49 protein-coding genes (2 of these 49 cut by a window edge) are annotated in these 56523 nt (G+C 66.2%); 17 read left to right on the top strand and 32 right to left on the bottom strand.

Annotated features, from left to right (window positions below; all coding sequences use genetic code 11):
* Window positions 1-827: the 5' portion of a HEAT repeat domain-containing protein gene (locus BSF38_RS11390; RefSeq protein WP_076345682.1), read on the bottom strand. 373 nt of this gene lie to the left of the window's left edge; the window shows 827 of its 1200 coding nt (coding positions 1-827); it begins with the start codon at window positions 825-827; its stop codon lies off the left edge, out of view.
* Window positions 828-1380: 553 nt separating this feature from the next.
* Between BSF38_RS11390 and BSF38_RS11385 the strand changes: the two genes are divergently transcribed.
* Window positions 1381-2256 carry a hypothetical protein gene (locus BSF38_RS11385; RefSeq protein WP_076350768.1) on the top strand — a complete coding sequence of 292 codons (876 nt, stop codon included), beginning with the start codon at window positions 1381-1383 and terminating at the stop codon, window positions 2254-2256.
* Window positions 2257-2326: 70 nt separating this feature from the next.
* Here BSF38_RS11385 and BSF38_RS11380 read toward each other — a convergent pair whose 3' ends face one another.
* From BSF38_RS11380 to BSF38_RS11365, 4 genes are all read right to left on the bottom strand, one after another.
* Window positions 2327-2542: a hypothetical protein gene (locus tag BSF38_RS11380; protein WP_076345680.1), complete on the bottom strand. Its 216-nt coding sequence runs from the start codon at window positions 2540-2542 to the stop codon at window positions 2327-2329.
* A gap of 236 nt (window positions 2543-2778) precedes the next feature.
* Window positions 2779-5946: an efflux RND transporter permease subunit gene (locus tag BSF38_RS11375; protein WP_076345678.1), complete on the bottom strand. Its 3168-nt coding sequence runs from the start codon at window positions 5944-5946 to the stop codon at window positions 2779-2781.
* A 199-nt stretch (window positions 5947-6145) separates the two neighbouring features.
* Window positions 6146-7531, bottom strand: a complete 1386-nt coding sequence (locus tag BSF38_RS11370; protein ID WP_076345676.1) for an efflux RND transporter periplasmic adaptor subunit — start codon at window positions 7529-7531, stop codon at window positions 6146-6148.
* The gene (locus BSF38_RS11365; RefSeq protein WP_076345674.1) at window positions 7528-8157 is read right to left on the bottom strand and encodes a TetR/AcrR family transcriptional regulator; all 630 of its coding nucleotides are present in this window, start codon (window positions 8155-8157) and stop codon (window positions 7528-7530) included. Before BSF38_RS11365 ends, BSF38_RS11370 begins: the two co-directional genes overlap by 4 nt.
* Window positions 8158-8434: 277 nt before the next feature.
* On the opposite strand from BSF38_RS11365, the gene BSF38_RS11360 reads away from it, so the two are divergent.
* Window positions 8435-8884 (top strand): protein tyrosine phosphatase family protein, encoded by a 450-nt coding sequence (locus tag BSF38_RS11360; protein WP_076345672.1) that lies wholly within the window; start codon window positions 8435-8437, stop codon window positions 8882-8884.
* Here the strand turns inward: BSF38_RS11360 and BSF38_RS11355 are convergent.
* A complete protein-coding gene (locus tag BSF38_RS11355) occupies window positions 8863-10302 on the bottom strand; it encodes an oxidoreductase (protein ID WP_076345670.1) in 1440 nt (479 codons plus the stop codon). The two genes, BSF38_RS11360 and BSF38_RS11355, sit on opposite strands and share 22 nt — an antisense overlap.
* Window positions 10303-10596: 294 nt before the next feature.
* Between BSF38_RS11355 and BSF38_RS11350 the strand changes: the two genes are divergently transcribed.
* Entirely contained in the window at window positions 10597-13371 is a 2775-nt protein-coding gene (locus tag BSF38_RS11350) for a tetratricopeptide repeat protein (protein ID WP_076345668.1), read from the top strand.
* Between the two features lie 68 nt (window positions 13372-13439).
* Window positions 13440-14525 (top strand): tetratricopeptide repeat protein, encoded by a 1086-nt coding sequence (locus BSF38_RS11345; RefSeq protein ID WP_145952077.1) that lies wholly within the window; start codon window positions 13440-13442, stop codon window positions 14523-14525.
* 17 nt (window positions 14526-14542) lie between these two features.
* On the opposite strand, the gene BSF38_RS11340 is transcribed toward BSF38_RS11345, so the two are convergent.
* Entirely contained in the window at window positions 14543-14803 is a 261-nt protein-coding gene (locus tag BSF38_RS11340; protein ID WP_076345666.1) for a hypothetical protein, read from the bottom strand.
* A gap of 80 nt (window positions 14804-14883) precedes the next feature.
* On the bottom strand, window positions 14884-16242 hold the full coding sequence (locus tag BSF38_RS11335; protein WP_076345664.1) for a Gfo/Idh/MocA family protein: 1359 nt from the start codon (window positions 16240-16242) through the stop codon (window positions 14884-14886).
* A gap of 274 nt (window positions 16243-16516) precedes the next feature.
* On the opposite strand from BSF38_RS11335, the gene BSF38_RS32445 reads away from it, so the two are divergent.
* The 4 genes from BSF38_RS32445 (at window position 16517) to BSF38_RS11315 (ending at window position 20806) form a co-directional block, all read left to right on the top strand.
* Window positions 16517-17689 carry an efflux RND transporter periplasmic adaptor subunit gene (locus BSF38_RS32445; RefSeq protein ID WP_076345662.1) on the top strand — a complete coding sequence of 391 codons (1173 nt, stop codon included), beginning with the start codon at window positions 16517-16519 and terminating at the stop codon, window positions 17687-17689.
* Window positions 17690-17852: 163 nt separating this feature from the next.
* Window positions 17853-18254, top strand: a complete 402-nt coding sequence (locus BSF38_RS11325; protein ID WP_076345660.1) for a GntR family transcriptional regulator — start codon at window positions 17853-17855, stop codon at window positions 18252-18254.
* A complete protein-coding gene (locus tag BSF38_RS11320) occupies window positions 18251-19168 on the top strand; it encodes an ABC transporter ATP-binding protein (protein ID WP_076345658.1) in 918 nt (305 codons plus the stop codon). Before BSF38_RS11325 ends, BSF38_RS11320 begins: the two co-directional genes overlap by 4 nt.
* Window positions 19169-19171: 3 nt before the next feature.
* Entirely contained in the window at window positions 19172-20806 is a 1635-nt protein-coding gene (locus BSF38_RS11315) for a hypothetical protein (protein WP_145952076.1), read from the top strand.
* Between the two features lies 1 nt (window position 20807).
* Here the strand turns inward: BSF38_RS11315 and BSF38_RS11310 are convergent, their stop codons facing one another.
* The 11 genes from BSF38_RS11310 to pdxH all read right to left on the bottom strand — a co-directional run bounded on the left by BSF38_RS11310 (window position 20808) and on the right by pdxH (window position 31479).
* Entirely contained in the window at window positions 20808-22406 is a 1599-nt protein-coding gene (locus BSF38_RS11310) for a GTPase family protein (RefSeq protein WP_076345654.1), read from the bottom strand.
* A gap of 126 nt (window positions 22407-22532) precedes the next feature.
* On the bottom strand, window positions 22533-23447 hold the full coding sequence (locus tag BSF38_RS11305; RefSeq protein WP_076345652.1) for a hypothetical protein: 915 nt from the start codon (window positions 23445-23447) through the stop codon (window positions 22533-22535).
* Between the two features lie 120 nt (window positions 23448-23567).
* On the bottom strand, window positions 23568-25583 hold the full coding sequence (pheT, locus tag BSF38_RS11300) for a phenylalanine--tRNA ligase subunit beta (protein ID WP_076345650.1): 2016 nt from the start codon (window positions 25581-25583) through the stop codon (window positions 23568-23570).
* Window positions 25573-27141, bottom strand: a complete 1569-nt coding sequence (locus BSF38_RS11295; RefSeq protein ID WP_076345648.1) for an APC family permease — start codon at window positions 27139-27141, stop codon at window positions 25573-25575. The genes pheT and BSF38_RS11295 overlap by 11 nt, the downstream gene beginning before the upstream one ends.
* A gap of 12 nt (window positions 27142-27153) precedes the next feature.
* Window positions 27154-27390, bottom strand: coding sequence for a hypothetical protein (locus tag BSF38_RS11290; RefSeq protein WP_076345646.1), 237 nt, complete (start codon window positions 27388-27390; stop codon window positions 27154-27156).
* A gap of 66 nt (window positions 27391-27456) precedes the next feature.
* Window positions 27457-28464, bottom strand: coding sequence for a phenylalanine--tRNA ligase subunit alpha (pheS, locus tag BSF38_RS11285; protein ID WP_076345644.1), 1008 nt, complete (start codon window positions 28462-28464; stop codon window positions 27457-27459).
* A gap of 64 nt (window positions 28465-28528) precedes the next feature.
* Window positions 28529-28927, bottom strand: a complete 399-nt coding sequence (gene rplT / locus BSF38_RS11280; RefSeq protein ID WP_076345642.1) for a 50S ribosomal protein L20 — start codon at window positions 28925-28927, stop codon at window positions 28529-28531.
* A gap of 87 nt (window positions 28928-29014) precedes the next feature.
* Window positions 29015-29323, bottom strand: coding sequence for a 50S ribosomal protein L35 (gene rpmI / locus BSF38_RS11275; RefSeq protein WP_076345640.1), 309 nt, complete (start codon window positions 29321-29323; stop codon window positions 29015-29017).
* A gap of 290 nt (window positions 29324-29613) precedes the next feature.
* Entirely contained in the window at window positions 29614-30105 is a 492-nt protein-coding gene (gene infC, locus BSF38_RS11270; RefSeq protein WP_237170849.1) for a translation initiation factor IF-3, read from the bottom strand.
* 271 nt (window positions 30106-30376) lie between these two features.
* The gene (locus tag BSF38_RS11265) at window positions 30377-30784 is read right to left on the bottom strand and encodes an STAS domain-containing protein (protein ID WP_076345636.1); all 408 of its coding nucleotides are present in this window, start codon (window positions 30782-30784) and stop codon (window positions 30377-30379) included.
* 56 nt (window positions 30785-30840) lie between these two features.
* Window positions 30841-31479 (bottom strand): pyridoxamine 5'-phosphate oxidase, encoded by a 639-nt coding sequence (pdxH, locus tag BSF38_RS11260; protein ID WP_076345634.1) that lies wholly within the window; start codon window positions 31477-31479, stop codon window positions 30841-30843.
* Window positions 31480-31581: 102 nt separating this feature from the next.
* Between pdxH and BSF38_RS11255 the strand changes: the two genes are divergently transcribed.
* Window positions 31582-32193 (top strand): PEP-CTERM sorting domain-containing protein, encoded by a 612-nt coding sequence (locus BSF38_RS11255; RefSeq protein ID WP_168189362.1) that lies wholly within the window; start codon window positions 31582-31584, stop codon window positions 32191-32193.
* A 132-nt stretch (window positions 32194-32325) separates the two neighbouring features.
* On the opposite strand, the gene BSF38_RS11250 is transcribed toward BSF38_RS11255, so the two are convergent.
* On the bottom strand, window positions 32326-33678 hold the full coding sequence (locus BSF38_RS11250) for an AGE family epimerase/isomerase (RefSeq protein ID WP_083712873.1): 1353 nt from the start codon (window positions 33676-33678) through the stop codon (window positions 32326-32328).
* A 302-nt stretch (window positions 33679-33980) separates the two neighbouring features.
* Here BSF38_RS11250 and BSF38_RS11245 point away from each other — a divergent pair, with 302 nt between their 5' ends.
* Both BSF38_RS11245 and BSF38_RS11240 read left to right on the top strand, forming a co-directional pair.
* Window positions 33981-36365 (top strand): sigma-70 family RNA polymerase sigma factor, encoded by a 2385-nt coding sequence (locus tag BSF38_RS11245; RefSeq protein ID WP_083712872.1) that lies wholly within the window; start codon window positions 33981-33983, stop codon window positions 36363-36365.
* Window positions 36366-36526: 161 nt separating this feature from the next.
* On the top strand, window positions 36527-36802 hold the full coding sequence (locus tag BSF38_RS11240; RefSeq protein ID WP_145952075.1) for a hypothetical protein: 276 nt from the start codon (window positions 36527-36529) through the stop codon (window positions 36800-36802).
* A gap of 194 nt (window positions 36803-36996) precedes the next feature.
* Here the strand turns inward: BSF38_RS11240 and BSF38_RS11235 are convergent, their stop codons facing one another.
* The gene (locus tag BSF38_RS11235) at window positions 36997-37641 is read right to left on the bottom strand and encodes a J domain-containing protein (RefSeq protein ID WP_076345624.1); all 645 of its coding nucleotides are present in this window, start codon (window positions 37639-37641) and stop codon (window positions 36997-36999) included.
* Window positions 37642-37669: 28 nt separating this feature from the next.
* A complete protein-coding gene (locus BSF38_RS11230; protein WP_076345622.1) occupies window positions 37670-39295 on the bottom strand; it encodes a fumarate hydratase in 1626 nt (541 codons plus the stop codon).
* Between the two features lie 322 nt (window positions 39296-39617).
* Here BSF38_RS11230 and BSF38_RS11225 point away from each other — a divergent pair, with 322 nt between their 5' ends.
* The 3 genes from BSF38_RS11225 to BSF38_RS11215 all read left to right on the top strand — a co-directional run bounded on the left by BSF38_RS11225 (window position 39618) and on the right by BSF38_RS11215 (window position 43522).
* Entirely contained in the window at window positions 39618-40907 is a 1290-nt protein-coding gene (locus BSF38_RS11225; protein ID WP_076345620.1) for a TFIIB-type zinc ribbon-containing protein, read from the top strand.
* Complete coding sequence (locus tag BSF38_RS11220) at window positions 40907-42493, top strand: hypothetical protein (RefSeq protein WP_076345618.1); 1587 nt, start codon at window positions 40907-40909, stop codon at window positions 42491-42493. Before BSF38_RS11225 ends, BSF38_RS11220 begins: the two co-directional genes overlap by 1 nt.
* A 543-nt stretch (window positions 42494-43036) precedes the next feature.
* Window positions 43037-43522, top strand: a complete 486-nt coding sequence (locus BSF38_RS11215; protein WP_076345616.1) for a TraR/DksA family transcriptional regulator — start codon at window positions 43037-43039, stop codon at window positions 43520-43522.
* 291 nt (window positions 43523-43813) lie between these two features.
* Here the strand turns inward: BSF38_RS11215 and BSF38_RS11210 are convergent, their stop codons facing one another.
* From BSF38_RS11210 to BSF38_RS11195, 4 genes are all read right to left on the bottom strand, one after another.
* Window positions 43814-44224 (bottom strand): RNA recognition motif domain-containing protein, encoded by a 411-nt coding sequence (locus tag BSF38_RS11210; RefSeq protein ID WP_076345614.1) that lies wholly within the window; start codon window positions 44222-44224, stop codon window positions 43814-43816.
* Window positions 44225-44457: 233 nt separating this feature from the next.
* Entirely contained in the window at window positions 44458-45096 is a 639-nt protein-coding gene (gene mobA / locus BSF38_RS11205; protein ID WP_237170848.1) for a molybdenum cofactor guanylyltransferase, read from the bottom strand.
* Between the two features lie 19 nt (window positions 45097-45115).
* A complete protein-coding gene (locus tag BSF38_RS11200; RefSeq protein ID WP_076345612.1) occupies window positions 45116-45631 on the bottom strand; it encodes a TIGR03067 domain-containing protein in 516 nt (171 codons plus the stop codon).
* Window positions 45632-45769: 138 nt separating this feature from the next.
* Window positions 45770-47104, bottom strand: a complete 1335-nt coding sequence (locus tag BSF38_RS11195; protein WP_076350762.1) for a sulfatase-like hydrolase/transferase — start codon at window positions 47102-47104, stop codon at window positions 45770-45772.
* Between the two features lie 412 nt (window positions 47105-47516).
* Between BSF38_RS11195 and BSF38_RS11190 the strand changes: the two genes are divergently transcribed.
* Together BSF38_RS11190 and trpD are read left to right on the top strand one after the other, a co-directional pair.
* Window positions 47517-49091: a trypsin-like peptidase domain-containing protein gene (locus BSF38_RS11190; protein WP_237170847.1), complete on the top strand. Its 1575-nt coding sequence runs from the start codon at window positions 47517-47519 to the stop codon at window positions 49089-49091.
* A complete protein-coding gene (gene trpD / locus BSF38_RS11185; protein ID WP_076345610.1) occupies window positions 49088-50125 on the top strand; it encodes an anthranilate phosphoribosyltransferase in 1038 nt (345 codons plus the stop codon). The genes BSF38_RS11190 and trpD overlap by 4 nt, the downstream gene beginning before the upstream one ends.
* On the opposite strand, the gene BSF38_RS11180 is transcribed toward trpD, so the two are convergent.
* From BSF38_RS11180 to BSF38_RS11165, 4 genes are all read right to left on the bottom strand, one after another.
* Window positions 50107-50610, bottom strand: coding sequence for a GNAT family N-acetyltransferase (locus tag BSF38_RS11180; protein ID WP_076345608.1), 504 nt, complete (start codon window positions 50608-50610; stop codon window positions 50107-50109). The genes trpD and BSF38_RS11180 overlap by 19 nt on opposite strands.
* Window positions 50607-51524: a rhomboid family intramembrane serine protease gene (locus BSF38_RS11175; protein WP_076350760.1), complete on the bottom strand. Its 918-nt coding sequence runs from the start codon at window positions 51522-51524 to the stop codon at window positions 50607-50609. Before BSF38_RS11175 ends, BSF38_RS11180 begins: the two co-directional genes overlap by 4 nt.
* Window positions 51525-51716: 192 nt before the next feature.
* The gene (locus tag BSF38_RS11170; protein ID WP_076345606.1) at window positions 51717-52097 is read right to left on the bottom strand and encodes an STAS domain-containing protein; all 381 of its coding nucleotides are present in this window, start codon (window positions 52095-52097) and stop codon (window positions 51717-51719) included.
* A 211-nt stretch (window positions 52098-52308) separates the two neighbouring features.
* The gene (locus BSF38_RS11165; RefSeq protein WP_076345604.1) at window positions 52309-52533 is read right to left on the bottom strand and encodes a hypothetical protein; all 225 of its coding nucleotides are present in this window, start codon (window positions 52531-52533) and stop codon (window positions 52309-52311) included.
* Window positions 52534-52942: 409 nt separating this feature from the next.
* On the opposite strand from BSF38_RS11165, the gene BSF38_RS11160 reads away from it, so the two are divergent.
* On the top strand, window positions 52943-53791 hold the full coding sequence (locus BSF38_RS11160; protein ID WP_237170846.1) for a gluzincin family metallopeptidase: 849 nt from the start codon (window positions 52943-52945) through the stop codon (window positions 53789-53791).
* 989 nt (window positions 53792-54780) lie between these two features.
* Here the strand turns inward: BSF38_RS11160 and BSF38_RS11150 are convergent.
* Both BSF38_RS11150 and BSF38_RS11145 read right to left on the bottom strand, forming a co-directional pair.
* Entirely contained in the window at window positions 54781-55392 is a 612-nt protein-coding gene (locus BSF38_RS11150; RefSeq protein WP_076345600.1) for a hypothetical protein, read from the bottom strand.
* Between the two features lie 109 nt (window positions 55393-55501).
* On the bottom strand, window positions 55502-56523 hold the 3' portion of the coding sequence (locus BSF38_RS11145; protein WP_076345598.1) for an SUMF1/EgtB/PvdO family nonheme iron enzyme. Its footprint extends 1009 nt past the window's final position; only the last 1022 of its 2031 coding nucleotides appear in the window; its start codon lies beyond the right edge, outside the window — the gene reads right to left on this strand; it ends in the stop codon at window positions 55502-55504.

The following is a 56523-nucleotide window of genomic DNA, read 5'->3' as shown; positions in this document are numbered from 1 at the left end:
TTGGCGGCCTCGCGGATGGCTTCGTCCGTGTCATGAAGCCGCTTGAGCAGCATGTCCTCGTTCAGGACGCCGGGCCGGCCGGCGAACGAGAGCAGGACCTGACGGCGAACATCGGTGGCCGTATCGTCGAGGTAGGCGACGGCCGGCGCGGCCGCGGCGTCGACCGGGAGATAGCCGAGGGTGTTGATCGCAGCGATCCGAGTGCGGCCGTCGTCGCTGGCCAGGCATCGAAGCACGGGGCGATGCAGCCCTTCCTTCCAGTCGGCCAGGTTCTGCTCCTCGGCCGGCGTGAGCGACCGTCCGGGCATCCAGACCCAGAACCGGCGGATCTCGTTGAGCGCCGTGAATCGCACGAATCCCTCGGCGTCGGACAGGCTCGCCGTGTAGATGTCGTGCAGCGGCTTGAGCGCCTCGATCCATTGCGGGGGGGCCGGCTCGGCGCTGAATTTCTCAAGGACCGAGGCGGCGATGATCGCCGATGTGGCCCGCCCCGCGGGGTTGAAGCTCAGGAACCCCGCGCGAAGCGAGTTCAAGGTTTCCAGCCACTGTCCGCCCTCGGCTTCGCTCAGCGCGTTGCGAGGAGCGTTGTTCGCGTCGGCGACCCGCTGCTGCAAGATCCCCAGCGCCTTGAGATCACCGCCGCGGAGCCCCTGGTTGAGAGCCTCCCGCGAGCTGCCGTCGTCGGCCACGGCCGATACCGTCGCCGTCCCCCGCGCCGCCTCGTGCGGTCGCCGCCGCGCGGAGGAGACGAAGAACAGTCCCGCTCCGGCCGCGGTGAATGCCAAGACGCCCGTAACCCAAAGCCCCGCCCGACGTCGCTCTGGCATGCTTGCCTCCCTGCGTAGACCGGAACCAACTCCTTGATTCCCGCGTGCTCGATTGGAACGTCCCGATCCCGGCTCTGCGGCCGCGACGGGAAATCGCTCGACGGCTTCCGTTAGGACGTGCGAACTGGACAGCCGGCGCGATTCGAGGGACGTTTCGCCCGCCTTCCACGGCGGACTGCACGTTTCCGTCATCGGGCTGGATCATATTGAGAATCGCTTGTAGAGCAAGATCACTTCCGTTTTCTCTTCAGTTTTCCGGCTCGCCTGCCGACGAAGACCAGAACCTCGAAACGGACTGTGTCTGCGGCAGCCGAGCCAATTACGGAAACGCGTGCGTGGTCGCTTCAATCACCGCACTTCCTCTGCATGGGTTGCCCAGGCCTCCTATTTTATCTCTCGGTGCGGAGATTGCCTGGTTTACTCAGGAGAGGGTAAGGAAAGAGGGGGCGATCGGCCGATCCTAGAGTCTGTGGATAGGAGGAGCGCGGCCTCGGGAGAGGAGTCCCGGGAGTACCGCGGTGCCATGCGCGGCTGCGCGGCGACGGAGCGATTCATGAGCGGACCTGGAAACAGCCGATCACGCTCGGTAGGGGGAGGCTTCGGCCTTGGCCTCTTGCTGATGCTCGCGGTCTCGATCACGCCGCCGTCGACTTCGACGTCGTCGGCCCGGGCGGCGGGGCTGGGGTGGTCGCGGGTCGATCCCGCGCAGGTGGTCCCGCTCGATCAGATTCCGGCCGAGTTTCGGGAATCGGTCAGCGAGGTGATCCGCGACCACACGTTTCACCGGCAGGGCGACGCCGAGTCGTTCCCGTGCAACGCCGGGCTTTACATGTCGCTGGTGAACGAACCATCGATCACCCTGGCGCTTTGGAAAGACCTTGCGGAGTCGCCCGTGCAGGTCAAGCGGATCGGGCCCAACCGCTATCAGGGCGAGGACGGCTCGGGCTCGACGGCGACCTGGGACTTCGTACTTCGCACGCCGAAGGTCCACGTGCTGTTGGCTTACCTGAGCTACGTCAGCCCGCGCGGCAACGCAAAGATCGACGCCCGGATCGTTCTGGTGCTGCACACGGGCTATTATCGCGAAGTCAACCGCGAGCCGTACGTCCAGCACGACGTCGAGGCGTTCGTGAAGGTCGACTCGAAGGGCTGGAAGACGCTGGCTCGCACGGTCCGCCCGGTGATCGAACGCGTGCTCGAAGACCAGGTGCGTGAGGCAGGGCAGTTCGTGTCGTTGATGAGCCGGTTGGTGGTCATGTACCCCACGTGGGCCACGGACGTCGCGATGAAGCAGAACGAGGCCGATGAACCAGCTCGCGAGCGGTTCCGAGAGATCGTCGCCCAGAATCGAAAGCCGAACGCCTCGGACGGCCGCCCGGTGGTCATGACCAACCCCAACGAAGCCACCGCCGATACGAGACGACGCTGAAGTGTAAGAGAGACCCCGGAGCGGGCCACGGCCGATCGATCCAGGACGGCCCGCTCCGGCGCGGTCTTGCTCAGGCGTTAAGTTCCTCGTAGATCGCCTTGCGACCCGGGGCGTCCGGGTCCATCCCACAGCGGATCATCGCGATCCGCTCCCTGTGGACGATGATCATCTTCACGATGGCGCTCAGGGTTCCACACGCGATCGCCGCCAGGGCGATCCAGGCGAACCATGGGATGTGCTGGATAAGAGTCGTCATCATGTTGTACTCGACGACCATTGGCGTCATGATCGGACATCCTTCGTGATCGAGGAAGCGGTGCGTTTAGTCGACCACTTCTTTTTCGCTTCCGCCTGGTTTTTCTTGGACGGATTGCGGCGAAATCATGGAATTCGAGCAGGCGGCGATTCCGGTCGCCGCTGGGCGGCCACGCGCCGGCAAGAGCCCAATACGGCGAAAGCCCGGGCCGAGGGCGTGAACCTCGGTCCGGGCTCTGTGTTGGGATCGGCGAGGCTCGGCTCGGATCAGGCCGCTTGCACGCCGTCGGCCGTCGGCTTGATCGCGTGTGCCGCGGTCTGCGACGGCGGGGTCGGCTCGACGGAGAACCGAAGGCCCATGCGACGCGTCAGGTTCACGAACTGGTCGAGCAGGACGTAGAACACCGGCGTGACCAGCAGCGCGAGAATCAATGAGAGCATCTGGCCGCCGATGATGACCTTGGCCATGCTGGCCCTGGCTCCCGCGCCGGGGCCCTGGCCCAAGGCGATCGGCACCATGGCCGCGACGAGCATGACGGTGGTCATCAGGATCGGCCGCAGCCGCGTCTGGTTGGCCTCGATGGTCGCGTCGTAGCGCGACCTGCCCTTGGCTCGAAGCTGATTCGCGGCGTCGACTTGGAGGATGCCGTTCTTCTTGACGATCCCCACCAGCATGAACAGGCCGAACATCGCGTACAGGTCCATCGGCGTATTGAACAGGACGAGCGAGAGCATGCCGAAGGGGATCGTGACGGGCAACGCCATCAGGATGGCGATCGGCTGCATCCAGCTCTCGAACTGCGCCGCCAGGATCAGGTACATGAACGTGAACGAGAGGGCGAACGCGATCAAGAAGTAGTAGCCCGTCTCGCCGAGCGTCTTGGCCTGGCCGGTGAAGATGTACGTGTACTGGGGGGGGAGGTTCATCCCCTTCAGGATCGCCTCGGCGCGGCTCACGGCCTCGCCGAGGGCGATGCCTTCGGGGTTGCCGAGGACCGTCACAATCCTCTCCCGCCCGAGCCGCTCGATCTCGGTCGGCCCGCGCTCGTCGACCAGCTTGGCGAGGCTCGCGAGCTTGACGAGGCCGGCGGTCGGCGACGGCAGCGTAAGCTGGTAAAGCTCCTGGATGGCCGCTCGCTCCTCGGCCTCGGCCCGAAGCCAGACGTCGTACTGCTGCTCGCCGTCGCGGAACTTGGTGATCGGCAGGCCGCCGACCAGGACTCGCAACGTATCGGCGACGGTCCCGACCGGTACTCCCAGGTCGCTGGCGGCCTCGCGGTCGACGAGCACCTGAACCTCGGGCTTTCGAAGGGAGAGCGTCGTGTCGAGGTCGACGAGGTTCCCTTCCTTCTTGAGTTCGCCGATGAACTGCTCGGCGTAGCCCGCGAGCTTCTCCAGGTCGGGGCCCGCGAGATTGACCTGGAACGTCTGGGCGCGCCGGCCTCCCTGGAACGCCGAGACGTCGTTGACGCTCACGCGGAGATCGGGGTAGTCGACGAGGAAGTCGCGGGCCTCCTGCTGAACCGCGAACTGGGTGTATTCGCGCTCTTCAAGCTCGGTCATGCGCACGTAGATCGTGGCGCGGGTGACGTCCCCCTCGCCCTTGATCGACCGGCCCCCTTCCGTCTGCCCGATCGTCGTGAAGACGTGTTCGGTCCCCTTGAGCTTCCAGACGCGGTTCTCCAATTCGCTCAAGAGCTTCGTGCTGCGCTCGAGGCTGTAGCCCTCGGGGGTGGTCACGGTGATCTCGTACTCGCTCTGGTCGTCGCGCGGGATCAGCGACAACCCCATCCTCTTGCCGATCGGCACCGTGCTGCCGATGACCAGGATCGTCAGGATCACCACCAGGAACTTGAACCGGAGCGCTCCGCGGAGCAGGCCGACATAGCCGCCGTCGACGATCCGGTAGAAGAAGCCGGACTTCGATTTGACTTGGTGGTTGTGGCCCGGCTCGGCGGCTTCGAGCTTGAGGAACCGGCTGCAAAGCATCGGCGTGAGCGTGAACGACACGAACAGGCTCATGGCGACGGCGAAGGCCACCGTCAGGCCGAAGCTGGAGAAGAACCGGCCGACGATCCCCCCCATGAAGGCGATCGGCAGGAAGATGACGATCAGCGAGAGGCTCGTCGCCAGGACCGCCAGGGCGATCTCGCGCGTCCCCTTGCGCGACGCCTCCATGGCGTCCATCCCGTCTTCCTCCATGTGGCGGAAGATATTCTCGTGAACCACCACCGCGTCGTCGATCACGATGCCGATGGCCAGGATCAGCCCGAGCATCGTGATGTTGTTGAGCGTGAAGCCCATGTATCGCATGAACATGAAGGTCGGGATGATCGACGTCGGGATGGCGACGGTGGCGATTAGCGTGGTCCGCCAGTCTCGGATGAACAGGAGGATGGTGGCCGAGACCAAGACGGCGGCCAGCAGCAGGTGGAACTTCACCTCCTCGATCGACTTTTTGATGAACCGCGACTGGTCGCGGATGATCTCGATCGAGATGTCGGGCGGGAGCGCGGCCTTGAGTTTTTCGAGCCGGTTCTTGACGTCCTCGACCACCTTTACGGTGTTGACGCCCGACTGCTTCTGGACGACGAGGCTGACTGCGCCGTCGCCGTCGAGTCGGGCGAGCGTGCGGGGTTCCTCATTCGAGTCGACGGCCTTGCCGACGTCGCGGACCCGGACTGGGTAGCCGTTGCGGTTGGCGATGATCAAGTTGTTGAACTCGCTCGCCGTGGTGAGCCGCCCGAGCGTGCGCAGGACCAACTCGCGAGGCCCCTGATCGACGCGACCGCCGGGGACTTCGAGGTTTTGACGGACCAAGGCCTGGCGGACGTCGTCGACCGACAGGTTGAAGCCCGCGAGCCGGTCAGTGTCGACGACGACGTTCATGGCGCGGATCCGGCCGCCGACCAGGTTGATGGCGCCGACGCCGGAGACCGTTTCGAGCCGCTCCTTGATCTGCCGGCGGGCGATCTCGGTGACTTCGCGGAAGTCGCGACGGCCGGAGATCGCGATCGTCATCACCGGCATCGACCCGGTGTCGAACTTGTCGATGATCGGCGGCTGGGTGCCGTCGGGGAGGTCGGAGAGGATCGTATTGACCTTGTCGCGCACCTCTTGCGTCCCCACGTCGCCGTTCTTCGAGAGCAGGAACTGCGCCGTGACGATCGAGACCCCCTCCTGGGTGATCGACCGCAGCTCGTCGATGCCCGAGACGGTGTTGATGATGTCTTCGATCGGCTTGGTGACGGTGGTCTCCATCTCCTCGACGCTCGCGCCGGGGAGGACGGTCGTGATCGTGCAGACCGGAAAGTCGACGTTCGGGAACAGGTCGACCCCCAACTCGTTGTACGACACGATCCCCAGAACCAGGGGAATGGCCACGAGGACCCAGGTGAACACGGGGCGGTTGATGCAGATGTCGGAGAGCGTCATGGGAGATCCGGTGGATGAGTCGGCGGCGGCCGATCGACGGCGGAGACGCCTGTCTGGGCCGACACGCGGGTCAAGGGTTCTCGTACTCTCGGAACGGTTGATTTCGAGCGAGATTCGGAGCGGCGTCTTGGGCGAAGACTTCTTCCCTTCGCCCCTTGCGGGAGAAGGCGTGTTCGCATCGTTTTTTTTGGAACTCGGGCTATCGCGCGGGCGGCGCTTTCGCCTCGGCCGCGGCGTGTTGCGTCTCGTCGGCTTTGTGTTTCGGTCCGGCGTCGGGCGCGGGAGCGCGAACGACGATGGAGGTGCCGTTGGCCAGCAGCGACTGGCCGGTCGTCACGACCGTCGCCGTCTCCGGCAGCGAGGCGCTGGAGACCTCGACCCAGCCCGATCCTTCCTTGCCGAGCACAAGGTCGTCGATCGCGCGGACCTTGTCGTTCTCGACGAGGAACAGCTTGGTGACGCCCGCGAACTGGATGATCGATTCGATGGGGACGACGGCCGCCCGGGCCGTGGCGTCGGTGATGATCGTGGCCTTGGCGAACCCGCCGGGGCGCAGCAGACCCTCGGAGTTGGGGATCTGAGTCTCCACCTGAAAGGTCCGGCTGGTCGGATCGACCGAGGGATTGATTCGCGCCACCTTGCCTTCGAAGACCTTCCCCGGATGCGAGGCGACCGAGACCCGCACGGGCTGGCCCGCGCGGAGCGACGTCGTGTACCGTTCGGGAACGTTGGTCCAGAGCCGTAGCGGGTTCTCGATGACCAGGTCGTAGACGGCGTCGCCTTCCTTGAGGATCTGGCCCTCGGAGACCGACCGCTGCGTGACGGCGTAGACGGTGGCATCGGGACGGCCGGGGATCGGCGGGGCGACCTGGGGATGCGGCGAACGGATCGTCAGGTCGGCCATGGTCTGCTGGGCCTGATCTCGGGCGATGCGGTTGGCGATCGCCATGGCGATCACGTTGCGGGCCGTCGCCTTGGCGTTATCGTAGGCGGCCATCGCCGCCTGGTAGTCGTTCTCCTGGTCGCCAAGCTCCTGGGCCGTACCCGCCCCCTTCTTGCTCAAGGCACGCTGGCGGGCGAGGTTCTGGAGCGACTTCTCCATGGCAGCCTGCACCTGCCTGACGGCGGGCGCCTGACCGATGGCCTCTTCGGCCTGCTTGCCCCGGATCAGGGCCTCGGTGACGCCGTACCGCTTGATGAACTCGTCGGCCTCCTCGGCGGAGATCCCGAGCTTGACCAACTCGGCCAGATACCTCGACTGGGCGACGTCGAAGGCGAGCTTGGCGTCGATCGGATCGAGTTGCACCAGCGGCTCGTCGGGACGGACCCGGTCGCCCATGTCATGGTAGACCTTGAGGACCTTTCCGCTCCGCTTCGCGCCGATGGTCACCTGCTCCCAGCCCCGGAGCGAGCCGACGGCCTCGATCGTCCGTTCCACCGTCCGCCGTTCGAGCGGCGCGACCGTGACGGGAACCGGCTTGGCGTCGAGGTCGGCCTTGGACGAAACCTTGGCCCCTTCGTGGGAACATCCGGCCTGGCCCACGGCCGCGCCCAGGGCGAGAATCACCGCGTATCGATGTTTCATGAGGGATCATCCCGGCCGTCGCGTTCGCGACGAACGTCAAATCCTCGGAGTAGGTCCGCGACGAGCACGCGCGCACGGTCCTCACCGAGAGGTTTATCGCCGTACAAGAAATCAACCGTCGAGATCACGATCATCCCGCGGCACATCGTCATGCACGCCTCGACCCGGTCGCCGGGGATGACCCCGGCTTCCGCACAACGACGCACCGCCGCCTCCGTCCACCGCTTGAGGTCGACTTTGCAGCACTCCGTGTCGGTGGCCATACCCGACGCTTTGGGACCGAACAGCAAGGCGTACAAGAACCGCATGCGATCGGGATCGTCGCGGCAGAACGCGAAGTGTGCTTCGAGGACTTGTTCCAGACAGCGCACCGGGTCGACCTCGGTCTCCACGGCCAGCTTGAGCCGCTCGACCAGGCCTTCCAGGGGCATCGAGATCAACGCCTTCGCCAACCCTTCCTTACTCTGGAAGTAGTAATAAAGCGTCGGCTTCGCCACCCCCGCCGCCTCGACGATCTCACGCACCGACGTCGCGTCGTACCCCCGGTCGGCGAACAATCGCGCCGCCACCCGGGCGATGTGCCGCGCCACTTCACTAGCCCCCGGATTCACCGGCGACGACGCCATTGAGACACCTTCCGAGATCGAGAGGGTAGCCGAACAAGTGGGTTTACCGAACGGTAGGTAGTTCGTCTACCGAGCGGTAGGTATTATTGAGGGGCCCCGAAAAACCGTCAAGGTCGATCTGGAGGAGAGGGGCGGATGGTTGGGGGTGTGTGGTTTGCGAGGGTGATTCCTCTCGATGCGTCGTCCGGGAGCGTACAATCGACGGCGAATCGGGTCCAGCCCGGCTGCGGCTGGCGTGTTGAGGATTTCCACGGCATCGAGATCGAGAGGGCATGTTATGAACGTGAAGCGCGCGATTACCGACCGGATCACCATCGCCGATCAGCCCGAGGCCAGCGACCTGGCCGACCTCAAGAAGGAGGGGTACGTCGGCGTCGTGAACTTGCGGAACGACGGCGAGCCCGAGCAGCCGTTGAGCGTCGACGAGGAAGGGACGAAGGTACGGGCGCTCGACATGGCGTACCTGCACTTCGGAGTCGGCTCGGCGCCGCTTGCCGATCCCGGCGTCGTCGAGGTTTGTGACTTCATCGACCGACTTACCGACGAGGGGAAGGTGCTCGTCCACTGCCGTAAAGGGGGGCGGGCCGCCGCGCTCGTCTTGCTCCAGCAGGCGCGGGCCGGCGGCTGGAAGGCCGACGAGGCCCTCGCCAAGGGCGAAGCCGAGGGGCTGCGCCTCGATGGGGGCCTCAAGACCAAGGTCGAGGATTACTTGCGGTCGAAATCCTGATCCGACGGCCTCTTGGCCTCATCCCAGATCGGGCCGTAAACAGCCTTGTCGAACGGGGGGCAGCCGGTGGCGAACTGGCCCAGCTCATTGTGCTTCGAGCGCATCAGGGCGGTGCAGTAGCTGAAGGTCCGGCAGAGACGCTTGGGGTCGAGCGGCTCGCCGCTTGCGATCCGGACGCCGAAATCGGGCTGGGAGAGCGAGCCCCGGCCGACTCCCATGAATGTCGCGCGGCCGGCGGCCACGTTCGCCGCGCCGGCTTCGAACGCGAACACCTGGAGCCAGCTATAACCCGACCCCACGACGGCCAGGTCCGGGAAGGCCGACTGAATCTGGGCCGTCAGCCGGAAATGGCGGTCGACGCCGATCAACGGGTGCTCGGGCGTCTCGTAGCCGTCGGGGGGCGGATACTCGAACGGCCGGAGCAGGTGCGGGCTCGCGTATGGGTTGCCGAGCGTGACGTTCACCAACCCGACGCCGAGCTTTCGCAGTAAGCCGATCAGGGCGATGGGCTCGTCGAGATCGGGCTCGCGCGGATCGTTGGCCCGCGTCCCCCAGGTCGACTGGACCGGCGACGCGAACGGACAGGGTTCCCCCGCGCCGTCCGGTCCGACCTGGTAGGGCGCGCCGTCGAAGACGTTCATCCGGGTCGCGACGATCTTGCCCGGGTGCGCCTCGCGAATCCGGCCGGCGACTTCCCGAACGAAGCGGGTGCGGTTCTCGAATGAACCGCCGAACCGCCCAGGGCGCGTCCGGGCGGACAGCAGCTCGTTGAGCAGGTAGCGGTGGCACTGCTTCAGATCGACGAAATCGAAACCGATCCGGTACGCCAGGTCGGCGGCGGCGACGAACGTATCCTGAAGCCGCAGCAGCTCGTCGTCGGAGATCAGCGGAAAATCCGGTCCGGCTTTCGTCCCGGTCGCCTTGTCGACGACGGTCCGGGGATCGAGCAGGGGATCGTGCTGCGCCAGGATCGGCCGGGCGAAGCTGTAGCGGCCCGAATGCGTGAGTTGCAAGCCGACGATCAGGTCGTCGTCGTCGCCGCATTCCCCGCGGTGGGTTTCGCGGCAGGTCTGAACGATTGCTCCGAGGCTCGCGGCGTTGGCGTCGTTGATCAGGAGCTGGCGTGGGTTGGCCCGGCCCTCGGGGACCACAGCGCAGGCTTCTCCCCAGATCAGCTTCGCCCCGCCGCCGCCGAACCGCTCGAAGCGGCGGATCGTCAAGGGGCCGGGCTTGCCGTCGGGCTCGGCGTCGCAACCTTCCATCGGCTGGACGGCGAGCCGGTTTCCGACCTTCCGGCCGTCGACGTCGAACGGTTCGAGCAGCGGCGACAGGTCGGGCAGGAGTTCAACCGCTAGGCCCAGCCGGCTCGCGTCGTCGGCGAGCTGCACGCTCTTCTTGTATTTGAAATAGCGGGACACGTGCGGAATCCTCGCGGAGGTCGTCCTAAGATGGGATAAGGAGGAAAGGTCGCGGCGGCTCGACCCATCGTGGCACGGGGGGCGTGGGTTGGCAAGCTCGCCTCGAATCGGCAACGCTGGAACCGCCGGCCGTCGTCGAGGGCGCCCCCGCCTTGACTCGGGAAAAACCAAAGTCCTAGAGTGGATAAGGTAAGCCCATCTTGTGGATCGTGAACCGGGTCGCGTCGCGCGACGTTGCAGTCCCGCACGCGACGTCGTCGCATCTCAGCCTCGAAGGCTTCGCAGGAGTTCTCCATGCCGCGCCCTGGTCTCAAGCAGGTTGGACGGATCATCGTGGCGGTAGGCGTCGTCGTTCTGGCGGGCGCCGGGGTCGGACGGGCCGGCGAGGACCCCCGGATCGCCGAGAAGTTCCTCCAGGCGCTGCGCGACCGCGGCCTGTTCGACGTGGCACTCGATTACATCGACCAGCTTCGCGGCGATCCGGAGATCCCGGCCGAGATGAAATCGGTGCTCGATTATCACGAGGGCAAGACGCTGATCGACGAGGCCGCCAAGAGCGGCGACCTCGTGCGCCGTCGCGAGCTGCTCGACCAGGCCAGCCGCCATCTGGAACAGTTCGTCAAGGAGCATCCCGACAACCCTCTGTCGCGCGAGGCGCTCGTCGAGATCGCCCGGCGGATCTTCGAGCGGGGCCACCTCGCCATGCTGGTGGGCGAGGAATCGCAGGACCCGGCCCAGAAGACGGCCAAGATCGAGGAGGCCCGCGTCTCGTTCCAGCAGGCTCACGAGGCGTACAACAAGGCCGCCGAACAGCTCGCGGCCGAGAACAAGACGATCCCCGGCTTCCTACCCAAGGACGACCCTCGGCTGGCGCATCGCGACAAGGTTTTCGCGTCGATGCTCGACGCCATGCTCCGGCGCGCCGTGACCGACTACGAACTGGCCCAGACGTACCCCGCCGCCTCCAAGGAGCGGATCGACAAACTCAACGAAGCGCTCAAGCAGTTCGAGACGCTCTACAACGACTTCCGGACGCAATTCGCCGGCCTGACGGCCCAGATGTGGCAGGCGAAGTGCTATGAGGAACAGGGGAAGCTCGGCGAGGCGATCGGAATCTACCAGGCGTTGCTGCGACAGCCCGACCCACGGCTCCGCACCCTGAAACGCAACGTCCACTATTTCTACATCGTCGCGCTGGCCAAGCGAAAGCAGTTCGCCCTGGCAGCCGACGAGGCCGTCGCCTGGCTTCAGACCTACAGCCAGCGCGACGAGCTGCGGTCGCGCGAGGGCCTGGGCGTCTTGTTCGAGCTGGCCAAGAACATCGACGCCCAACTCACCCCGGAGACGCCGGTCAACGAGCGCCAGCAGGCGTCGAAGAAGATCGTCGACGCCCTCGTCCAGGTGGTCCGGTACGCGTCGCCTTTCAAGAAGGAATCGCTGGAGATACTCAAGAGATACAAACCGAACGCCGCCGTGCAGGCCCAGGAACTGAGCCGGCTGACGTTCGACGACGCCGTCGCGCAGGGCGAAGAAGCGATCGCCTCGCTCGACTTCGGTCGGGCGATCTCGTACTTCAAGGCCGCCGTCAAGAAGGGCGACCTGGTGCGCGGCATCGACAAGGTCAACCTGGCTCGCTACAACCTGGCCTTCGCGTATTACATGAACAAGCAGTATTACGAGGCCGACGTGCTGGCCGAGCACCTGGCCAGGCGGTATCCCCAGGGAGGGCTATCGCCCAAGGCGTCGGCGATCGGCATGCAGTCGCTGATCGACGCCTACAACGAGAACAAAGAGCGCGATCGGGTGGCGGACCTGGAACGGTTCATCGACCTGGCCAAGTACGCGGCGAAGACCTGGGCGGACCGCGAGGAAGGCGACGACGCCCGGCTGAACCTCGGCCAGGTCTACCTCGGGCGAGGCCAGTACGACGAGGCGATCGCCGAGTACGCCGCGGTCCGCGAGCGGTCGCCGAAGCGCAACGAAGCGCAGAGCCGGCTCGGCGCCGCCCACTGGGCCAAGAGCCGGGCCCTCGACCGTCAGGGCGACGCCGGGAAGGCCGCGGCCGCGTCCGAAGCGGCGATCGCGATCGACGTCCTTCAGAAGACGCTCGAAGCGAGAAAGTCGGGGGGAGCCGCCGTGGGCGACGTGGGCTTCCTGAGCAACGCGGCCGATCTCGGCGTGGCCTTGACCGAGACCGACAAGCCCGAAGCGGCCCTCGCGCTGCTCGCCCCGATCGTCCAGCAGCAGGCGACGAAGTCGGGCGTCGGTTACGCCCGGCTGATGGAAGCGTACCTGCTCGCCCAGATCAACGCCGGCCAGGTCGAGCCGGCGATCGTCTCAATGAAGGCGATCGAGCAGGCCGGAGCCGGCACGAACCGGGCGCAGCTCTACTACAAGCTCGGCAGGCTGCTGGAACGCGAGCTGGATCGGCTCCGAGAAAAGAAAGACTTGAAGGCGCTGGCCGCGACGCAAAATTCGTTCCGGACGTTCTTGAAGGCGTTGACCGAGAACAAGACGGGGCAGACGTACGAATCGCTACAGTGGGCCGCCGAAAGTCTCCTGTCGCTCGACGCCGGCGCCGAGGCCGAGGTCGTCCTCAAGCGGGTCCTCGACGAGGCGATCAAGAACCCGGAGTTCACCAAGCAGGAAGGTTCGTCGGAGAAGTTGCTCCGGACGAGGCTCAGGCTGGCCACGGCCCTGCGGCTTCAGCAGAAGTTCGACGAGTCGGAAACGACGCTTGAAGGAGTTCTTTCCGACCATGTCTACAAGCGGTATATCGAGCCGCAAGTGGAGCAAGGGATGCTCCTCGACGCCCAGGCTGAGGCTGGAAAGGCGAACTGGAACGCCGCCGCCGCCCACTGGCAAGGTCTCGCCCAGAAGCTCGCTCGGCTGAAACCTCGCCCCGCGTCGTACTTCGACGCCTGGTATCACGCCGCGCACGCGCTTTCGAAGGAGAAGCAGACCGCCAAGGCGCGACAGACGCTCATCGGCGTGATGCGGCTGAACCCGGGGCTGGGCGGTCCTGAGATGAAAGTAAAGTATGAACAGTTCCTGGAAACGCTGAAGTGATCGGGCGGTCGCTCGGCCCGTCGGACTCTGGCTTTTTTCGTTCCTCCGTGTCGCAAGGGTCTCCCCGCATGACGCCTCTTCGACGTTCGCGAATCGCCTTACGGCTCGCCCGCCGGGCCCTCCTGTGCTGTGCGGCCCTGGCCGCCGCGTCGGCCGCCCGGGCCGACGTCGTCACCCTGATCGCCGGCACGACCTTCAAGCAGGGGCAGGGAGGGGCCGTGCGCGGGACCGTGCAGTCGGAGTCGCCGGCCGAGGTCGTGGTCATGGTCGGCGCCACCACGATCAACGTCCCCACCGACCAGATCGCCCGGATCGAGTACAGCGGCCAGCCCGCCTCGCTCCAGCTCGGCGAAACCCGTGAGTCCAGCGGCCAGTACGACGACGCCGTCGTTCAGTTCAAGAAGGCCGCGACCGAGGCCGCCGGCAAGCCGTTCATCATCGAGACCGCGCTCGTCAACGAGGCCGAGGCCCTGGCTGAGATCGCCCTGGTCGAGCCCGACCGCATGAAGGAAGCCAAGGATCGTTTCGCCGCCTTCATCCAGGCGCATCCCACCAGCCGCCACATCGCCGCGGCCCGCGAGGGCCTGGCCCGGCTCCAGTTGCACACCGAGGACTACAAGGGGGCCGAGGCCACCGTCGCCGAGCTGGCCAAGCTACCCAAGTCGTCGGAGCGCGCGACGGTCCTCAAGGCGCGGCTGCTCGCCCGGCGCGGTGATCACGCGGGCGCGATCGCCGAACTCGACAAACTGATCGCCACCTTGCCCGACAAATCCCAGCGGCAGCGCGAGGCGCGGCTCGCCAAGGCCCAGAGCCTGGTCGGCGACAAGAAGTTCAAGGACGCCGAGGCGCTCGTCCGCCAGGTGATCGCCGCCGCTCCCGCCGAGGACGTCGCCGCGGAGTCGGCGGCCTACAACACCCTGGGCGACTGCCTCCGCGCCGCGAACCGCCCTCGCGACGCCGTCCTGGCCTATCTGCACACCGACCTGCTGTACGCCAAGGACAAGCAAGAACACCCCCGGGCGCTCTTCCAGCTCGAACGCCTGTTCCGCCAACTGGGGAATACGCCTCGCGCTGAGGAGTACGCCCAGCGGCTCAAGCAGGAGTATCCCCGAAGTTCGTGGCTGAGCGTCCCCGCCGAGCCGAGCGGCACGTGAGCCGAGCCGCGCGGGCGTCAGGAGGCGTCGCGGTCCAGGTCCGCGGCGTCCTTGCGCTGGGTTCGGCCTTTCCTCGCGAAGATCAAGGCGGTTCCGGTCGCCCAGAGCGCGAAGCCGACGATCACGGTCCCCCAGATCTGATTCGTGGTGATCCCGAATCGCGACCCGACGTCCACGGCGTCGTTCCGCCCCGAGAGCATCAGGATCGTCACGCCGAGCAGCTCGATAGCGAGCCCGAGGATGCGCAGGATCGGCCCGACGGCTTGGGCTTGGGACATGAATCGGTCTCGACGAAAAAGGGAGAGAGGCGAGCGAGAGCCGCGGCCCTCGCTCGCCGGAAGATCGTTGCCGCGCGTCGTCAGACGGCGGGCAGCTCGTACCCCTTGCGCGCTTCCCGCGCGAGGTGCTTGTTGGCCTCGGAGTCGTTCTTGAACGTCTCGGTCGCGGCGTCCCAGAACAACTTGCGACCGACCTTGTAGGCGATGTTGCCCATGTGGCAGGTGTTGGTCGAATAGTGCGCCGTCTGGACGTCGGTCGTCGGCTTGGCGCGCGAGGCGAGGCAGTCGAGGAAGTTGCGGACGTGCGCGTCTTGGCCGTCGACCCCCTTGGCCGTCGAGGCTTCAAGGTCGATCTTCCGGAGCGGCCGGTCGCCGTGGACGAGCTTGATGCCGTAAGGGAGCACCGTCTTGTCGGGGATCACTTCGTAACCCGAACGGTCGAGCATCAGGCTGCCGTCGGTGCCGCAGAACAAGATGCCGTAGTCGTGGCCGTTGAACTTCAGGCCGTTCCCCTTGCGCATTGAGTACGTGAGCGTCGTGCCGGGGAACTCGTAGACGACCTGAAGCGTGTCGGGCGTGTCGCGGTCGTCGTCCGACGTGACCACGCCGCCGGTCGCGTATACGCTCTCCGGTCCCTTCGAGTTCAGCGCCCAAAGGACGATGTCGTTGAGGTGGACGCCCCAATCGCTCATCATGCCCCCCGCGTAGTCGAAATACCAGCGGAACAGCAGGTGGAAGCGGTTGAGGTTGAACGCGCGCTGCGGCGCGGGGCCGAGCCAGCGGTCGTAGTCGACGCACGCCGGCGCTTCGCTGTCCGGGCATCGGCCGAGGCCGGTCGGGCTGATATTCTCATAGTTCCAGGTCTGGACCCAGAAGATCTTGCCGAGCTTGCCCGACTGGACGATCTCGACGGCCTTCTGAAAATGCGAAGACGACCGCTGCTGGGTGCCCACGGCGATGATCTTGTTGTATTTGCGGCCCGCGGCGATCATCGCTCGGCCCTCGGCGACGTTGTGCGCGACGGGCTTCTCGACGTACACGTCCTTGCCGGCGGCGACGGCCTGGATGGTCGGCAGTGCGTGCCAGTGGTCGGGCGTGGCGATGATGACGGCGTCGACGTCCTTGCGGTCGAGCATCGCCCGGTAGTCGCGGCTGACCTTGGGCCTGTCGCCTTTCTTCTCTTTCTTGATCCGGTCGGCGGTGTTTCCGGAGTGATGGTCGTCGACGTCGGCGATCGCCACGATATCGACGTCCTTCTGGGCGAGGAACGAGTCGAGGAGCTGTCCACCACGGCTTCCGGCCCCGATCAGGCCCAGCCGATACCGACGACTCGGGGGCTCCTCGCGGCCGATCGCCGGCGCGCCGAACGCCGCCGCGGCCCCCGCCGCAATGCCCGCCGTCTCCACGAAATTGCGTCTCGTGACCTGCTCACTCGCCATGTTTCGTTCGCCTTTCCCGGTTGATCGATCAAGTCAACCCGGCAGAGAGATGCCGGCGGATGGATGAAGCCGATCGTACTTCTTTCCCGTTACGATTGATAGCCTGCGGACAGGCTCGCGGCAAGCGACCGGTCGCGACCGCCCGGCGTCGGCCGTCGAGAGCCGGTTGACGACCGCTGGCCGGCTCATTAGCTTTGAGGGAATGATCGATCGGCGAATGCTCAAGTCCCTGTAGCGATTCCGTTCTCCGTCGCGTTCCCGTGCGAGGCCGCTTATGAAATCCCGAGCCGGATCGTGCGCCCGAGTCCTGTGCGTCAGCCTCGCCGTCCTCGCGACGATTGAGGCGCGGAGCCAGAGCCTTCCGACGTCGGCGACCATCGACGCCGTCCCGCTCGAGTTGACGATGCCCGAGCGGTTCCAGATCGTCTCGACGCTCGAACCGATTCGCCGGGTCTTGATCGTCGCTCCCGCCGACGGGCTGATCCGCAGCCTCGACGCCGGCCTGGGCTCGACGGTCCGCGAGACCCAGCAGATCGCCGAACTCGACCGCGCCGAGGCCGGCGCCAGGCTCAAGGTCGCCCAGGCGGAACTCAAGGAAAAGCAGGCGCAGGTCGCGATCCATCAAATTCCGGACGCCGTCGGGCTGGCCCAGGCCGAGGCGGCTGAGGCGCGCGTCGAGCTGGCTCGGATCGCCCTCGATCGGTTGACGCTTCGCGCGCCGTTCGCCGGACGGATCGTCGCGGTCCCCGTGACCTCCGGCCAGTTCGTGCTCAAGGGAACGGTGATCGCCGAGCTTGCCGACGTCTCGGCCCTGAAGTCGTGGGTACCCGTCGACCGCCGCGTCGCCAAGGCGGGGGGGGATCTGTTGGTCCAGATCGAGGACCAGGATCAGACCGCCAAGATCCAGTCGATCGGGCCGCTCCCAACGACCGACGAGTACAAGCCGCTTCGCGAGCTGGCCGCGCCGTTCGCGACCGCCTGGGTCCAGGTCGCCAACCCCAAGGGCGAGCTTGACCCCGGCTTCCGCGTTCGCAGTTCAAGCCTCCCCGTCACGGCGATCGCCACGATTCCCAAGGGGGCGGTCAAGCCCGTCACGGCCGGTGCCGAGCCTTCGCAAGTGCAGGTGATCCGCAACGAGTACGTCACCAATGTGCCGGTCAAGGTGCTGGGCAAGGTCGGCCCCGACCGTCTCCAGGTCGCCGGCGCCTTCCGCGCCAGCGACGGCCTAATCGCCTCGTCGTCGTCGCCCTTGCTCGCGGGCACGCTCATTCGCTTCGGCCAGGGTGTCGCGGGCGTCGAAGGCACGACCCCCGACCCCGCCCGCCGCGGCCAGAACGCGTCGGTCGCCGCTCCTGCCGATCCCCCCGCCACTCGCCAACGCACGACCCCGACCCCTAAGCGTTCCGCCCCAGCGCCCGCCCCCGCCCAGGGCGCCACGCCGTTCTGACGCATCTATTGTAGCCGGCCTCTTTGAGGCCGGCCTGTCGTCCGGCCCGGCCCGGGGTCACATTCCCCGGCTACAATAAGAAAGCTGGATTCCCTCCTTGACTCAGTCTGCGCCTGTTGTATTATTGTGTTAATACAACTGTGGCCGCTTGCGGAGTCACGTCGTGCGGATACACATCTCAACGAATGAAGGTGTTCCGATCTATTTGCAGATCGTCAACCAGGTGAAGTACCTGGTGGCTTCGGGCCGGCTGTCGGCCGGCGAGGAGCTGCCGCCGATCCGGGTGCTCGCGGAGCAGCTCGTGGTCAACCCCAACACGGTGGCGCGGGCGTATCGCGAGCTGGAGGGGGCGGGGTTGGTCGAGAAGCGGCGGACGGCGGGTACGTACGTCGCCGACAACGGCTCGCGGTTGGCGCGCGGCGAGCGGTTGAAGATCCTGGCCGAGCGGATCGACGCCTTGCTCGCCGAATCGCGGCAGCTCGGCGTGTCGTTGGAAGACGTGCTCGATCTGATCCGGAAGCGCGACGTGGTGATGCGCAACGGCGAGGAAGGGGGGGGCTCATGACGACCGAAGGCGTGGACGGCGTGATCGAAGTGTCGGGCCTGTCGCGGCGGTTCGGCCGCTCGCTGGCCCTGGACGGGGTTCAGCTCGATGTCCCTCGCGGCCTGGTCTTCGGCCTCGTCGGCGAGAACGGCGCGGGCAAGACGACGCTCATCAAGCACCTGCTCGGCCTCTACCGGGCGCAGACCGGGACGGTCCGCGTGCTCGGCGGCGATCCGGTGACGCAGCCGGTCGAGGTCCTGTCGCGGATCGGCTATCTGAGCGAGGACCGCGACCTGCCCGACTGGATGCGGATCAGCGAGTTGCTCAACTACTTGCGGGCTTTCTATCCGACGTGGGACGTCGCCCTGGCCGATCGGCTGCGGAACGACTTCGATCTCGACCCGCAAGCACGGATCAAAAGCTTGTCTCAAGGCCAGCGGGCGCGCGTCGGGCTGGTCGGGGCTTTGGCCTTTCGGCCGGATCTGCTGGTCCTCGACGAGCCGTCGACGGGCCTCGATCCGATCGTCCGCCGCGACATCCTGGCCGCGATCATCCGGACGATCGCCGAGGAAGGGCGCACGGTCTTCTTCTCGTCGCACCTGCTCGACGAGGTCGAGCGCGTGGCCGATTCGGTGGCCCTCATCGATCGCGGCCGGATCGTCCTTTCCGGCCCGCTCGACGAGATCAAGCGATCGCATCGACGCCTGACGCTCCGCTTCGACGAGTCCCAGCCGCAGCCCCCCGCGCTGGCGGGAACGGTCGTCTGCGACGGCTTCGGCCGCGACTGGACGGCCGTCTGCCCCGGTCCGATCGAGGCAGTCGCCATGCAGGCCGCCGGCCTCGGCGGGCGGATCGTCGAGGACCAGACGCCGTCGCTCGACGAGATCTTCGTGGCCCAGGTTGGAAGCCGACGACACGCCTCGGTGGAGGGCTGAACCATGCTCACTCCTGGACTCACAATCATCGCGCAGCCGTGGATTCGGCATCGCGTCGGCATGCGTGCCGTCCTCGTCGCGCTCGCGATCCTGCTCATCGCAAGTCGTCCCCTCATCGCCTGGTCCGGCGGCGAGTGGTGGTTGATCCGCTTGCTGACCGTGGCGATCCTGTCGGTGATCTCGGGATACATCCTCAACGCGATCCTGTTCCTGGACCGGGAGGGGGACCTGGCGTCGGGGTATCCTCGGCGGCTGTTCGTGCTCCCGGTCTCGGCGACGACATTGGCCTTCTGGCCGATGGTTCTCAACGTCGCAACGGTCACGACCCTCTGGCTCTTGACGGTCGCGATCGTCCCCGACAGCTTCACGGCCGCGCCGCCGATGCTACTGCCAATCCTCCTACTGGCCGCCGCGGTCTCGTGGCTCCAGGCCATGGTCTGGTGTCCGTTCGGCGCAAGTTGGTATCGGCTGGTCGTCTGCCTGACCGTCTACATCACGCTCGCCATGCCGCCGCTCGTGGCCAAACTGGTCTTCGAGATCGATTTTCCATGGGAACTGCTCCTGACCGCTTACCTGTTCGGGGCCTGGGGGCTCGCCTACTGGGCGGTGTCGCGTTCGCGACGGGGCGACGTCTGGATGCCGCGCCTGAAAGGCGGGAAGCTCGTGAATCTCGCGTCGGGGGCGTTCGAGCGTCGGCGAAGTTTCGGCTCGTCGGCCTCGGCGCAGCTCTGGTTCGAGGCGCGTTGTCATCTCTGGATGCTGCCGTCGATCACGTTCTGGTTCTTGGCGGTCTTCATCGTCTTCCTCGCGGCCACGCCGTTTCGGGCGACGCAGCCGGTCTTCTCCACGTCGTTGCTCGCGCTTGCGTTCGCGAGCCCGCCGCTGATGGCGCTCTCGGTGAGTGCGCGTTTTGGTCGGTTCGAGCCGTTCTGGTGGGCGGGGTCGCCGTCGATTGGGTTCATGGGGACTCGGCCGATGACGACGCAATCGCTGGTCGTGGCCAAGTTCCGCAATGCACTTGCGAGCGTCTTGCTGGCCTGGGGCGTCGTGGTGGTTCTCGTCGCCGTCACGGTGCTTGGAAGTGAAACCTGGCTCGACACGGTCGAGCTGCTCAGGAAAGCGGCCAGACCCTATGAAGCAAGGAGTGCGTGGCTGATCGCGAGCCTCGCGCTGATCTTGACGCCGGCGCTCTCGTGGAAGTGCTTGACCAGCGGCCTCCCGTTCGGTCTGACCGGACGCCGATGGGTCGTCGAGTCCCACGCCTGGGTGTTCGCGGCGGTCACGATGGCTCTTGCGGTTCCCCTCGTCTGGCTTGTGGGACATCGCGAATGGCTGCCGACGCTGATCGAATCAATCCCGCTGTTCATCGTCGCGCTGGCGCCGTTCAAGGCGATCGTGGCTGTCGTCGGCTTTCGGAAAGCGATCGGCCGACGGCTGATCGATGGCCCCTATACGGCGGGAGCGTTGGCGATCTGGCTTGCGTTCACGTTGTGCATGTGGGGGCTCGCCTGGCTGGTGACGTCGCCGTTCGACCCGCCGTTCTCGGCCTTCTGGATGCTCGGCGCGGCGGCGATCACCTCGCCGCTGGGCCGGTTCGCGCTGGCTCCGCTGGCCCTCGACTGGAATCGACACCGCTGAGTCACGGCGTCGTCTTCGCCTTCTTGCGGCGGTTCTTGAGATGGGTCCAGACCTGCTTGCCTTGCTGGCCGAGCTGGCTCATCACGCGGCCCGCTTTGGAGCGGCTGGCCACGGCCTGGAGCCTTCGCAACAGCGCGGCGCGTTCGGCGCGGTGGAGCTGGGCGGCGAGGGCGGGGAGGACGTGTTCGACCATGCCGAAGGATGATTGCTCGGGCAGGCCGGCGGCGGCGAACGTTGAGAAGCCCGGCGGCAAGGTCGCGCGGAGCGAGTCGAAGAGGTTCCGCACGGCGGCTTCGCGCACACCCTGGCCGGCCGACCAGTCGTAGGGAGGCGCCCAGACCGGCCCGAACTCGGGGCGATCAACGCCCGTGACCACAACCAGGGCAGGCGGGGCTTCGCGGTTGGTGTGCTGGAGGAAGTACCGGTCCCAGGCCTCGGCGAAAGCGACGTCGGCCGGTCGCAGGCTCTTGCGGCCGTCGATGACCAGGATCAACAGGTCGCAGCCGACCGCCGCCTCGACGGCCGCTTCGCGCGTGTTGCGGTCGGTTCGCGAGTCGTGTTCGGGCGTGCTCCGTGTGGAGTAGCCGGGGACCTCGACGTACCGCACGTGCTTGAGCCGATCGACGAGCGCGCCGTCGAGCCCCATCCCTTCGAGTCGCGCCCGGATCGGCCGGTCGTCGCCCTCGAAAACCTCTTTGGCAGCGGCGATCAAACGGGATTTCCCCGACTCGCGGGCACCGACGACGTCGATGATGAGCGTGTCGCCGCCGTCTGGAAGTGCAGGCAACGAGCCTCGGCGGGTCAGTCGGCGGTACTGGTCGGCGCCGATCGCCAGCCGGCCGCTGAACAGCTCGATCAGGTGGACGCCCATCCGGTTGACGTAGGCCTGGAAGAACCACCGCAGCACATTCTGCTGCATGTTTTTCCACGCCGGCTTGACGATCAGCTCGCGAGTGCCGATTCGGGTTAGTCCGCTGAGCGGGTTGAGGAACGGCGAGACCAGGGCGTAGAGGTCGTTGGCCTTCGAGATGTAGCCGGCCATCTGGATTGCCCGCCGCCAGTGCGACAGCGTGATCAGGTCGCCGCCGGGCACCTGGCGGGTCAGCTTGGCGAGGTCCTCGGCGGCCAGTTCGAGGGCCGTGAGCAGCTCGACGACGGGCACCTCGTCGAGCGGGTGGGTCGAATCCGGGTGGTAATGCGCGGCCAGGTGCTTGAGCAGCTCGCGGCCGGTCTCGATGTAGCGGTCGCCGTCGATGAGCGCTTCCATCGCCAGCTTTTCGGCCTCTTGGGCGTCGTCCTGAACGATCTTCCAGGCCTCGCGGTCCTGTGGCGAAAAGGTTTTCGGGGCGTCCCAGTCGAGCGGCGGCATGACCGTGCGGACGCTCGTCGTCCACCGCGCGGCGAGGATCGCGAACGCCCCGCCGGCCACGATCCACGCGATGACCGCGACCAGCAGCCAGCCGCGTTCGATCAGCCAGAGCGTGCCGAAGCCGATGTACGCCAGGAACGGTCCGACGAGCAGGATCAGCAGCACGCCCGTCCGCCACTCGCGGAGGAGAATCTGCAACCCGGCTCGCCACGGCCTCAGCATGTCACCCATGTCGTCGTTCCGATCCGCTTCCCATTCTCACGACCGCCTCGGGAAACCGGACGCGGTCCGAACGATTCCTCGCTCGGTTTCTCGACAGCGAATCGCGCGCCCGCTCGGCAAGAACGTTGAATCGGCTCACTTCGCGTCCGTCGGCGGTTTCGGCTTGCGGTGGTCGTTGACCTGCAAATCCTCGGGAAACGTGAGCCGGAAGAGTCCGTCCGGGAGCTTCTTATTGACGACCCAATCGGAGTTGACCCCCTCGAACCGCCATGACATCGCTTCAGGGCCGCCGTCCTGCGGGACGTCCACGCTTTCGTAAAGCACGCGCATCGGCAGCCAGATTCCCGGCGCGATTTCCTCGTGGTCGTCGGATTCGATTCGCGTGTACTCGCGAAAGCCTTGCTCGGGAGTTCTCATCATCAGCGCGGCACGACGGACGATCACGCCTCGCTCTATGTCGATCCAGAAGCGTTGCTTCCATTCCGTGCCGTCCTTGCTGGTGAATACCTCGGTCTCCGCCACGACGACCGGCCGCGACTGGCGCGCCTTCCATTCGACGACGCGACCCTTCTTGGCGCGCAGCGTTGATGTGACGGTCTTCTGGAAGTAGCGGGTCGTGAATTCGAGCGGGTTGACGCCGTGCCAGGCGGGATAGTCGCTGATCTCGGCGAAATGGGGCTTGCCGTCGGCGCCGGAGGTGAGCGACGTCGCGACCTTGCCGTCGAAGGCCATCGACCACCGGCCCTTGTACGTCCGGACTTCACCCTTCTTCGGCCCGAAGTTGACCTGTTCCCCCTCGCAGTCGTACCACGACCGCCCCTCGCGGTCGACGACGAATTTCGTGGTCATCTCGACGCGCACCGGCTTGTTGCCGGGCATCATGGACCGATCGTGCTTCACGTACCGGGTCGTGACCGAGAGGTTGTCGATCGCGGCCTCGGTCCGATCGAGGCGAGCCAGCACCTCGTCGATCGTGGGAAGCGGTGGTGGGGCCGCTTCGAAGCGAGCCGGAGCGAGGCACACGATCAGGAGCGCGAGGTGAAGCGCCATCGAATAAGACTCCGCGCGACGACCTCGGCCCGGTCGAGCCGACGTCGACTCGAAGTCAGGGAAGAGCCCGTGGTCGTTCGGTTCGAAGTCTCATGCTACCCGGCCCGGGAGCCGGCCGCATCAACCGCGCAGCTTGGCCCCGAACTTTCGGGAGCAGGCCTCGATGACGTTCTTGAGAGCCAGGTCGACTTCCTCGCCGGTCAGGGTCCGGTCGTCGCGGCGAAAGGTCATGCCGAAATGAAGGCTCTGCTGGTCGTCGGCGAGATTGCCCCCCTGGAACGCGTCCAGGTATTCGATCGCGCGGAACGAATTTCCGGCTGATTCCGAGACGACGGCGGCGAGGTCGGCCCAGGCGAGCGACCGGTCGACCACGAGCGAGAGGTCGCGGACGACGGCCGGGAACGACGGCAGCGGGCGCGCCTTGGGGACCAGTTGGGCCTTATCGAGCAGGACGTTCAGATTCAGCTCGGCGGCCGCGCAGGCGCCTCGCAGCTCGAAGCGTTCAAGCTGGGCGGCGTCGATTTCTCCGAGGTAGCCGAGGTGGACGTCGCCGACGCGCAGCTCGGCGGCGCGGCCGGGGGCGAAGAGGGCCGATTCGACCGGTCGGGCCGACAGCGGCTCGGCGACGTGCAGCCGCGTGATGAGCGACTCGACCACGCCCTTGAGCCCCCGGAAATCGCGGCCGGCGGCCAGCGCGAGCCGGGGGGGCTCGTCGGGAAGCTCGCGGCCCTCGCGCGGGAGGTAAACGTCGGCGATCTCGAACAACTGGGCGTCAGCCGCGCCGTGGGCCTCGTTGTGCCGCCGCGCGGCCAGCAGGCTGGGGATCAGGCTCTGGCGAAGCGCGTTCTCGCGGCGACGGCTCGAATGGTCGACGCGCAGCGGAGCCGAGGCTGGGCCGGGCTCGATGGGTGCGGCCAGCGAATCCTCGACCAGGCTGAACGTCGCCGCCTCGTCCAGGCCGAGGCCGGTCAGGACGTTGCGGATCTCCGATTCAACCCGCTCGCGACGCCCACGCGGGGCGCTTGTGACCGGCACGGACCGGTCTTCGGGGATGTGTTCGTATCCATGAATCCGCGCGACCTCTTCGATCAGGTCGATCTCGCGGTCGAGGTCGGCCCGCCAGCTCGGCGGCCGGACGGTGATCGACGCGTCGGATTCGCCCACGATTTCCAGGCCGAGCGACGACAGGATGGTCCGAACCTCGGGCCGGTCGACGGCGATGCCGAGCACGCGCGGGATCTGCGCGAACCGGAGCGACACCGGCTCGCGCGTCGGCTTCGGTCGGCCGATGTCGATCACCCCCGGATGGAGCGAGCCGCCGGCCAGTTCGAGGATCAGCTCGGCGCAGCGGCGGCTGGCCCATTCGGCGGCTTCGGGGTCGAGCGGTCGCTCGAACCGGAAGCTCGACGGGCTGAACAGGCCGAGCGCCCGCGCCGTCTTGCGGATCGATAGCGCGTCGAACTGGGCCGCCTCGATCAGGACGTCGGTCGTCCCTGCGCCGATCTCGGTGTCGAGCCCTCCCATCACGCCGGCCAGGCCGACGGGGCGGACGGCGTCGGCGATCACGAGCATCGACGGCTCAAGATCGTAGACGCGGCCGTTGATGGCCGTCAGCTTCTCGCCCGGGAGGGCGCGACGCACGACCAGCCTGCGCTCTTCCAGTCGGTTGAGATCGTAGGCGTGGAGCGGCTGGCCGCACTCGAACATCACGTAGTTGGTGACGTCGACGATGTTGCTGATCGGCCGCACGCCGAGGGTTTCAAGCCGCCGTCGCAGCCACCAGGGGCTCTCGGCGACCTTCACGCCCGAGATCACCCGGGCCGTGAACCGCGAGCAGACGTCGACGGCCTCGACCTCCACGGCGGTTCGCGATTCGACCGCCGCGCCGGCGGTCGTCGGGTTGGCGGCGGGGATGCAGAGACTCTTGCCGAACAGCACCGAGATCTCGCGGGCGACGCCGAGATGGCCTAGGCAGTCGGACCGGTTGCTAGTCACTTCCAGGTCGATCGCCAGGTCGCCGCCGACGTCGTCGGTCGACTCGTGGTTCAGGCCCGTCAGCGCCAGGCGGTCGGTGAGCTTCTCGACCGGCATGTCGAGCCGGACGTAGTCGGTAAGCCAGTTCCAGCTAACGATCATCGGGCGGTTCGCTCGTCGGCTCGGGTTTCGGTTTGCGGGGCTTCGGCGCTGGGGCGCTCGCCCGGTCCCAGAGCAGGTAGACCGGCACGCCCGCCAGGACGATCAGGAAGCCGATTCCCGAGGTCCAGGGCTTCAGGTAGAGGAAGTCGAGCACCAGCAGTGAGGAGAGGCCGATGTAGATCAACGGCGGCGCCGGGTAGGCGATCGTCTTGTAGGGCCGGTTCAGGAACGGCGCCTTCTTCCGCATGGCGATCACGGCGCCGACCATGAACATGTAGAAGACCACGTCGACGGGGATGATGTATTCGAGCAGCTCGTTGTACAGATTGCCGTAGGTGACGGCTCCCGAGACGCGGTGGGTCGATACGGTCGACGGCAGCGTCAGGAGCGACGCCCAGATCCCCTGGGCGTATAGGGCGACGGCGGGGACGCTACGACGATTCGTGGTGCTCGCGGCCTTGAAGAACAGCCCGTCGCGGGCCATCGCGTAAAAGACCCGGGCCCCGGCGAGGACCAGGCCGTTGACGCACCCGAAGGTCGAGATCAGGATCGCGCCGGCCATCACGTACCGCCCGCTCGAACCGAGGGCGGCCTCCATCGCGGCGGTCCCCACGCGGTCCTGGGGCGCGTTCTGGATCACGTCGAACGGCAAAGTCACAAGGTAGGCGATGTTGGCCAACAGGTAGAGGACGACGACGCTGGTCGTTCCCAGGAACAGGGCCCGCGGCAGCGTTCGGCCGGGGTCGCGGGTCTCGCCCCCGGTGAAGGTCACGTTGTTCCAGGCGGTGGATGAAAACAGGGGGCCGATCATCGCCAGCCCGAGCAGGATGACGACCGCCCCCAGGCCGTCGCCGGTGCCGCCGCCGTCATAGCCGAGCGACGGCGTCCATCCGTTCGCGGCCGGGTTCCACCAGGAGGACGTCCAGGCGGCGGCCTTGGAGTTCGCGCCGAGCAGCAGGCCGACGACGATCAGGCCCAGCAGAGCGGCGGTCTTGGCGATAGTGAACGTGTTCTGGATCAGGGCGCCGAGCTTCAGGCCGCGGGTGTTGGTGATCGTCAGGGCGACGATCAGGGCGACGGCGACGACCTGCTGAGTCGAGATCCGGATGGCGTATCGTCCGATCACGACCGCCGGCAAGGCGACCTCGGCCGAGACCGCCGGAATGAAGACGCCCAGAAATTTGGCGAAGGCGACCGCCACGGCCGCGATGGTCCCGGTCTGGACGACCAGGAACAGCGACCAGCCGAACAGGAAGCCGATCGCCGGTCCGTAGGCGGTGCGGAGGAAAACGTATTGTCCCCCCGCGCGGGGCATCATCGCCGCAAGCTCGGCCGACGAGACCGCGCCGGTGACCGTCATCAGTCCGGCGAGGGCCCAGGCCAGCAGCAGCCAGCCGGGCGAGCCGACGAGTCGAGCCGACTCGGCCGACGTGATGAAGATCCCCGAGCCGATCATCGCCCCCATGACGAGCATGGTGGCGTCGAGGACTCCGAGGTCCCGAACCAGGGCCTGCGCTCGCTTGGATCTGGAGGTCGATTCGGGTCCCTCGGTCGTCATGGCGCGATTCGCTCAACCTTCTCGATTCACGTAGTCGTTGACGTCGGTGATCGCCTGCGTGATCGACTGGCGGCGCCACTCGGTCAGAGCGGTGTCCATGGCGGCGGCCAGCTTGTTGGCCAGGTGGGCGGCCGCCTCCTTGGGCGACTGGCCCTCGGCCCGGACTTCCGGAAAGTCATGGTGATGGACGCAGACGCCGTGCGCGGTCGCCCCCATCGTCACGATGACTCGGTCTTGTTGGGTTTGCATGAGAGGGCCCCTTGCTCGTTCGGTGAGGAAAGTTCCGGGGGACGGGGCGAGCGAGCGGCCGTGTTCTCAAAACTGATCGAGGAAGCGAACGTCGTTCTGATAGAGCAGACGAATATCGTCGATTCCGTGGCGGCGCATACAGAGACGTTCGATGCCGAGACCGAAAGCGAAACCGGTCACTTGCTCGGGCTCGTAGCCGACGGCCTTGAAGACGTTGGGGTCGACCATCCCCGCTCCTCCCATTTCAACCCATCGGTCGCCGCCGTGCCAGAGCATATCGACTTCGACGCTCGGTTCCGTGAACGGGAAGAACGACGGCCGGAACCGGATCTGGACGTCTTCGCCGAGGTAGCTGCGGGCGAACAGCCGCAAGACCGTCTTCAAGTCGGCCATCGTAACGCCCTTGTCGACCATCAGTCCCTCGACTTGATGGAACATGAACGAGTGCGTCGCATCCACTGTGTCCGGCCGGTAAACCCGGCCCATGGCGATCACCCGCACCGGCGGCGGCTGCGATTCCATGACCCGGATCTGGATCGTGCTGGTCTGGCTGCGGAGCATCGTTCCCTCGGACAAGTAGAAGTTGTCGAGGGGGTCGCGGGCGGGATGGACGGGGGGGATGTTGAGGGCGTCGAAGTTGTGCCGGACGTCCTCGACCTCGGGCCCCCGCGCGACGGCGAAGCCGAACCGACCGAAGATGTCGATCAGCTCGTCGGCCGTCTGGGTCAGAGGGTGTCGGTGTCCAAGCCGGGGGGCGACCCCCGGCAACGTGACGTCGATCCCGCCGGCGGCCGTCGTCCGCCGCTCGACCCGGGAGCGGGCGGCGTCGAACGCGATTTCGAGGGCCTGCTTGACCCCGTTGAACCGCTGGCCGTAGGCCCGCTTGACGGCCGGCTCCAGGGTCTTGAGCCGCTCCTGGGCCGCCTTGAGCCGGCCTTGCTTCTGGCCCAGGTACTCGATGCGCGCGACTTCGACGGCGTCGGCCGTTGTGGCCGACTCGAATGCCTGCGCGGCCTGGGCTTGAAGCTGGTCCAGCTCGTGCAAGGCGGGTTCCAGCGATTCCGTGGAGCTCATTTCGGCCTTCGGGCTTCAACCTCGGCGGGCGGGGACGTCGTGTCCGGTCGGGGGACGATCACGATCACGCGGTCTTGGCGGTCTGCCGGGCCTTGAGCTGGGCGTCGAAGGCGTCGAGTTCGGCCCGCACCTTGGCCACGATCGCGTCGAAGGTCTCGGAATCGTGGATGGCGATTTCCGAGAGGCTCTTACGGTCGAGACCGACCTTGGCGAGCTTGAGGCCGTGGATCAGGCGGCTGTAGCGGAGGCCGCGCATCTCGGCGGCGGCGCTCAGGCGGACGATCCAGAGGCGACGGAAGTCGCGCTTCTTGGCCCGACGGTCGCGGAACGCGAACATGCCGGCGCGGAGCAAGGTCTCCTTGACCGTCTTGAGGAGCTTGCGGCGGCCCCCGACGAAGCCCTTGGCCTTCTTGAAGATCCGATTCTTGGCCTGGCGTCTGGCCGCGCCTTTTGTTGCACGCATGTTTCAAAATTCTCGCTGGGAGGCGCCCGATGCGGCGCCCGCTTTGGGACGTTCGAGGTAAACGGATCTGGCTGTACGGAGTCCGGGTTATTTGGCGGCTTCGCTCGCCTTGACGGCGGCTTCGGCTTCGGCGTTCGCGGCCTGCTCGGCGAGAACGACCTGCTTGGCGGCCTCGAAGGCCAGGGGATTGGTCGCCTGGCGGGTAAGTAGGGCGTTGCGAATCCGCCGGTTCTCGGCCGAGACGTTCAAGAACACCTTCTTGCGGAGGCGCCGGACTTGTTTGCCGCTCTTGTGACTCATCAAGTGCGACGACCCGCATTTCTTGTGCGAGACCTTGCCGGTGGCGGAAACCTTGAACCGCTTCTTCATACCCTTGTGGGTCTTCAGCTTGGGCATTTCACTACCGTCCTGTTTCTGTCCTGATCGCCGGGGGGGCCGGCGGGGCCGAGATGCGGAGGATGGCCGCCGGATCGGCTCGCGCGGAAGTCGTCACGTTTCTTGGCTGACACAACCCTCGCCGAGGTTTCGAACGCGAGAGCAAAGCCCAATCGGCGGCTCGCGGCGCCGCCTCGAAGCGAATGCGGGCAAGTCGCCTATCGTACAGAACGACTCGCCCGCCGTCCAGACTCGCTAGCCCGGCACTTTCGCAAATCAACGAAGTCAGGGGGGGCGACCGCGCAACGGCCTCAAGACCGGGGCGCCAGAATCGCGGTCATCCGTCGCCCTTCCATTGAGGGATTCTTCTCGAGCTTGCCCACTTCTTCGAGTGCCTGGAGGACTTCCTCCATCACGCGGCGGCCCTCGTCGATGTGCGCCAGCTCGCGGCCGCGGAACAGCACGTTGACCAGCACCTTGTCCTTGGCTTCCAGAAACTCGCGGGCCCGCTTGACCTTGACCTCAATGTCGTGGTCCCCGGTCTTGGGGCGGACGCGGATTTCCTTGATCTGGACCTGGTGCTGTTTCTGCTTCGACAGCCGCTTCTTCTGGGTGTACTTGAATTTGCCGAAGTCGATGATCTTGCACACCGGCGGCCGCTCGTTGGGGGCGACCTCGACCAGGTCCATCCCCACCTCGCGGGCCGCCTCGAGCGCCTTGTTCGTCGGCATGACGCCAAGCATCCCGCCCTCGGCGTTGATGACCCGCACGGGGGAGATGCGGATCTGCTCGTTGACCCTCAAACCTCGCTCAATCGGTCCGATGACGTCCTCCTGGGGACGAGACTAGGAATGCCTTGCCTGTACAGGATCGAAGGATCACCCTGGCGAGCGGTCCTTGACGCGACCCCGAACGACCTCGAATCCGGCCCCCGCGGCCAGTCGACGGGTCGTCGCAAGGCAACCTAAAGGATTACTTTTGCTCTTGCCTCGTGTCAAGGTCTGGTTGTCACCAATTCTTCAAAAACCAGGAGGATCGCCTGAACAGGCGTTCCGGGTGGGCCGTCTTCCGGCTTCAGTCCTCGACCTCGAAGTACGAATCCAGGCGGGTGACCCGGAAGACTTCCCAGAGATCAGGGTGGACGTAGCGAAGCACGATTCGCGCATTTTGGCCCAGAAGCCGTTTGCGGAGGGTGAGCAACTTGGCCAGGGCGGCGCTGGAGATGTACTGGGCGTCGGCGAGGTTAAGCACGAAGCGCGAGCCGGGTCTCGGCGTAAAGGCGTCGAGGAATTTTTGCAGGGGTTCGGGGTGCAGCAGATTGCCCGCCGGCTTGAGAACCTGGACGTCGCCCAGATCCTCCCAGCTGAACCAGGCGAGCCACCCGCAGCCGTCGCACGAGCGGTTGGCCGCGTCGACAACGACCGCGCCGCAAACGGGGCATCGACCGCTGGGATCGTCAGGAGTGGTCGTGGCGATAGACATTGTGCACCCGGGGGCGTTCACGTTCGGCGTCGGTCGGAGAGAGTTGCTGGCAGGGCTCACGGGTTGAGCCGTTCGATCGTCCAGTCCCCTTCGGCGGTCCTCCGATAGCAGAGGCGGTCGTGGAGTCGGCTGGGGCGGCCTTGCCAGAATTCGATGATCTCCGGGGCGACGCGGTATCCTCCCCAGTTTACCGGACGCGGGACTTCCCCGTTCGGGAATTTCGCTTCGATCTCGCGGCAACGGGCTTCGAGGGCTTCGCGGTTGGGCAAAATCTGGCTCTGGTCCGAGGCCCAGGCGCCGATTCGTGAGGAGAACGGCCGGGACCGGAAGTATTCGTCCGACTCCTCGACCGAGACCCGCGCGATCGAGCCTTCGATCCGAACCTGCCGCTCCAGCTCGCGCCAGTAGAACACGAGCGCCGCGTGCGGATTCGAGTCCAGCTCGCGACCTTTTCGGCTGTTGTGGTTGGTGAAGAAGGTGAACCCCTGGGGATCGCAGCCGCGAAGGAGCACGATCCGGGCCGACGGGCGGCCATCGGGCGACGCCGTGGCGAGGGTCATGGCGTTGGCCTCGGCGACGTCGGCGGCGAGCGCCTCGGCGAGCCAGCGGTCGAATTGCCGGATCGGGTCGGGGTCGAGGTCGCGCTCGTCGAGCGTCAGCCGGCCGTAATCGTTGCGAAGATCCGCCAGAGTCATCGAATCGTTCCTTAGTTGGCCTTGTTGCGATCCAGAATATCCGTAGTCTGGCCGATTCCGGGAATCGCGATAAGCTCTATGATCCAGTTTCCAGGGACGGAAATGAACACCAACGCGCGCACAACGGTCCGCTTCAAGGGATGGGCGTCGGCCTTCGCTCTGGCGATCGGGCTTTGGAATTCCACTCCGGCGGCGGCTGATCCCATCCGGTTCTCGACTTCGGGGCGTTTCGAGCTGGCGGCCGGCACGGGCGAGCTTGCGGGAGTGACCGACGCCACGCCCGCCGACTCCATCCTGATCGGCGCTGTTCCGGTCGACGGATTCACCGACCCGCTGGGGAGCACGGCGTTCCACATTCAGTTCAAGTTCAATGGCGACCTGCCCACCATCGACGTCAGCGGCACGGCCACCTACCTGGCTTACAATCCCGATCTGCCTGTGCTCGACGCCGTCGTCTCGACCTCGGCCACGTCCGCCCAGATCGGCCTCTACCCTGAACTCTTCCAGCGGCTGATCGCTCACCCGGACTGGCTCCACACCACCTCTTTCCTGAGCGATCACCTGCCGACGATGGCCATCGGCTTGTCCGTCCATCCGGAAGACCCGGGAGCGATCCGGCCCGTGCCCGAACCCTCGTCGCTCCTGTTCGTCGCAATGGCGGCGGCCGGCCTGGGCTGGCGGGCTCGCCGAAGGCTGCGGCGGCCCGCGAGCTGATCGACGCTCCTTACGCTCTCAGAGTCTGGCTCGTAAGGGGAGGGCGAGGCTCCCGCCGAGCCGGAGGCGGAGATGAAAACCGGCTCGGCGGGAGCCTCGCCCTCCCGTAATACGCGCTTGTGGGACAGACTCTCAGTCTCGTGGTCCGGCCGCTCCGAGCAGCTTGGCGACGTTCATCATGGCCCGCGCGGTGTGATAGTTGGCTTTCCATTGGTTGGCCTTGGCACCGTCGCCGATCAACTTGCCCCCCCGGGCGGTCTCGGCGAACCAGCCGCCTTGCTCCGGGTCGAGCAGGTTCTGCTCGATGAACTCCCACTGCCTGGCGAACGCCTTGGCGTAGCGGTCGGACTCCTTGCCGAACTTGCGATCCATGACGGCCAGCGCGTTGAGCCCCTCGGCCTCGGTCCACCAGACCTTGGTGTGGTCGTAGGCGGGCGTGGCGAACGAATCGCCCTTGTCGTAAAATCCGCCGTGCTGGTCGTCCCATCCCCAGTCGAGCGCGTGGTCGAGCAGGCTGCGCGCGACCTTCCAGGTTTTGGCGTCGTCGGCCATGCGCAGGGCCTCGGCGGCCTCGACGAGCAGGTAGGCCGTCTCGACGTCGTGGCCGAACGAGTCATGGGCCGGGATCGCCCGCCAGTCGCGGGTCAGGTACAGATTGAGCGCGCCGGGCTCGATGGCGATCTTGTCGCGGACGATCAGGAAGACCTCGCGCAGCCGCTCCTTGACGATCGGCCGGTCGTCGACCCGCGACAGCTCGGCCAGGGCTTCGAGCAGGTGGATGTGCGAGTTCATCGTCTTGTAGCCGTAATAGACGCCCAGCCGATCGGTTCGCTTGTGAATCGGCGCGTTCGGATCCCAGCTCGTGATCGCCGTCCCGTCGCGGCGGATGGCCTCGAAGTAGCCGCCGTGCTGGGCGTCGTGGGCGTGGGCGTCGAGCCAGTCGAAGGCGTCGCGAGCGACTTTCAGCGCGCGGTCGTCGCCGCCGACCGCGCGGACCCTGCTCGCCGCGTAGATCACGAACGAGAGCCCGTAAGCGTGCTTCTCGTCGCCGAGGCGGGCGTCGAGTTTGCCGTCGCGGTCGAGAATCCAGTGGAACCCGCCGTGTTCCTTGTCGCGCATCACGTCGTCGAGAAATGCGATCCCGTGGCGGGCGTAGCCGAGGAACTCGTCGCGGCGCGACGGCTCGAACTCGGCGAACGCGGCCGCCGTCCAGGTCATCCGCGCCTGGTAGACCTGGAACTTGTTGTCGTCGGGCCGGACCGTCCAGTCGCGAGCGAAGTTCTGGTGAAAGCCGCCGGCCTGCTTGTCGATCGCAGCCGGATACCAGTGTGCCAGCTCGTCGCGGAGCAAGACCCGGAGCCTCGTCGCCCGATCGCCGACGGCCGTGGTCTCCGTCTGGAAGCCCGACGCCGGCCAGGCGACGCGCGTGAACAGCGCCACGATGAGGAATCGTCTCGGCCATCGACCCGGCGTGGGTATCCTCATCGGCGCGTCGCTCCTCTTGAATGGTCTCTCTGGTCGCGCGGGGCGAAATCCGGGGACCGGGCCTGGGCGCTCCGACGGATTATCGCCTGACCACGTCGCCACGGCAACACGACCCTCGTTCGACGGTTTGTTCTGCCATTAGCTCGTGCTGCGGCTTCCGGATGCTATCGGGGATTCTCCACAACGGTTCAGGAGGCGGGGTAAAACTCGAGCGCCGCTGCGCGAAATCAAGAATCTTGAAATGGAAACTTGCTATTGGTGGTACTAGATAGGAGAGACCAAGCCAAGGGAAGGAGCGGCCCATGATGACGCCTGTGCGATCGGGAGTCGAATCCGGCATGAAGGAGCAGGCTCTTGGCCTGGAGTCGCCCGGTCCGCCGGCGGACCGTAGGCTTCTGGAAGCGTTTCTGGAGCGGGACGAAGCCTCGGCCGAAGGGGCGTTCCGACGCATCGTCGAACGGCACGCTCCGGCCGTTCTGCGGGTTTGCCGCGACGTTCTCGGCGATCATCACGAGGCTCAGGACGCCGCCCAGGCCGTCTTCCTCGTCCTCGCCCGCAAGGCGGCCTCGATCCGTCGCAGGGAAGCGCTCGGTTCGTGGCTGCACGGCGTCTCGCTCCGCGTGGCTCGCCGCGCGAGGGACGCCGAGGCGCGTCGCAGGAAGGCCGAGAAGCGGAACGCCGAGGCGACGTCCCAGCGAACGGAACGTTGGTCGGCGGCGGAGCGTCCGTTCCACCCGGAACTGCACGAGGAACTGAGCCGGCTGCCGGAGCGGTATCGCCTGCCGATCGTCCTCTGCTACTTTGAAGGCTACACGCAGGAGGAGGCGGCGCGGGTGCTCGGTTGGCCTTATGGAACGGTCCAGACTCGCCTCCATCGGGGCCGTCGACGGCTCCGCGAGGCCCTCGCGCGACGCGACGCGGCACCCTGCAGCTTGCTCGCGGCGCTCCTCGGGCCTCGGCAAGCGTCGCCGGACGCCGTCCGACCGGAATGGGTCGAGGAGACGGCGTGGGCGGCCGTCCGATGCGCGAAATACGGCGGCGCCGGTGGGTCGGTCAGTCCTTCCGTCTCGCATCTCGCCGCGACGATCGACTCCTCGCTCTCGATCTCGACGACCTGGGTCATCGGGATCTGCCTGGCCGCCGGGGGCATGTGGTTCGCCGGTCGCGACGTGACCGAGGGAAGCCGGAACTCGCGACCACCCGTCTACTCGGAGTCCCCGGCCGACGGAAGGATCGAGGAGCGCCGGGCGATTTCCCTGGGGGGCCCAACCCGGCGAAGTTCGGAGTCGACTACGGCCGATGCGACGCCTACGAATCCCATCGTCGCCCGGTCGAGGGCTTCCGCGACCGTCAAGCCCCGCGAGGTGAGTGCGACCGACGAGGCGTCGGCACCGATTCTCAAGGCCGCCGATCGGGCGTTGAGTTCGCTGAGGGCGGCCCTGGCGGCCGACGGCCGGGAGTTGTTCGAAAGGATGTGGTCGCCGAAGGATCCGAGAAGTCACGGCGGCGACGGCCTGGGGCCGGTCTTCAACGCCCGTTCCTGCGTCGATTGTCATGACCAGGGCGGGACGGGGGGCGCGGGCCCTTCGAGCAGGAACATCGACGTCGCCACGGCCGACGTGGACCCGTCAACGGGCATGGGGTTCTCCTATGCGTTCAGCATGAATTTCGGCGAAGGCGGCTTCGAGTACCGCTTCGGCTACGACCCTCCGGCCGGGGCGCGGCGGACGTCGCAAGCATCGCTCGCATCAGCGGCGATCCATCCGGGATTCCGGGAGGCGCGGAGCGTCGTGCTGCATCGTTTCGGCACCGACCCGAGCTACAGCGCCTGGCGAGGGGCGATTCCCGGGCGGCACGGCCAGATCGAGGTCCGGATGTCGCAGCGCAATCCCACTCCGCTTTTCGGCGTCGGTCTGATCGACGAGATCCCCGACGAGGCGATCGTGGCGGTCGCGAGGCGCAGGAGTCCGGGAAGCTCGCAGACCAGGGGGCGGATCAGCCGCGTCGCGGGGGGGCGGATCGGTCGATTCGGCTGGAAGGCCCAGACGGCGACCGTCGAGGAATTCGTGCTCTCGGCCGCCGCCGGCGAGTTGGGGCTGGAGGTTCCCGGACGTCGCCAGGCCGGCGATCCTCGCCTCCTGGACGTCGTTTCGGCGGGGCTGGACATGGACCGGACCGAGTGCCACGCCCTGGTCGCGTTCGTGCGGGGCTTGCCGTCGCCGGTGGTCTCCGCGCCGTCCGACCCGAAAGAGGCGGCGATGGTCAAGGAAGGGGAAAAGACGTTTCGGTCGATCGGCTGCGCGAGCTGCCACCTCCCGAGGCTGGGCGGCGTCGAGGGAATCTACAGCGACTTGCTGCTTCACGACATGGGAACGGAACTCGGCGATTCCAGCGGTTACGCGGTGTTCGGCTCCGGCCCGAGCCGGGCGGCGGTCGACGAGAGGGGCGTCGACGATCGTGACGGCGAATCCGAGACGCGGGCGCGGGAATGGCGGACGCCGCCGCTCTGGGGCCTCCGCGACTCGGCGCCCTACCTCCACGACGGCCGCGCCGAGACGGTCGTCCAGGCGGTGATCCTGCACGGCGGCCAGGGGATGTCATCAGCCGACCGGTTCTCGCGACTCAGCACGCGACGCAAACGTCAGGTCGAGGCGTTTCTCATGTCGCTCGGTGCGCCGCGCGAATAAGATCCGGCCGTGGAGTCGATCGGGGCCCGAATGCTGCCCTGAGACGACCGACGTCCCGCGCCTCCCTCTAAGCCGAGGGGCTTCCGGAATACGACGTCAACCGAGTAGGCTGAGCCTGTCCGTCGTTCGTCGCTACAAAAACCGGGCAGGAGAGGTGAGTCGTGTCTATCGGCGAAGTGGAAGTCGTCGGAACGCTGGTGCGAGGCGGGGCAGTCGTCTTGAAGGAGGTCGCCGCGACCATTCGCCGCGTCGGCAACAAGCGCCGAGCATCATTCGTCGTCCCGACCGGCGCGATTCAAGCCGACGACGTTCTCCACCTCGTCACCCCCGGCGACGTTCCCCGGGTGGTGGCCCTCCATGTCGATCGTCGCATCCGCCGACGGGCGGACGTCGAGGGAGACCCCATCGACGCAAGAGTCATGGGCGACGTCAGCTGACGATAGCGCGGCCGGCCGGCGTTCTAGAGCGGTTCACCTTTGCCATGTGCACGGCTGAGGAGGGACGGGGCCGGCCTCCTTGCCGGGAACGCCGATCTCCCGATCGGCTCTTTTCCTCTTCTCCAGGCAGCATGCGCCAATCAGGAGATTGGTGTTCCCGGGGGGAGTCGTACGCAAGGCAAAGGCTCGTCGCTCTAGGCGCGCGCTTTCCGGGGGCGGGCGTACCGGCTCATGGAGAGCGCCGTCGCCCGAGCTTTGGTCAGCGCGGCCATCGCTTCGTTGCTCCCGCCTCGATCCGGATGAGCCTCGACCGCCAGCCGTCGATAGGCGGCCTGGATTTCGTCGACGGTCGAAGGGAAGGTCAGGCCGAGGGCGACGAAGCACGGCACGCCGCGCGGCGCGAGGGAGGCGACCTTCCTCTCGTTCGCCTCGACCCAGTCGCTGCACACACGATCGCCCCAAGGACTCGGTATGCTGAACTGCTTCCAGGTCCACAACGTCTTCGGGTCTTCGAGGAGGTCCAAGGCTTCGGCCTCCCAGCGTACCAGGGCCGCTCGGATGTGCGCGTGGTCTTCATAGGCTCGCGCGAACGTGCTCCACGCGCGGACGTCGCTCAGGCTGCTGGTCACGAACAGAGAGCGGACCTGGGATTGCCAGTGGTCGAGGAACTCGCGCCGGTGGGGGTGCTCAGCTTTCGCTTGCGCCCAGACGTCGGCTTCCGTCTCCTCGATCCAGCCCAGGTCGTGGATGACCCGGAACTGGACGCGGGCTCGCTTGCGGCTCGCCTCGACGATCTGTTTGTGACTCTTCCCATTGACGGACTTTGGCATCAGAAACATGCGGCGCTGCTTGATCCGGAGTTTTGATTCACGACAGGATGGGGAGTTGCGAGAAGAATTCGTTGCCTTTGTCATCGACGAGGATGAAGGCGGGGAAGTCGACGACGTCGATCTGGTAGACGGCTTCCATGCCGAGTTCGGGGTATTCGATCAGCTCGACTTTCTTGATGTTGTCGTGGGCGAGGAGGGCGGCGGGGCCGCCGATGGAGCCGAGGTAGAAGCCGCCGTGCTTCTTGCAGGCGTCGGTCACGGCCTGGGAGCGGTTCCCCTTGGCGATCATGACCATCGAGCCGCCGTTGGCCTGGAACTGGTCGACGTAGCTGTCCATCCGGCCGGCGGTCGTCGGGCCGAACGAGCCCGAGGGCATGCCTTCGGGCGTCTTGGCCGGGCCGGCGTAGTAGACCGGGTGCTGCTTCAAGTAGTCGGGCATGCCGTCGCCGCGGTCGAGCCGCTCCTTGATCTTGGCGTGGGCGATGTCGCGGGCGACGACGATCGTCCCGTTCAACTTGAGCGGGGTCGAGACCGGGTACTTCGACAGCTCGCTCAGAACGTCCGCCATCGGCCGGTTGAGGTCGATGTTCACGCCGTGCTCGGCGCCCAGCCCTGCTCGGTATTTCGCCGGGATGAACCGGGCGGGGTCGCGTTCGAGCTTTTCCAACCAGACGCCGTCGCGATCGATCCGGGCCTTGATGTTGCGGTCGGCCGAGCACGACACGCCGAGACCCACCGGGCACGACGCGCCGTGGCGGGGCAGCCGAATCACTCGGGCGTCGAGCGCGAAATACTTGCCGCCGAACTGAGCGCCGATCCCGCTCGTCCGGGCCAGTTCCATGACCTTGTTTTCCATCTCCGTGTCACGGAACGCCTGCCCGAGCCGATTGCCCTCGGTCGGCAGGTGGTCGAGATACCCGGCGCTCGCCAGTTTGACCGTCTTCATCGTCGCCTCGGCCGACGTCCCGCCGATGACGACCGCCAGGTGATACGGCGGACAGGCGGCGGTCCCCAGCGATCGCAGCTTCTCGCGGAGGAATTTCTCCAGGCTGGCGGGGTTGAGAAGCGCCTTGGTCTCCTGATAGAGGAACGATTTGTTGGCCGAGCCCCCTCCCTTGGCGACGAAAAGGAACTCGTAAGTCGAGCCGTTGGTCGCCAGCAGGTCGATCTGAGCCGGGAGGTTGGTGCCGGAGTTGACCTCCTCGAACATCGAGAGCGGGATCGTCTGCGAGTACCGCAGGTTCTCGTTCTGATAGGTCTCGAAGATCCCCTTCGACAGCCACTCCTCGTCCTTCGCCCCGGTCCAGACGCGCTGGCCTTTCTTGGCGACGATCGTGGCGGTGCCGGTGTCCTGGCACATCGGCAGCTTCCAGCCCGAGGCCACGACGGCGTTCTTGAGCAGAGCCATGGCCACGCCGCGGTCGTTGTTCGAGGCGTCGGGATCGTCGAGGATCGCCGCGACCTTCTGGAGGTGCGCCGGGCGGTAGAGGAACGAGACGTCGCGCAGCGCCTCGCGGGCCACGAGGCTCAGCGCCTCGGGCTGGACCTTGAGGATCTCCTCGCCTTCGAAGGTCGCGGTCGAGACGAATTCCTTGCCAAGACTGCGGTATTCGGTCGTGTCGGCGCCAAGCGGAAAGGGCGTTTGATAGACGAACTCGGCCATCTGCGGTTCCTCCAGGAACTCTCGACATCCTCGGCACGAGCCGGGATGCGAGAGGGATGAACCACCATTCTAGGCGTTTCGGCGGCCGAGCGACAGAAGTGGTCGGCTCTCTCGACCGCTGGGCCTGTAGGAACGAGGTTTATTCGCGCCGCTGGGGCTACGACTTTTGTACCAGTCACGCGATGGACACGTTGACCTGGCGATTCGCAGGCTCGATAATTCGAGGAGCGGGTCGTCATGTCACGGAGTCTGTTCCGAACCCTGCCAGGCTGGTCGACGAGCGACCACCGATGGACGGGATTCGGCCGGGAAGAGGTGGTCTTTGGGGCTTTTCGGCCGAGCCAAGAACCTGTTCAAGGGAATGGGGACGTTTCCAGAGCCCAAGGTCCAGTACTACAACGTCGTCTGCCCGCTCGGCCACCGCGTTCGAGGTCAGCGGACCGAGGGCTACCAGGCGCTTCGTTGTCCGGCCTGCGGCGAGGGGGTCTTCGTCTTGCCCCTGAGCCCGCTGCCCGAGCCGATCGCTCCGGCGCGGTCCGCCATGCGCCGAGCTCGCGTCGAACCGTCGGGGGCGGTAGTCGATGAAGGGCCGGTCGAGCTTCACGATCCCGGCGAAGTCACCGTCGAGATGGAGCGGGACGACCGTCAGGCCGACGCGGAGATCATCTGGGAGGACGACCAGGCCGATGGAGCCGAGGATCTCGCCGCCAAGGCCCCTCAGCCGGATGTCGACAAGATCGCCCGCGATCGGCGTCGATCGGCCGCGAAGCGAGCGCCGGCGCAACCCGAGGCCGCCGCGGCGTCCAGGGGCGGCCGCAAGCCCGATCGTCGGGTCGCTCTCGACGAACCGGAATTCGAGGAGCGGAGGCCGCGCCGACGCCCGAGCCGCCCGCTCGTGGTGTTCAGCGTCGTGGCCCTCCTGGTCGTCGGCACGGTCGCGTTGCGAACCTGGAGGAGCCGCCGCCAGCAATATCCGTTGGTGGCGGAACTCGGGCGGGTCGAAGGAATCCCGGCGCTCGAACGGGGCGACTTCGACACGGCCTACCAGTTGCTCTCGGCCGCCAAGCACGCCGTCGACTCGCTCGGCGGCGGCGTGGAAGGGGCCGACAAGATCCGTCAGGCGGCCGACGAGGCCGGCGTCTTCAACAGTCTCCTTCCCGAAACCCTCGAAGACCTGCTCGATCAGGCGGCGCGAACCAACCCCCAGGCGTGGGCCTCGCGGTTCGAGGATCAGTACCAGGGCAGGGCGGTGATCTTGGACACCAAGATCAAGGCGACGCCGGACTCGGCCGAGAAGCGCTACGAGGTCGAGTATCTCGTGATGCCGCTCGGCGAGGCGGCGAACTTCCGAGGGGCCGGCGGCGCGCGGCCGGAGCGGACGGCCCGGATCGATCTCGACGACTTCGAGCTGTTCCAGCTCGCGGAGCCGAAGGTCGGCGATCACGTCGTCTTCGGTGCCCGGCTCGCCCAGTTTCAGTTCGACGCCGCGGGCGGCTCGTGGGTCGTCCGCTTTCAACCCAAGAGCGGCGTGTTCATCCAGCACAACAAGGCGCTTGAGACGCTGGGCTGGCCGTCGGCGGCCGACGTCGTCGCGGAACCAGGAGGCCCTTGATGAGCGGCGGATCGTCGAGACTCTGGCTCAGCCTGTGCGTCGCGGCGGCGATCCTGCCGCCGTCGGGGATGATGCGTCAAGCCGCCGCCCAGGGCGAGGCCGTCGCCGTGGAACCGGCCGACCTCGTCCGCCGCGACGACCTCGTCGGCAAGCTCGTCTCTATCGACGATCGCGTGCGATTCTTCCAGAACCACCCCCGGACGGGCTACGACGAGCTTTATCTCCGGCGGACGCCGATCGCGTTTCATCTCCCCCCGGAGCTGCGGCCCAAGTCGGCCCCGCGAGCCCCCGGGGTCATCGTCCAGGGACGACTGACGAAGGACAACGACCGGCTCGCCTTTGACGTGACCAGCCTGACCTTGCAGCCCTCCGACCAGGAACGCTTCGACAAGGCGGTCGGGACGTTGTCGGCCAAGGATTTCGAGAACCGGAAAGCCTGGGCGAAATGGGCGGAGAAGCGGGCCACCGACTTCAAGGACGACGCACTCAAAAAACGCGCCCAGACCGTTGAGGCGGAGGCCCTCCGGATCGAGGCCGAGACCAAGCGGGTCACCATCGACGCCCCCGACGAATGGCTCAAGCTGGCCGAGGAAGCGCGGCGGCGGAAAGTTCCGGAGCCCGACCCCTCGGCCCTGGCTCATCGGGCCTATCGGGCCAAGCTCGCCAACGCAACCTCGGTCGACGACCTGAAAGCCGTCCAGGCGGGCGTCGAGCGGTTCTTTCCGGACGCGGCCAAGGATCAGGCGTCCGGAGCCGTTCCCCTCGGCCGCTGGGCCGAAGATTACAACAACGATCCCGCCGCCTACCGGAGCGCCCCCGTCGCGATGCGCAAGCCGCTCGACCGCCGGCTGTGGGCCGACGTCGTCGGCCGCCTGCTGGAAACTCAGGCCGCGCACGACGTTCAGGCGACCCTCGAAATCATCGGTCGAGCCGAAGCCCTCATCCCCGAACGCCCGGAGCTGATCGCCAAGCTCGTCGACCATGCCCAGACGCAGGCCCGGCAGAACTTGCCGTCGCTCCGATACGCGGAAGTCAAGTCGATCGGCGCGCTGCTTCGCGACCGCGCCAACAAGCCCGATGCGGCCCTGGAGTTCTACCGCGCCTGGCTGAAGTCGCAGCGCGACCGGCTGAGCGCGACCGACGCCGAGGGACGGGTCGCCCTGGCGTCGCGGTTCGAGGAACTGCTGCAAGACGCCGACTCCGCGCGCGAACTCCTGGAAAAAGCCTGGAAGATCGCTCCCGGCTCGGACGAGGTCGCCGAAGCGTTCAAGCTCCGCAACTACCGTCGGGTCGGCGACGACTGGGTGCGCGACGCCCCCCTCTCGCCCGCCCCAGGGGCCGAGGCGGCCAGCGCCCCCGCGGCGAGCCCCAACCAGGGCCTCCGGGGCAAGACGCCGGAAGAAGTTCGCAACAGCCTGGCCACCGAACCGACGAGCCGATCGTTCGTGGGAACCAAGGGCCGACTGATCGAACAATGGATCTTCGTCGACACCCGCCAGAAGCGATACGTAAACTTCCTGCTTTCTCCAGGCGACCTAAAGCCCCGTGTCATATCGGATTACTTCCTGCCGCGTCAGGGTTTGTGAGTGCCCGGCCGTCGCCTTCAGGGAAGATTTCTCGACTAAATTTCGAGTCCGCTGGATTTTTTCGTTGATTTTTGGCGCTCGGGTCCCACAATAACGACGAATTCCCGCCCACTCGCCCTCCTCTTTTCAAGACGTGAGGAACCCCTTCAACAGTCCCTCAGGCTGCTCGGCCTTGCGTCTGAATTCTTTAGGACATGGTCCAGAAGAGCGACGAGAGTTGGGAACAAAAACTTAAAAAATTCGTCAAACCTTCCAAGACGGCCGACGTATTACTTCTGGATCACGCCACGACGGTCGTCGCGACTTGCCGACGGCGCATAATGTGCTAGTAGTATGTGGGCTGAATCCCGTTGACGAAGGCTCGGGGGTCTCGAATCGCCCGACCATTTACTCCGCCGGACGGAGCATGAGCTATCATCCTATTGAAATCGTATCCCAGCCGCTTCATACGTTCGATTGGCAGCAACCGCTGGCGATCTGGGTTATAAGCTGAATCAACTCGGCAGCCAGTGATTCGTGAAGAACTACACCAGGAGGTGTAATATGGCCCGCAAAGACGCCCTGCTTCGACTGACTTCTCGATTGATCGCCCGCCGAGACGCGCTCCGCAAGGCTCTCACGGGGGACATCGAAGGTTTCCGCAAGTTCTCCGATCTGAGCGGTGTGGGCGACAGCATCGATGCGGCCGTCGATTCCGCGAATGACGAGATCAGTTCGCAGTTGGTTGAGATCGAGAGCCGCGAGCTAGGCCAGATCGAACATGCGCTGCAGCGGATCGCGGCGGGCGTATACGGTCGTTGCGAGTTTTGCAGCGGCAAGATCTCGGAAGCTCGGCTCAACGCCCTGCCGTACACCAACAGTTGCATCGACTGCCAGCGTGAGAACGAACGGCTGGGCCAAGGTCGAAGCATGGACGCGGAATCCCAGCGCTGGGCGAAGGTCTTCTCCAAGTCCTCCGACGAGGGCGAGGGCGACGCCAAGATCAACCTCAGCGACTTCGAGATGGATTACAGCGAATCCGGTCGCTGACGCTCCCTCCATCGATCACCGAAGCATCCAGAAGGTCCCCGGCGTTGCGCCGGGGGCCTTCTTTCCGTTTCCGGTTTTCCGCACTCCCGATCGGCGTCGGCTTCCGCTCCGATCGAATGCATTCGGGAGACGAGGATCCGAGCCAATGCGATCAACGACGAAAGCCCGTGCAGAACCGTCGTGACGACGAATCTGACGGGCTCGCTGAATTCAGTCAGGATGGGAGCCGCCTGGAGAGGCGGGCCCCCGGGTTTGCAGGGTTGGGATCCAGTCGGGGAGAACCGGACTCAATCAATAACGGCCGCCGCCGCCACCGCCGTAGTCGCCACGACGGCCGCCGCCGCCGCCACCGTAGCCGCCGCCACTGCCGCCGCGAGAGCCGCCGCCGCCACCACCGTAGCCGCCGCCGCCTCCGCCGCCGTAGCCGCCGCCACCGCCGCCGCCCGCACGCGGCTCACGAGGTCGGGCTTCATTAACGGTGAGCCGCCGTCCGCCGTGCTCTTGATCATGAAGAGCCCGGATGGCGTCCTGAGCTTCGGCCTCCGTGTCCATCTCCACAAATCCGAAGCCTTTGCTACGGCCGGTCTCGCGGTCCGTAATCACCTGAGCGCTCTGCACCGTCCCGAACTGGGAAAAGAGCTGCTCGAGATCGGTATTGCTGACCCCGTAGGTCAAGTTCCCGACGTACAATTTCTTGCCCAACTTGCAATCTCCTGAGCGTGGACGGGACCACGGCCCTCATTTTACTTTCTAGGCCGAGACGAAAGGGGCCGGATGGCGGCCCGAAGCCGGCAGGGCGAGAAGGGTAGGCGCGAGATTCCGAGAAGGATCGACGTCGCTAACTCATCCAATCCCAACCAACCCTGATTATACCCAATGCATGCGGACTGTCCTAGAAAAAATCAGCGATTTTCCGGGATTGGCCTGGACTCCCGTTACGAGCCGTTTTGAGCCCCGTCGCATCCCGTAAAACCGGCATCTTCGAGCGCCCGAACGTAGTCGTCCGGAGTGTTCAGATTCCGCAATGTCCTCAACTCGGGATCGACCCCGCGCAGCTCATCCGCGTCGATCGTTCGCGTCCGCAACGACTCCGCAAGCCGACCCACGCGAAGCTGGTCCTGATCGAGGAGACCCCGGATCGCGGCGAGCGCCGGCGCCACGCGGTAGAGGGCCGCGAGCGGGTGCCGGCGGCCGTCGCAATTCGGCAGCGCCAGGTCGTGGCCGCCGATCCGATCGACGAGCAACTCGACCCACGCGGGTTCGAGGAAAGGCGCATCGGCGGCCGTGACGTAGGCGAACTCCACGCCGGGCGGCAGGGCCGAGAGGCCGTCGGCCAGCCCCTGGAGCGGCCCCCGTCCGCTCCTCGAATCGCGGACGACGCGCACCGAGTCGGGCAGATCGCGCACTTCCTGATCGGCCGCGGCGACGACCACGACGGGCCGGGCGACGGTCGAGACGAGTCGGACGACGCGGGCCAGCAGGGTCTCGGGTCCGAATGGAAGCCCGGCCTTGGGACGGCCCATCCGTCGGCTCTCGCCCCCGCAGAGAACGACCGCGCCGACGTTCGTCGCCACGTCCCCACCTCTTTTGGATCTAGTGATCGGAACTTTTGGAGTCTTTCCGCTCGACCTTGGCGAGGGCGGCTCCGGTCGACGGCTTGCCAGCCGTGGCCGTCGCGGGCCGCCGGAAGACCAGGACGTCGGCGAGCGGGCCGTCGCCGGGCTTGAAGTCGCTGGGCCGGGCGCCGTTGAAGCCGCCGTTGCAGATGGTGAAGGCGTCGTTCTCAACCTTGTAGATGCCCGCGATCTCGGGAAGCTCTTGCTGGTCGCTGCACGAGAACTTCACCCAGTCGAGGCTGCGGGGCGTGGTCGACTCGTCGAGCTTCAGACTTCCCTTGGCCCGGATCTTGAGCCCCTGGGGCGTATGAACCAGCACGTTCACGTTCGTTCCCGTGACGTCGAGCGTCACCCGGATCGCCTTCGCGTCCCCGGCGCGACCTTCCCACTTCCCTTGCAACTTGGCGAGGTCGCCCGCGGTCGACTGAGTTTCGCCCGCGACGGCCCACGTCGCACCCGAGATCGCCACCACCATCATCAACGCCAGCTTCATCGCCTTACCCTTTCAACTCAACTCGGTCCAAGAACGTGACGACTCCGTCCCTTCTCGAAGACCATCCGTGCCCCTTTAGAGCGATCTGAATCACAACAGAAACACTTGCAAGATCATGCGTTAAGAAGGTTGCGCCGCTCACTTGATCGCGGTCGAGAGCCAGGCGTCGAGGTCCGATTTCAGGCTCTCGGCGAGTTCGGGATGGGCGGCCGAGAGGTCGCGGCGCTCGGCCGGATCGGACGCGACGTTGAACAGCTCGGGCTTTCCACTCCGGGTGACGACGAGTTTGAAATCGCCCCGCATCGCGGCGATCTGGTCGGCGCCTTCGGCCCGCCACACCCAGAACAGCGTGCGTTCCGGGGCCGCTTCCCGGCCGAGCCAGACGGGCAGCAGGTTCTTGCCGTCGACGCGCCAGGCCGGATCGATGGCGGCCCCGGCGACCGCGGCGAACGTCGGCAGCAGGTCGGTCAGATGGGTGAGATCCTGCGAGACGACCCCGGCGGCGACGTGGCCCGGCCAGCTCACGATCCCCGGCACCCGCACGCCCCCTTCCCAGAGCGTTCGCTTCTGGCCGCGAAACGGCCGGTTGCTGTCGAGCGTCGCGCTGGCGCCCTGGTTGCCCTGCTCGAACGTCGCGCCGTTGTCGCTGGTGAACACGACCAGGGTGTCGTTGGTGAGCTTGAGCCGTTCCAGTTGTTCCAGAATCCGGCCGACGTTGTGATCGAGGCGGGTGACCATCCCCGCGTAGTTGGCCGACACCGCGAGTTCGGGGTCCGGCTCGGGGAGCTTGCCCGCGAACCGCTCCGCTTCCTCCGCCGGGGCCGAGACCGCGAAATGGGTCGCGGTGTAGGCGACGTATAAAAAGAACGGCTTCGCCTTGTTGCGATCGACGAATTCGAGGGCCCGGTCCGTGAACAGGTCGTCGGCGTACCCCGAAACCGGCACCTTCGACCGACCTTGCCAGAGTTCCCTGGGGAATTTCTCCAAGGCCGCCGTGGCGTCGGTGTAACCGAAGAAGTCGTCGAAGCCTTGATCCAGGGGATGCACGTAATCGCGCTGGCCTTGCGGCGGCCGGCCGTGATGCCACTTGCCGAACAGGCCGGTCGCGTAACCCGCTGGTTTCAACGCCTCGGCGATGGTCACCTGGTCGGCCGGCAAGTCGTCGCCGTTCTTGGCGACGCCGGAATGGATCGTGTACTTGCCCGTGAGGAACGCCCCGCGACTCGGCGCGCAGATCGGAGCGGCCGCGTAGCAGCGATTCAAGACCGTCCCTTGCCTGGCCAGCCGGTCCAGACGCGGCGTGGTCCACTCGGTCCGGCCGTTGAAGCCGACGTCGCCCCATCCCAGGTCGTCGGCCACGATCAAGATCACGTTGGCGGCCCGCTCCGCACCCCAAACCGGACCGCCAAGTCCAGCCAGCGCCAGCGAGAGCACCCAGAAAGTCCGCGCCCCGTGCATCGTTCCTCGTCCCATCGAACCGTTCCTCGAAGATCCCGCGAATTCCTGGCGGTCGTCACGATCGACTTCAAAACGGGCTTCCACCCCATGCGTGAGGCTCGCTGGTTCTTTGTCTCGGTTCAAGCCCCCACCCGGCTTCATTCAATTCATTGTAATCCTACAAAGTAAGTGTGGATCGGCCAATAGTATGGTAGGCGGTGAGCCGTCCGAGTGCAAGCGTGCTGCGTGGAATCGACGTCGCGGGCGGGGTTGGCGGCCTGATTCGACGTGGAAGGGGGGCCGGTCAGGTCGGGGGTGGACGTTCGAACTTTGACTTGTGCTTCGGCTGGGCTGTATAGTGTTGTGGAAAAGGTCTCGAGGATACCGCCGCTCCGAGACGACCGAAACAGCCGGACCGCCTACCGATCTCTCGGCCGGGAGCCTTCTTATGTTGACGCGTCCAGCCTCGATCATGCTCGTGGCAGGCTCGGTTTCCATCGGCCTGGTCATGGGATTCTGGCTGGGGAGGGGGGGCGGTTCGCTCTCGGCCCAGGTGGGAGGCGCCGCGACGGCGTCGGGGCGAAATCCGGTTGCGGCGGCTGAGGTCCGGCGGGTCAGCCAGATCCAGCAGTCGGACGTCAAGGTCTACGAGGAGCTGGCGAAGCAATACGACCAGTTCCGGCACGTCGATCGGATGTTCGAGCAGGTGTCCAAGGCGGTTGCGCCGACGGTCGTCCATATCATTACGCAGAAGTCGTCGCGTCATGAGGAGGGCCAGAAGGCCCGCAAATTCGAGGAAACCGGATCGGGCGTCATCGTCCGCTGCGACAAACTCGCCGGCCTGTTCGTCCTCACGAATCACCACGTGGTCGAAGGGGGCAAGAGCAGCAAGATCCGCGTCTACCTTCAGGACGGCCGGGCGCTGACGCCCGAACGGATCTGGAGCGACTCGATGGCGGACATCGCGGTCCTCAAGCTCGACCGCGACGATCTGCCGGCCGCGCGGCTCGGCGACAGCGACAACGCTCAGGTCGGAAGCTGGGTGCTGGCCCTGGGGAGCCCCTTCGGGCTGACCCACTCCGTCAGCCAGGGGATCATCAGCGCGCGGGGCCGTCACATGGACGAGCTTCGGGACGTCGACAACCAGGACTTCCTTCAGACCGACGCCGCGATCAATCCGGGCAATTCGGGGGGGCCGCTGGTCAACATGCTCGGCGAGGTGGTCGGCATCAACAACTCGATCGCCAGCAACGGCGGGGGCAACGAAGGCGTTGGATTCAGCATCCCGATCAACCTCGCCCGCTGGATCATGAACGAGCTGATCGCCAACGGACATGTGACGCGGGGCGGACTCGGCGTCGAACTCGACTCGACTTACGACTACGAAAGGGCCGTGAAGCTGGGCCTTGACCGTCCCAACGGAGCCCTCATCGGCAAGGTCCATCCGGATTCCCCCGCCTCTCGCGGCGGCGTCCAGGAGGGCGACGTCATCCTCAGCTTCGGCGGCGTCTCGATCCACGATCTCAACCACCTGGTCAACGCGGTCTCGATGTCTCCCGTCGGCCGGCCCGCCGAGGTCGTCGTCTGGCGCGACCGCCACGAGCTGAAGCTGCGGCTCACGGTTGGCGACCGCGACCGGGCGCTCCCCGCCGAGCTGGACCCGTCCCAGGACGCGCCGCCCGATCCCTCGGGCCTGGTGCGGCGTCCGAATCGACCCGGCGAGACGTCGAATTTCGCGATGGGCCTGGAAGTCGTGACTCTCAGCACCCAGCTCGCCGCGCGGTTCGGCCTGCCGGACTCGATGCACGGGGCTTGCGTCGTCAGCGTCGACGCCGAGAGCCCGTTCGTCCAGCTCTGCCGGGTCAACGACGTGATCGCCGTCATCAACGAGCGACCCGTCGCATCGGCCGAGCAGGCCGTCCGGATGCTCGGCGACGACGGCTCCCACACCCCGCTCATCATCAGCATCGACCGCCTGGAGAAGGGCGAGGTCGAGCGGCACACCATCCGGGTTCCTCGATGACTGCGACGCCCCTGATCGCCTTGGCCGTCGAACGACTCGTCGCCGGCGAATCGCTGTCCACCTTGGAAGCGCGGGACGCCGTCGCGGCGATGCTCGACGGCGAAGCCTCCGAGGGCGCGACCGCCGCCTTTCTCACGGCCCTTCGGATCAAGGGCGAGACTGGCGACGAGCTGCTCGGTGCCGTCACGGCGATCCGCGAACGAATGGTCGCGTTTGAATCCGGACGATCTGATTGTCTCGACACCTGCGGGACCGGAGGCGACGGCGCGAGGTCGGTCAACATCTCGACCGGGGCGGCGGTGGTCGTCGCGGCCTGCGGCGTGCCGGTGGTCAAGCACGGCAACCGGGCCGCGACCGGACGGTCGGGCAGCTCCGACGTACTCGGGGCTCTGGGGGTCGCGGTCGAGGTCGAGCCGGCGGTCTTGCGGCAAGGGCTGGCCGAGCTGGGCATCGCCTTCCTGTTCGCTCCCCGATTCCACCCTGGCCTGCGAGGGGTGGCGGCCGTGCGTCGCCAGCTCCCGTTCCGGACGATCTTCAACCTGGTCGGCCCGCTCTGCAACCCGGCGTCGCCCGCGTTCCAGCTCGTGGGAGTCCCCGACGCCGCCCATGCCGATCGGATGGCCGAGGTTCTGGCCCGGACCGGCTCGATCCGTCGCGCGGCGGTCGTGAGGGGCTCCGACGGCCTGGACGAGGTCACCCTGGCCGGCGACACCCATGTTCTGCTCGTCGAGGACGGCCGGATCTCGGCCCGAACCTGGACGATCGCCGATTTTGGACTGCCGCCGACGGGCACGGAAGGGCTTCGGGTCGAAGGGCCCGAAGAAAGCGCCGGGATGCTCCGGCAAGCCTTCGCCGGCCGGCCAGGTCCGACGCGGGAGTACCTGCTGGCCAACTCGGCCGCCGCCCTCTGGACCGCGACGGGCGTCCCGCTTCGGCAGGCCGTCGAGCAGGCCGCCGCCGCGCTCGATTCCGGACGCGCGGCGAGGCTCCTGGACCGCTGGGCCGAACTGACGACTCAGTCGGCGTCGCCCTGATCGAGCCACAATTCCTCGAACACCGAGTAACCGCCCGGCCTGAGCCCGAGGGCATGGTAAGTCTGCTGGGCGCGGAGGTTGCCTTCCTCCACATAGAGCCGGATGCCGATGACGTCGGGGTCGGCCGCGGCCTGGTCGCGAATATGCTGGTAGAGGGCTTTGAACAGGCCCTGGCCGCGCAGCTCGGCGACCACGTAGACGCTCTGAAGCCACCAGAGCCAGCCGTCCCGCCAGTCGCTCCACTCGCGGCTGATCGCGGTCTGGGCGACGATCCGTCGATCGCCGGCCCGCTCGACGACCCAGTAGCGGAGGCGATCGGGATCAGCCAGGGCCCGGGCGACGCCTCGGTCGAGAACATTGGGATCGAGGGTCTTCCCCTCGGTCTCCTCGGCGAGTCGTCGGTTGAACTCGACGATGGCCGCGTGATCGTCGGGGGAGGCGTCGCGGATCAGGAACGGCGAGGAGGGCAAGGGGGTGGCCGTCACGGCCGGTCGCTCCGACGGTTGCGGGCACGTCGACTGGCTTCCTGGAGCACCCGATGCTCTTCGTCGGTCAGCCCGGTGCGACCCTCCCTGGCGATCTTGGCGAGGACCTCGTCGAGCCGGGCGTCAAGCTGGTCTTCCGGCAAGACCGCGACCGAAGGGACCTTCGCGCCGACGGCCTCGCCGCTGCTGCGGCTCTGCCCCGGGGTCCGCGTCCTCGGCTGTTCGAAGGCGACCGGCGAGAAGATCTTCAGCCGGGGACGCCGCATCCGACCGGAGGTCAACCGCGACCAGCGGAGGTCGAAATGCTTGAACGCGAAAGCAAACGCAAAGCCCGCTACGTGCGACTCCCAGGCGACATGCCCGCCCTGGCGCTCGCTGAGGAGCGGCAGGACCATGTAGATTCCCAGGAGGACCCACATCGGCATCGGAATGAAGAAGAACAGGATCTCTCGGCGAGGGTAGTAAAGCGTGTACAACGTGACCACGGCCATGACCGCGCCCGAGGCGCCAAGCATGAACGGCCTGAAGGGGGAAAACGCCTGCATGGCGGCCCACCCCAGAGTGCTGACGACGGCCGCCACGAGATAGAAGGCAGTGAAGTCGCGGCTGCCGTAAAGTGCTTCCATCTCCCGGCCTACGAGCCATAGGAACCACATATTGCCGATGAGATGCCAGATGTCGGCATGCAGGAAGGTCGCGGTCAACAGTTGCCAGACGCGTCCCTGGTGGAAGATCGCCTCGGGAGAGGCTTCCAGCCAGTTGCGAACCCAAGGATCATCGAGGCGGAAGACCTGCTGGACAAGGAACACGACCACGTTGATCACGATGATCGCATTGCAGGCGGGAGACACGCCGCCGAACCACCCGGGACCGGTCCCCTCGCCTCGGTAATACTCGCGGTCGTAAATCCCCATTTTGGCTCCGCTCCGGCGCCGGACGACGTCCACCGGAAGATGAATTCGATCAGGCAGAGGGCCCCGATTTCATCATCGGAACCGCGATCTCAACTGTCAACGGCCCGCGCGAGGCTCAGCCGAGCCCCGGCACCGATTGAGGGGATTCCTCGTCCTGGATGCCACCGACCGATCGTCGACGCCGCAGCCGTTTCAATCGAGCTGGAGGGCTTCGATCGCCTCGTGCTTGGTGTCGTAGATCGGCCAGACGATGTCGAGCGAGGTCACGCGCAGCAGCTCCCTGGTCCGCTCCGTGACGCCCGCCAGGGCCATCGACCCGCCGTGCGAGACCGCCAGCTTCCAGGCTCGGATCAAGAGCGCCAGGAACATCGAGCCGAAGTTGCCCACCCGGCTCAGGTCGAACACGATCAGCGGGTTGTCTTCCCGGCGGAGCGGTTCCAGGATGAGGTCGGCGACCTGCTCTTCGAGTCGATAGGCCAGCTTCTCCAGCGCCGGAGTGGCCGTGATCACCGTCACGTCGCCGTGACGTTCGATCGTGAACGCTTCATCGGAATTCGATTTCCTGGTGACCATCTTGGGGCTCGCCGCCTGAAGGTGCTGGTTCGAAGGGGAGCGAGGCGACGGACGGAAGGCCGCCGACTCTCCCAGCTAGGGTAGGGAGTCGGTCGGCCGCCGACAAGTTCAAAGCCGCCCCCGGGTCGTTCCCGACGGCTTCACGAGGTCTTCCCGCAGCATCGCGGGGCCGGCGCGACGTCCAGACGCCTCCTCGCCGGCTCCTCGGAATTCAGGCCGACGGCCGACAGTTCGAGAAGGCGCGGATCACCTCGTGCAGGTCGCCGCTGACGAGCAGTTCGTCGTTCTCGAAGTCCCGAAGCCAGACGTAGTTGTCGCGGTAGGCCTGCGCGAGCAGCGGATAGAGGTCGCAGAGTCGGATCGGAATCGAGGGTGCATCGGACTCTTCGTGGTCTTCCTCAGGATGAGGGAAAAGACGCAATCGTGCGGTCGCCATCAATATCCTCCTCCGTGCAGTCCCGAGCGTTTCCAAGCGGATCTCGGGAGCGTATCCAGCAGGGCGCTCGGGGTCCGAGCTCAAGTCGCCGGGGCGCGTCGACTGGTGACATGACGATGACACGCCTTCCCCGACTCGATTCCTGTCTGGTTCTTCACATCGGCTGGAAGACCGCCCGAGCATGACCGAAAACGCGACCGCCGCGCCACTCCGTCCGCCGGCGGCCCTGGCGACCGGCCTCCCTCGCGCACATGGTACCGAAAATACTCGGGACGACAGCCCCGGGCGGCTCTGCTATAGTCCGCCGACTCAACAAGACGGGCCCCCCGGCCGAGCGTCCGCCCCCGCGGCCCGGCCGGCTCGAAGGATCGAGCCTCGTCGCGCGACCGCTCAAGGAGGAGTGAAACGCATGGATGCTCATTGCGTACGGTCTCCGGCTTCCCGCCCCATCGCCGCCCTCATGCTGGGATGCCTGCCGCTCCTCTGCGGAGCCGGCGTCTCCCATCGCACGACCAATTTCGTGGTCGAGGCGCCCAACGCCGAGATCGCCCGGACCGTGGCCGACCACGCCGAAAAATGCCGGCGCACCATTGCGCGGGCCTGGCTCGGCAAGGAACTCGCCGACTGGGCCCGGCCTTGCCCGGTGAAGGTGAAGCTGACCGGGGGGGAGGCCGGCGGCCTGACCTCGTTCGGCTTCGACCACGGCCACGTCACCGACCAGAGCATGGTGGTCGAAGGCCGGCTCGAACGCATCCTGGCCTCGGCCCTGCCTCACGAAGTCACCCACACGATCTTCGCCGCCTACTTCGGCGGCCCCATGCCCCGTTGGGCCGACGAAGGCGCTTCCCTCCTCAGCGAGGACGAACGGGAACGCCACCGTCACGACCAGATCGCCGACGACCTCCTCGCCCGCCGCGGCGAAATCTCGCTGGGGAAACTGTTCCAGATCGAGGAGTACCCCAAGGACCTCATGTCCTTTTACGGCCAGGGCTACTCGATCTCCCGGTTCCTTATCGAGATCGGCGGCCGACCCCGGTTTCTGAAGTTCGTCCGCGACGGCCTCGAAGCCGGATGGGACCGCGCCACCCTCGACCACTACGGACTGGCCGACGTCCGCGAACTCGACCGCGCCTGGCGGTCCTGGCACCGCGTCGCCCTCACGGCGAACCACTCCCCCCGCCAGGGCGACGACGCCTTCCTCGCCTACGGCGACGAGCCCGAACTCGACCGCGCCGACCAAGCCTCCACCGGCCCCTGACCACCGACCAACCCCGGGTCCGAAATTGGCTTCGTTTGCTCCCATTCCGCGACCGATCCGCCCGTCCTCAAACTACCCCGGGCCGCCCTCCTGGTCCCGATCTCCTGACCGGACCAGCCCCGGCGGCCCTTCCCGGTTCACCGGCCGGATTGGCTTCGTTCGTCGTCCGAGAACACCGATTCTCTGACGTCGAAAGCCTGATTTTCAAAGGATTTACGACCGTCGCCCGGATTGGCTTCGATCGCGCGGGAAACCACCGGATTTCGGTCCGTTCCCGCCCCCTCGGCCGACTCCCTTCGCCTCGCCTTCTCGGCTGGCACCGCCTTTGAAGTAGCCCCGGTCGATTGGCTCCGTTCGCGCGCTTTCCCACAAGCGCCCCCGCCCAGTGCTCCAGACCGATTGGCTCCGTTCGCGCGTTTTCTGAAGTCGGTCGCCTCTCGAACCAGCCTGGACCGATCGGCTCCGTTCACGCGCTATTTCCACCGTCTCCTCCGGTTCGTCCGCCGAGGCCGATTGGCTCCGTTCGCGCGCTTTTACGAAGCCGTTGGCGTCGATAGTCGAAGTGCTTTCCCTTCTCACCCGACAGCCGTGTTGTGAAAGAACCGGACGACTTGCATAGTCCTCCAACTTGAACTTACAACCGATCTGCAAGCTTGATCATCGATTCCTTCTGGTTGTCGGGAAAGACGAGTCCCGAGTTCGGATCGCAGTGATTCGGTGGAATGGATGGCTTGCACGGGTGGAAGAAGGAGTCTAAGCACCATGAGCCCAGCCATCTGGACCTTCTGTATACTGGCTGCGAGTAGCAAAAGCGCTACGTCCCCGTACCTGCATCCCGTCCCCGTCCCTGCATCCGTCCCCGTCCCCGCGTCCCTTTTTCTCCCGGACGATATCAGGGAAGCACCGCACGGAATGCTCGTTGCGGAGAGCTTCCCCGAGCACCTGTTGTGACGGCCGGGATCAGGAGAGCATCAGCCGCCCTCCATGCTTCAAAAGCTTGGAGGCACTCCATTGGTTGGGGCCTGCGGTGGGAACACCTTGCTCGGGGCTGAAGGGATGACCGGTCCCAGGGCCGCGGCCCCCACACCGGGTATGGATTTCGAGGGCACCGGGGGCATGCTGGTGCCTGGTGCCGACTTCGACGGGGCCTGGGGCGCAGGGAAGACTCGTTCACCATCGAAGACCACGCTCGAGAGGAGCAATGAGGTCCGGCCGGTGAGTAGGGCCATGTTCGAAGCCGAGATCTTGGCGACCCCAGAGGCCTGTGCGGCAACGGCGATCTGATCGATCGTCGCCAAGACGTTGTCGCCCAGAGTCTTTGTCGTGACGCTGCGCCCCACCCCGCGTGACGACCGGGCGACTACCTGCTGTGCGTCGGCGATGAACGCCCCAAGCGCCGTCTGGCTGGGGAAGACCGCGTCAGCTCCCGGGTTGATTGCGATCCGATCCAGTACGCCATTGAGCAAGCCCCGCAGATCCTTCGCGTCAATCGCATTCAGCGAGGGCGACGGATCCGGCTTGTTGGGGTCCTGCGCAAGGCTCTCTCGAAGCGGGCCGCCCAATACAACGAAGCTCAAAACGATCCCCACAAAAGTACGCATGGAAATCCTCCGAGGTGATGAGATGGCTAGCGAAGTCAAGCCTCGGCCAAAATACCCCAGATTGCCCATGTTGTCCAGGGTCGTCTGGTTCTGTTTGTTACCCAATTTCTCATTTTGTCGTCGAAAGAATTACCGGCCGAAGGCCACGGAAATCTGCATCGAAATCAAACTTACCCAGATCGATGGATTCAAAAGTCCGTGAATTTGGCCGCGTATCAATTGTCCCTTTCGCCCCACCGCGCAGGACGCGAACGACCTGCGTCTCGTAGGTCTCGCCGCTGCCCTCTCGGGTGAAGTCCGGATCATTGACTCGGTTGTGGCACCATTCGGCGACGCCGCCGTAGACGTCGAACAAGCCAAGCGAGTTGGGCTGCCTGAATCCAGCCCAGTCGCTTCCCGAGGTCGTGCTCGACAGCCAGGCGTATCGGCCTAGGAGGGCCGGATCCCAGCCATAGAATCGCATTGAGATAGTCCCTGCCCTCGCGGCAATCTCCCACTCGACCTCGGTCGGTAGCCGGTAACCAGCCTGCTTTGCGAGGGGGAGGGCGATGGGGGCGAGGGCGTTGCCTCTTGGCTGGTAGGAGTGCGCCAAGGGAGGGGAATTCTGGTCGCTCAACCAATTGCAGTACTGGGCTGCGTCGAACCAAGTGAGTTTGTCCTGGGGCCGTTCCCAGTCGGGGTGGGTCGCCTCCTTCGCGTATTCCGACCGTCTAACCTCGCACGCGGTGATGTAGAACGCCGGATGCGCGGCCCAGTCCGGATGAGCTGTGCGAAGTTCTTCGGCCATGTCAGTCTTGGGGTCGACACGGACCATCAACTGGCCGCCCGGCGAGTAGAACCAGCGAACCGGGGAGGCGGGCGAAGTATGCGGCGAGGGGACGACCCGACCTGGGAACTTCTGTTCCAGGGCCCCCAGGCGGATCAGCCAGTCGGCCGCGGAATGGACGGCACCCGATGGGTGGGCCTTGCGTAAGTCGGAGAGCCATTCCGGCAACGCTTGGTCCGAACCCGAGGCGTGTACATCGATCAAGCGGGCCGCCGCAGGCATTCTCAATTCCGACAGCTCATCGGCGGCATAGTCACCCAGGACACCGAGAACCGACACCAACACCTGCTCCAACTCGCGGGTCG

It is taken from the genome of Paludisphaera borealis (assembly GCF_001956985.1).
In the GTDB taxonomy this organism is placed as follows: Bacteria; Planctomycetota; Planctomycetia; order Isosphaerales; family Isosphaeraceae; genus Paludisphaera; species Paludisphaera borealis.
Note: the sequence above shows the minus strand (reverse complement) of the source record. Positions and strands in the feature narration are given on the sequence as shown.

What these genes read in the sequence shown, in the direction of transcription:
- BSF38_RS11250 (WP_083712873.1), bottom strand. Translation starts at nt 33,678, where the DNA reads ATGAGGATACCCACGCCGGGTCGATGGCCGAGACGATTCCTCATCGTG.
- BSF38_RS32445 (WP_076345662.1), top strand. Translation starts at nt 16,517, where the DNA reads ATGAAATCCCGAGCCGGATCGTGCGCCCGAGTCCTGTGCGTCAGCCTC.
- BSF38_RS11380 (WP_076345680.1), bottom strand. Translation starts at nt 2,542, where the DNA reads ATGACGCCAATGGTCGTCGAGTACAACATGATGACGACTCTTATCCAG.
- BSF38_RS11255 (WP_168189362.1), top strand. Translation starts at nt 31,582, where the DNA reads ATGAACACCAACGCGCGCACAACGGTCCGCTTCAAGGGATGGGCGTCG.
- BSF38_RS11370 (WP_076345676.1), bottom strand. Translation starts at nt 7,531, where the DNA reads ATGAAACATCGATACGCGGTGATTCTCGCCCTGGGCGCGGCCGTGGGC.
- BSF38_RS11385 (WP_076350768.1), top strand. Translation starts at nt 1,381, where the DNA reads ATGAGCGGACCTGGAAACAGCCGATCACGCTCGGTAGGGGGAGGCTTC.
- BSF38_RS11190 (WP_237170847.1), top strand. Translation starts at nt 47,517, where the DNA reads ATGTTGACGCGTCCAGCCTCGATCATGCTCGTGGCAGGCTCGGTTTCC.
- pheT (WP_076345650.1), bottom strand. Translation starts at nt 25,583, where the DNA reads ATGATCGTTAGCTGGAACTGGCTTACCGACTACGTCCGGCTCGACATG.
- BSF38_RS11340 (WP_076345666.1), bottom strand. Translation starts at nt 14,803, where the DNA reads ATGTCCCAAGCCCAAGCCGTCGGGCCGATCCTGCGCATCCTCGGGCTC.
- pheS (WP_076345644.1), bottom strand. Translation starts at nt 28,464, where the DNA reads ATGAGCTCCACGGAATCGCTGGAACCCGCCTTGCACGAGCTGGACCAG.
- BSF38_RS11160 (WP_237170846.1), top strand. Translation starts at nt 52,943, where the DNA reads ATGGATGCTCATTGCGTACGGTCTCCGGCTTCCCGCCCCATCGCCGCC.
- BSF38_RS11200 (WP_076345612.1), bottom strand. Translation starts at nt 45,631, where the DNA reads ATGAAGCTGGCGTTGATGATGGTGGTGGCGATCTCGGGTGCGACGTGG.
- BSF38_RS11175 (WP_076350760.1), bottom strand. Translation starts at nt 51,524, where the DNA reads ATGGGGATTTACGACCGCGAGTATTACCGAGGCGAGGGGACCGGTCCC.
- BSF38_RS11315 (WP_145952076.1), top strand. Translation starts at nt 19,172, where the DNA reads ATGCTCACTCCTGGACTCACAATCATCGCGCAGCCGTGGATTCGGCAT.
- BSF38_RS11220 (WP_076345618.1), top strand. Translation starts at nt 40,907, where the DNA reads ATGAGCGGCGGATCGTCGAGACTCTGGCTCAGCCTGTGCGTCGCGGCG.
- BSF38_RS11305 (WP_076345652.1), bottom strand. Translation starts at nt 23,447, where the DNA reads ATGGCGCTTCACCTCGCGCTCCTGATCGTGTGCCTCGCTCCGGCTCGC.
- BSF38_RS11320 (WP_076345658.1), top strand. Translation starts at nt 18,251, where the DNA reads ATGACGACCGAAGGCGTGGACGGCGTGATCGAAGTGTCGGGCCTGTCG.
- BSF38_RS11295 (WP_076345648.1), bottom strand. Translation starts at nt 27,141, where the DNA reads ATGACGACCGAGGGACCCGAATCGACCTCCAGATCCAAGCGAGCGCAG.
- BSF38_RS11215 (WP_076345616.1), top strand. Translation starts at nt 43,037, where the DNA reads ATGGCCCGCAAAGACGCCCTGCTTCGACTGACTTCTCGATTGATCGCC.
- BSF38_RS11265 (WP_076345636.1), bottom strand. Translation starts at nt 30,784, where the DNA reads ATGTCTATCGCCACGACCACTCCTGACGATCCCAGCGGTCGATGCCCC.
- BSF38_RS11350 (WP_076345668.1), top strand. Translation starts at nt 10,597, where the DNA reads ATGCCGCGCCCTGGTCTCAAGCAGGTTGGACGGATCATCGTGGCGGTA.
- BSF38_RS11170 (WP_076345606.1), bottom strand. Translation starts at nt 52,097, where the DNA reads ATGGTCACCAGGAAATCGAATTCCGATGAAGCGTTCACGATCGAACGT.
- BSF38_RS11245 (WP_083712872.1), top strand. Translation starts at nt 33,981, where the DNA reads ATGATGACGCCTGTGCGATCGGGAGTCGAATCCGGCATGAAGGAGCAG.
- BSF38_RS11230 (WP_076345622.1), bottom strand. Translation starts at nt 39,295, where the DNA reads ATGGCCGAGTTCGTCTATCAAACGCCCTTTCCGCTTGGCGCCGACACG.
- BSF38_RS11165 (WP_076345604.1), bottom strand. Translation starts at nt 52,533, where the DNA reads ATGGCGACCGCACGATTGCGTCTTTTCCCTCATCCTGAGGAAGACCAC.
- rplT (WP_076345642.1), bottom strand. Translation starts at nt 28,927, where the DNA reads ATGCGTGCAACAAAAGGCGCGGCCAGACGCCAGGCCAAGAATCGGATC.
- pdxH (WP_076345634.1), bottom strand. Translation starts at nt 31,479, where the DNA reads ATGACTCTGGCGGATCTTCGCAACGATTACGGCCGGCTGACGCTCGAC.
- BSF38_RS11375 (WP_076345678.1), bottom strand. Translation starts at nt 5,946, where the DNA reads ATGACGCTCTCCGACATCTGCATCAACCGCCCCGTGTTCACCTGGGTC.
- BSF38_RS11290 (WP_076345646.1), bottom strand. Translation starts at nt 27,390, where the DNA reads ATGCAAACCCAACAAGACCGAGTCATCGTGACGATGGGGGCGACCGCG.
- BSF38_RS11360 (WP_076345672.1), top strand. Translation starts at nt 8,435, where the DNA reads ATGAACGTGAAGCGCGCGATTACCGACCGGATCACCATCGCCGATCAG.
- rpmI (WP_076345640.1), bottom strand. Translation starts at nt 29,323, where the DNA reads ATGCCCAAGCTGAAGACCCACAAGGGTATGAAGAAGCGGTTCAAGGTT.
- BSF38_RS11310 (WP_076345654.1), bottom strand. Translation starts at nt 22,406, where the DNA reads ATGGGTGACATGCTGAGGCCGTGGCGAGCCGGGTTGCAGATTCTCCTC.
- BSF38_RS11150 (WP_076345600.1), bottom strand. Translation starts at nt 55,392, where the DNA reads ATGCGTACTTTTGTGGGGATCGTTTTGAGCTTCGTTGTATTGGGCGGC.
- BSF38_RS11365 (WP_076345674.1), bottom strand. Translation starts at nt 8,157, where the DNA reads ATGGCGTCGTCGCCGGTGAATCCGGGGGCTAGTGAAGTGGCGCGGCAC.
- BSF38_RS11195 (WP_076350762.1), bottom strand. Translation starts at nt 47,104, where the DNA reads ATGGGACGAGGAACGATGCACGGGGCGCGGACTTTCTGGGTGCTCTCG.
- BSF38_RS11345 (WP_145952077.1), top strand. Translation starts at nt 13,440, where the DNA reads ATGACGCCTCTTCGACGTTCGCGAATCGCCTTACGGCTCGCCCGCCGG.
- BSF38_RS11335 (WP_076345664.1), bottom strand. Translation starts at nt 16,242, where the DNA reads ATGGCGAGTGAGCAGGTCACGAGACGCAATTTCGTGGAGACGGCGGGC.
- trpD (WP_076345610.1), top strand. Translation starts at nt 49,088, where the DNA reads ATGACTGCGACGCCCCTGATCGCCTTGGCCGTCGAACGACTCGTCGCC.
- BSF38_RS11235 (WP_076345624.1), bottom strand. Translation starts at nt 37,641, where the DNA reads ATGTTTCTGATGCCAAAGTCCGTCAATGGGAAGAGTCACAAACAGATC.